This window comes from Streptomyces sp. NPDC043853, assembly GCF_056436025.1.
In genome coordinates, this window is sequence record NZ_JBWKDJ010000002.1 from 718,186 (window position 1) to 764,519 (window position 46,334).

General features: G+C 74.0%; 35 protein-coding genes (1 of these 35 running past the window's edge). 18 read left to right on the forward strand and 17 right to left on the reverse strand.

Going from position 1 to position 46,334, the window contains the following annotated elements; genetic code table 11:
- The 4 genes from AC067U_RS08505 to pepN form a co-directional block, all read left to right on the forward strand.
- Positions 1 to 2,833, forward strand: partial view of a S8 family serine peptidase gene (locus AC067U_RS08505; protein WP_478828863.1) — the 3' portion only. Its footprint begins 494 nt before the window's first position; 2,833 of the gene's 3,327 nt are visible here — the last part of the coding sequence; the start codon falls outside the window, past its left edge; the stop codon is at positions 2,831 to 2,833.
- A gap of 199 nt (positions 2,834 to 3,032) precedes the next feature.
- Entirely contained in the window at positions 3,033 to 5,408 is a 2,376-nt protein-coding gene (locus AC067U_RS08510; RefSeq protein ID WP_478828864.1) for a TerD family protein, read from the forward strand.
- 205 nt (positions 5,409 to 5,613) lie between these two features.
- Positions 5,614 to 6,645 carry an aspartate-semialdehyde dehydrogenase gene (locus tag AC067U_RS08515; protein WP_478828865.1) on the forward strand — a complete coding sequence of 344 codons (1,032 nt, stop codon included), beginning with the start codon at positions 5,614 to 5,616 and terminating at the stop codon, positions 6,643 to 6,645.
- A gap of 107 nt (positions 6,646 to 6,752) precedes the next feature.
- Positions 6,753 to 9,335, forward strand: a complete 2,583-nt coding sequence (gene pepN, locus AC067U_RS08520) for an aminopeptidase N (protein WP_478828866.1) — start codon at positions 6,753 to 6,755, stop codon at positions 9,333 to 9,335.
- A 153-nt stretch (positions 9,336 to 9,488) separates the two neighbouring features.
- Here the strand turns inward: pepN and AC067U_RS08525 are convergent, their stop codons facing one another.
- The 4 genes from AC067U_RS08525 to AC067U_RS08540 all read right to left on the reverse strand — a co-directional run bounded on the left by AC067U_RS08525 (position 9,489) and on the right by AC067U_RS08540 (position 13,831).
- Positions 9,489 to 10,397, reverse strand: coding sequence for a LysR family transcriptional regulator (locus AC067U_RS08525; RefSeq protein ID WP_478828950.1), 909 nt, complete (start codon positions 10,395 to 10,397; stop codon positions 9,489 to 9,491).
- A 21-nt stretch (positions 10,398 to 10,418) separates the two neighbouring features.
- Positions 10,419 to 11,357 (reverse strand): DMT family transporter, encoded by a 939-nt coding sequence (locus AC067U_RS08530; RefSeq protein ID WP_478828951.1) that lies wholly within the window; start codon positions 11,355 to 11,357, stop codon positions 10,419 to 10,421.
- A gap of 57 nt (positions 11,358 to 11,414) precedes the next feature.
- Positions 11,415 to 12,419 (reverse strand): EamA family transporter, encoded by a 1,005-nt coding sequence (locus AC067U_RS08535; RefSeq protein WP_478828867.1) that lies wholly within the window; start codon positions 12,417 to 12,419, stop codon positions 11,415 to 11,417.
- Between the two features lie 74 nt (positions 12,420 to 12,493).
- The gene (locus AC067U_RS08540; protein WP_478828868.1) at positions 12,494 to 13,831 is read right to left on the reverse strand and encodes an MFS transporter; all 1,338 of its coding nucleotides are present in this window, start codon (positions 13,829 to 13,831) and stop codon (positions 12,494 to 12,496) included.
- Positions 13,832 to 13,951: 120 nt separating this feature from the next.
- Here AC067U_RS08540 and AC067U_RS08545 point away from each other — a divergent pair, with 120 nt between their 5' ends.
- The gene (locus tag AC067U_RS08545; protein WP_478828952.1) at positions 13,952 to 14,488 is read left to right on the forward strand and encodes a MarR family winged helix-turn-helix transcriptional regulator; all 537 of its coding nucleotides are present in this window, start codon (positions 13,952 to 13,954) and stop codon (positions 14,486 to 14,488) included.
- Positions 14,489 to 14,605: 117 nt separating this feature from the next.
- Here AC067U_RS08545 and AC067U_RS08550 read toward each other — a convergent pair whose 3' ends face one another.
- The 3 genes from AC067U_RS08550 to AC067U_RS08560 are packed head-to-tail and all read right to left on the reverse strand — an operon-like array spanning position 14,606 to position 17,168.
- Positions 14,606 to 14,842 carry a hypothetical protein gene (locus AC067U_RS08550; protein ID WP_478828869.1) on the reverse strand — a complete coding sequence of 79 codons (237 nt, stop codon included), beginning with the start codon at positions 14,840 to 14,842 and terminating at the stop codon, positions 14,606 to 14,608.
- A 20-nt stretch (positions 14,843 to 14,862) separates the two neighbouring features.
- Positions 14,863 to 16,950 carry a 4-alpha-glucanotransferase gene (gene malQ, locus AC067U_RS08555; protein ID WP_478828870.1) on the reverse strand — a complete coding sequence of 696 codons (2,088 nt, stop codon included), beginning with the start codon at positions 16,948 to 16,950 and terminating at the stop codon, positions 14,863 to 14,865.
- Positions 16,951 to 16,970: 20 nt separating this feature from the next.
- Complete coding sequence (locus tag AC067U_RS08560; protein ID WP_478828871.1) at positions 16,971 to 17,168, reverse strand: hypothetical protein; 198 nt, start codon at positions 17,166 to 17,168, stop codon at positions 16,971 to 16,973.
- 180 nt (positions 17,169 to 17,348) lie between these two features.
- On the opposite strand from AC067U_RS08560, the gene AC067U_RS08565 reads away from it, so the two are divergent.
- Positions 17,349 to 20,468: a beta-N-acetylglucosaminidase domain-containing protein gene (locus AC067U_RS08565; protein WP_478828872.1), complete on the forward strand. Its 3,120-nt coding sequence runs from the start codon at positions 17,349 to 17,351 to the stop codon at positions 20,466 to 20,468.
- A gap of 1,439 nt (positions 20,469 to 21,907) precedes the next feature.
- Here AC067U_RS08565 and AC067U_RS08570 read toward each other — a convergent pair.
- Positions 21,908 to 22,450 carry an HNH endonuclease gene (locus tag AC067U_RS08570; protein WP_365115812.1) on the reverse strand — a complete coding sequence of 181 codons (543 nt, stop codon included), beginning with the start codon at positions 22,448 to 22,450 and terminating at the stop codon, positions 21,908 to 21,910.
- 263 nt (positions 22,451 to 22,713) lie between these two features.
- On the opposite strand from AC067U_RS08570, the gene AC067U_RS08575 reads away from it, so the two are divergent.
- The 11 genes from AC067U_RS08575 to AC067U_RS08625 all read left to right on the forward strand — a co-directional run bounded on the left by AC067U_RS08575 (position 22,714) and on the right by AC067U_RS08625 (position 38,674).
- A complete protein-coding gene (locus AC067U_RS08575) occupies positions 22,714 to 23,811 on the forward strand; it encodes a mechanosensitive ion channel family protein (RefSeq protein ID WP_478828873.1) in 1,098 nt (365 codons plus the stop codon).
- A 139-nt stretch (positions 23,812 to 23,950) separates the two neighbouring features.
- Complete coding sequence (locus AC067U_RS08580; RefSeq protein WP_478828874.1) at positions 23,951 to 25,261, forward strand: ROK family transcriptional regulator; 1,311 nt, start codon at positions 23,951 to 23,953, stop codon at positions 25,259 to 25,261.
- A 49-nt stretch (positions 25,262 to 25,310) separates the two neighbouring features.
- A complete protein-coding gene (locus AC067U_RS08585) occupies positions 25,311 to 26,576 on the forward strand; it encodes a 6-phospho-beta-glucosidase (protein ID WP_478828875.1) in 1,266 nt (421 codons plus the stop codon).
- Positions 26,567 to 27,670 (forward strand): N-acetylglucosamine kinase, encoded by a 1,104-nt coding sequence (locus AC067U_RS08590; RefSeq protein ID WP_478828876.1) that lies wholly within the window; start codon positions 26,567 to 26,569, stop codon positions 27,668 to 27,670. The genes AC067U_RS08585 and AC067U_RS08590 overlap by 10 nt, the downstream gene beginning before the upstream one ends.
- A 195-nt stretch (positions 27,671 to 27,865) precedes the next feature.
- Positions 27,866 to 29,260 carry a hypothetical protein gene (locus AC067U_RS08595; protein WP_478828877.1) on the forward strand — a complete coding sequence of 465 codons (1,395 nt, stop codon included), beginning with the start codon at positions 27,866 to 27,868 and terminating at the stop codon, positions 29,258 to 29,260.
- A gap of 115 nt (positions 29,261 to 29,375) precedes the next feature.
- Complete coding sequence (locus AC067U_RS08600) at positions 29,376 to 30,329, forward strand: glutamate ABC transporter substrate-binding protein (RefSeq protein WP_478828953.1); 954 nt, start codon at positions 29,376 to 29,378, stop codon at positions 30,327 to 30,329.
- 5 nt (positions 30,330 to 30,334) lie between these two features.
- Positions 30,335 to 31,600: a coiled-coil domain-containing protein gene (locus tag AC067U_RS08605; protein WP_478828878.1), complete on the forward strand. Its 1,266-nt coding sequence runs from the start codon at positions 30,335 to 30,337 to the stop codon at positions 31,598 to 31,600.
- Complete coding sequence (locus AC067U_RS08610) at positions 31,597 to 34,548, forward strand: tetratricopeptide repeat protein (protein WP_478828879.1); 2,952 nt, start codon at positions 31,597 to 31,599, stop codon at positions 34,546 to 34,548. Before AC067U_RS08605 ends, AC067U_RS08610 begins: the two co-directional genes overlap by 4 nt.
- A 3-nt stretch (positions 34,549 to 34,551) precedes the next feature.
- Positions 34,552 to 36,300 carry a PP2C family protein-serine/threonine phosphatase gene (locus AC067U_RS08615; protein WP_478828880.1) on the forward strand — a complete coding sequence of 583 codons (1,749 nt, stop codon included), beginning with the start codon at positions 34,552 to 34,554 and terminating at the stop codon, positions 36,298 to 36,300.
- Positions 36,301 to 36,318: 18 nt separating this feature from the next.
- A complete protein-coding gene (locus AC067U_RS08620) occupies positions 36,319 to 37,641 on the forward strand; it encodes a vWA domain-containing protein (RefSeq protein WP_478828881.1) in 1,323 nt (440 codons plus the stop codon).
- A gap of 31 nt (positions 37,642 to 37,672) precedes the next feature.
- The gene (locus AC067U_RS08625; RefSeq protein WP_478828882.1) at positions 37,673 to 38,674 is read left to right on the forward strand and encodes an FHA domain-containing protein; all 1,002 of its coding nucleotides are present in this window, start codon (positions 37,673 to 37,675) and stop codon (positions 38,672 to 38,674) included.
- A 50-nt stretch (positions 38,675 to 38,724) separates the two neighbouring features.
- Here AC067U_RS08625 and AC067U_RS08630 read toward each other — a convergent pair whose 3' ends face one another.
- Entirely contained in the window at positions 38,725 to 39,711 is a 987-nt protein-coding gene (locus AC067U_RS08630) for a methyltransferase domain-containing protein (protein WP_478828883.1), read from the reverse strand.
- Between the two features lie 101 nt (positions 39,712 to 39,812).
- On the opposite strand from AC067U_RS08630, the gene AC067U_RS08635 reads away from it, so the two are divergent.
- The gene (locus tag AC067U_RS08635) at positions 39,813 to 40,217 is read left to right on the forward strand and encodes a globin (RefSeq protein ID WP_478828884.1); all 405 of its coding nucleotides are present in this window, start codon (positions 39,813 to 39,815) and stop codon (positions 40,215 to 40,217) included.
- On the opposite strand, the gene AC067U_RS08640 is transcribed toward AC067U_RS08635, so the two are convergent.
- The 8 genes from AC067U_RS08640 to AC067U_RS08675 form a co-directional block, all read right to left on the reverse strand.
- Entirely contained in the window at positions 40,201 to 41,445 is a 1,245-nt protein-coding gene (locus AC067U_RS08640) for an MAB_1171c family putative transporter (protein WP_478828885.1), read from the reverse strand. The two genes, AC067U_RS08635 and AC067U_RS08640, sit on opposite strands and share 17 nt — an antisense overlap.
- Positions 41,442 to 42,023, reverse strand: coding sequence for a hypothetical protein (locus tag AC067U_RS08645; protein WP_478828886.1), 582 nt, complete (start codon positions 42,021 to 42,023; stop codon positions 41,442 to 41,444). The genes AC067U_RS08640 and AC067U_RS08645 overlap by 4 nt, the downstream gene beginning before the upstream one ends.
- A gap of 44 nt (positions 42,024 to 42,067) precedes the next feature.
- Entirely contained in the window at positions 42,068 to 42,541 is a 474-nt protein-coding gene (locus AC067U_RS08650; protein ID WP_478828887.1) for a hypothetical protein, read from the reverse strand.
- Between the two features lie 357 nt (positions 42,542 to 42,898).
- Positions 42,899 to 43,600 carry a DUF8010 domain-containing protein gene (locus AC067U_RS08655; RefSeq protein WP_478828888.1) on the reverse strand — a complete coding sequence of 234 codons (702 nt, stop codon included), beginning with the start codon at positions 43,598 to 43,600 and terminating at the stop codon, positions 42,899 to 42,901.
- On the reverse strand, positions 43,597 to 44,043 hold the full coding sequence (locus tag AC067U_RS08660; protein ID WP_478828889.1) for an acyl-CoA thioesterase: 447 nt from the start codon (positions 44,041 to 44,043) through the stop codon (positions 43,597 to 43,599). Before AC067U_RS08660 ends, AC067U_RS08655 begins: the two co-directional genes overlap by 4 nt.
- A gap of 2 nt (positions 44,044 to 44,045) precedes the next feature.
- On the reverse strand, positions 44,046 to 45,710 hold the full coding sequence (gene ettA / locus AC067U_RS08665; protein WP_478828890.1) for an energy-dependent translational throttle protein EttA: 1,665 nt from the start codon (positions 45,708 to 45,710) through the stop codon (positions 44,046 to 44,048).
- A 288-nt stretch (positions 45,711 to 45,998) separates the two neighbouring features.
- On the reverse strand, positions 45,999 to 46,130 hold the full coding sequence (locus tag AC067U_RS08670; RefSeq protein WP_478828891.1) for a hypothetical protein: 132 nt from the start codon (positions 46,128 to 46,130) through the stop codon (positions 45,999 to 46,001).
- An 11-nt stretch (positions 46,131 to 46,141) separates the two neighbouring features.
- The coding region (locus AC067U_RS08675) for a hypothetical protein (RefSeq protein WP_478828892.1) at positions 46,142 to 46,334 on the reverse strand (193 nt) is incomplete at its 5' end.

The window sequence follows — 46,334 nt, forward strand, 5'->3', positions numbered from 1 at the left end:
CGCCGAGACCTACCCGGGCCCCGGCAAGGACACCCCGGCGAAGAACCCGTACAACCCGTCCTTCGAGACGGGCGCGGTGGACTTCGTCAAGGACCACCCGCAGGCCGACGGCCGCGGCGTGACCATCGGCATCCTGGACTCGGGCGTCGACCTCGGCCACCCGGCCCTGCAGAAGACCACCACCGGCGAGCGCAAGATCGTCGACTGGGTGACCGCCACCGACCCGATCACCGACGCGGACGGCACCTGGCGCGCCCAGATCACCCCGGTCACCCCGAGCGGCGGCGCCTTCACCGCGGGCGGGGCCACCTGGAAGGCACCCGAGGGCAGCTTCCAATGGAGCCGGTTCAGCGAGTCGATCACCGCCACCGGCGACATGCAGGGCGACGTCAACCGCGACGGTGACACCACCGACCGGTTCGGCATGCTCTACGACCCGGCCGCCGGGACCGTCCGCGTCGACACCGACCAGGACAACGACTTCACGAACAACGAGCCGATGAAGCCGTACAAGGACGGCTACCAGGTCGGCTGGTTCGGCACGGACAACCCGGCGACCGAGGTCGCCGAGCGGATCCCGTTCGTGATCCAGATCCGCAAGGACGTCCCGATGGACCCGCTGGGCGGTGACTGGGTCGGCAAGAAGGCCGACTTCGTCAACGTCGGCATCATCGAGTCCGAGCACGGCACCCACGTCGCCGGCATCACCTCCGCCAACGGCCTGTTCGGCGGCAAGATGAACGGCGCGGCGCCCGGAGCCAAGCTGGTCTCCTCGCGCGCCTGCTCCTGGTCCGGCGGCTGCACCAACGTCGCGCTGACCGAGGGCATGATCGACCTCGTGGTCAACCGCGGCGTGGACATCGTCAACATGTCCATCGGCGGCCTGCCGGCGCTGAACGACGGCAACAACGCGCGGGCCGAGCTCTACACCCGCCTGATCGACACCTACGGCGTCCAGCTGGTCATCTCGGCCGGCAACTCGGGCCCCGGCCTGAACACCATCGGCGACCCCTCGCTGGCCGACAAGGTCATCAGCGTCGGAGCCTCGGTCTCCAAGGAGACCTGGGCCGCCAACTACGGCTCCGGCGTGGCCACGAAGTACAACATGTTCAACTTCTCCTCGCGCGGCCCGCGTGAGGACGGCGGCATGACGCCGACCCTGAGCGCCCCCGGCGCCTCCATCAACACCATCCAGACCTGGCTGCCGGGGGCCCCGGTCGCCGAGGCCGGCTACGCACTGCCCGCCGGCTACGGCATGCTGCAGGGCACCTCGATGGCCTCGCCGCAGGCGGCGGGCGCCAGCGCCCTGCTGATCTCGGCCGCCAAGCAGGAGAAGGTCGCGCTCACCCCGGCCGCCCTGCGCGTCGCGCTCACCAGCACCGCCAAGAAGATCGACGGCGTCCCGGCGCACGCCCAGGGCGCGGGCCTGATCAACATCCCGGCGGCCTGGGAGTCGGTCCAGCGCGGTGCCAAGGCCAATGACTTCACGGTCAAGGCCCCCGTCGACACCGCGATCGACCAGTTCCTGAAGACCCCGGGCTTCGGCACCGGCATCCACGACCGCGAAGGCGGCCTGAAGGTCGGCCAGAAGAAGGTCTACGACGTCGTCGTCACCCGCACCACCGGCGTGAAGTACGGCACCCGCCACAACCTGAGCTGGCGCCACAACGACGGCACCTTCAAGGTCCTCGGCGGCTACGACTACGTCACCCTGCCGCTGAACAAGCCCGTCACCATCAAGGTCGAGGCGAAGGCCGGCACCCCCGGCGTGCACAGCGGCATCCTGCAGCTGGACGACGAGACCACCGAGGGCATCGACAAGCAGATCCTCTCCACGGTCGTCGCCGCCGCCCCGCTGGCCCAGCCCGGCTACGGCTTCTCCACCACCGGCACGGTCCAGCGCAACAGCCACCAGTCGTACTTCGTCACCGTCCCGGCGGGCGCGAAGTCGCTGGAGGTCGCCCTCGGCGGCCTGGCCGCGAACAGCCAGACCCGGTTCATCTCGATCCACCCCTACGGTGTGCCGGTCGACCCGACCTCGACGGTCAACTGCTACCCGAACTACAACAACCCGGCCAACACCTGCCGCCCCGACCTGCGCTCGTACGAGAACCCGCAGCCGGGCGTCTGGGAGATCGAGGTCGAGGCGCGCCGCACCTCCCCGGTGCTGGACAACCCGTACAAGCTGGACGTCTCGGTCCTGGGCGGGTCCTTCGACCCGGCCGTCAAGGTGCTGCCCGAGGTGAAGCAGGGCACCCCGTCGCCGGTCACCTGGACCGTCAAGAACGACTTCGCGGCCATCTCCGGCGGCAAGCTCAAGGGCGGCGGCCTCGGTTCGGCGAAGGTGGCCAAGCCGACCATCGCGAACGGTGAGACCCAGACCAGCACGGTCACCATCGGCGCGGGCGTGTCCCGCCTGGACGTCTCCATCGGCAAGGTCTCCGACGCGGCCGCCGACCTGGACCTCGAGGTCTACAAGGACGGCGTCAAGGTCGGTTCCTCCGCGGACGGCGACTCCGAGGAGAGCGTGTCCCTGACCAACCCGGGCGCGGGCACCTACACCGTCCAGGTGATCGGGTACTCGGTTCCGGCCGGCAGCACCACGTACGACTACCGCGACGTGTACTTCTCGGACGCCCTGGGCTCGATCCAGGTCGACGAGTCGGCCGCGGTGAACCTGGCGAACGGCGCCTCGGCGCAGGTCTCGGCGAACGTGCTGGTGAACGCGGCGGCCCCGGAGGGCCGGCAGTTCTTCGGCCAGGTGCAGCTGCTGAACGGCCGCGGCACGGCCGCCGGCACCGGCAGCGTCCAGATCGAGAAGGTCACCCCCTGACCGGGTGACGACCTGAGGGCCTGACGGAACGTCGGCCTGACGGAACGACGGAGGGGCCGGTGCCCGACGGCGAGCACCGGCCCCTTCCGCATGCTCACTTCCGCGGCGGCGGCCTCTGCTCCTCGGTCCGCCTCGGTCGGCCTCGGTCGGCCTCGGTCGGGAAATGATCGACGGGACCGGCGGCTGACAGGATGCCGATATGCCGATGATCATCAAGGGTGCCAACACGCCGCTCCCCCGAGGGCCGTTCCGCATCACCGTGGGCCGGACCGCACGGCCGGACACTCCGGCGGTGGCGGCCGCGGCGGTCCTGCTGGACGCCGGCGGCCGGGTCCGCGACGGCCACGACGTGATCGTCGGGGACCGCCCCCGGCACCCGTCGGGCGCGGTCCGGTACCTGGGCGGGGCGCAGGAGGGCGGACTGCTCTCCCAGCGGCTGGAGATGGACCCGGACGACGTGGAGCCCTCCGTGCAGCGGGTGCTGATCGCCGCCGTGGCGGCGGGCGGGCCGTTCGGCTCGGTCGGCGGACTGTACGTGGAGGTGGCGGGCGGCGACGGAGCGCCGGTGGCGCGGTACGAGGTCACGGACGCCGGCGGGGAGACCGCGCTGGTGCTGGGCGAGTGCTACCGCCGGAACGGGGCCTGGAGGTTCCGCGCCGTGGGCCAGGGCCACACCGCCGGACCGGCGGCCCTGGCCGCCGAGTTCGGCATACCCGTGGCGGCGTTGCCGGCCCCGCCGGTACCCGGTCCCCCGATGACCGAGGTCCGCAAGGAAACGGAAGCCGGCCCGCCCGCCCCCGGCGCACCGATCGCACCCGTGCCGCCGCCGGCGCAGAACACAGCCATGGCGCCCTCACCGGCTTCACCCGTGGTCGCACCCGTGCCGGGAACCGCGGCCTCCCGGCCCGCGGGGCCGACCACCCCGGATCCCGCGGCCCTCGTCTCCGGCGGACTCCCCGTGTCCGCCGTACCGGCCGCAGCACCCGTACCGACGGCGCCGGGCACCGATGGCCTGCCCGGCACGCCGACGGCCGGCCACCCCGCCCCCGCCGGGACCGCGCCGACCGGCAGCGGCCCGCGGCACGGTGATGCGGCCGGGTCGGCCGTGGCGGCCGTGGAACCGGCCTCGAACGGTTCGGGCGGGGCCGCGGCGGGCGAGGTACTCCACGCATGGCAGGGCAACGGCGACAGCGTGGTCACGCTCGACCGGTCCGCCCCGCGGGGGCCGCTGCTCGTCGAGGTGTCCTCGGCCGGCGGCTACTTCGTCGTCCAGACCCTCGACCGCCGCAACGAAGAGGACGAACTCCTCTTCAACGCCACCGCCCCGGTCCGGAACGGCCGCGCCCTGGTCGTGCACGGCACACACGCGCTGCGGCTGCGGATCGAGACGGACGACGCCTGGACCCTGCGGGTGCTGCCGGTCACCGCCGCCCGCCCGCTGACCCCCGCCGCCCCCGTCTCGGCCTCCGGCCCCGACGTGCTCCTGCACGACGGCCCGGTCAGCGACCTGCGGATCCACCACCAGGGCCCGGACTCCTACTTCTGCGTGACGACGGCACGCCCCGACCGCCCTGGCGAGGCGGACCGGGACCTGCTGACCTGCGACCACAAGCCCCTCGACACCACCCACCCGCTCCCGGCCGGGCCCCTGCTGGTCCTCGTGGAGGCGGAAGCCCCCTGGACCGCCACGCTGCTCCCCGTGCCCGGGCACCACCACGCCCCGGAGGAGGCCGAGCAGGCCCTCGCCCGCTCCCGGGCCACCGGTGTGTACGAGGGACGCGGCGGCATGGACATCACCGTGGAAAACCCCGAGCCCGGCCGTACGGCTGTCCTGGAGTACGAGACGCTCGGCGCCCAGGACGGCCCCCGCCACTTCCTGGCGGACTGGATCGATGACGGAGGCCAGGAGATCCCGGCGATGGCGGGGCAGCAGCACGGGTCCCGGGGGCGGATCCTCGCGTTCCCGATGGGCGGCCCCCGGGCCCGCCTGCGGGTGAAGACGGACGGCGACTGGCGGCTGCGCCTGCACTCGCCCGACACGATCCCCTCCCTCACCGACCACGCCGAGGGGAGGGGGGCCGCCGTCCTGCACTACGCCGGCCCGCCCGCGCTGCTGCGGATCGAGCACACCGGTCGGGAGAAGCACGCACGGCTGGAGGTGTACACCGCCCAGCCGGGCGGCCGGCTCGTCTACCTGTCCGCGTCCGTCAAACCGCGGCACACGGCGACCGGGCCACTCGCGGGAAGCCCCGACGGCTGGGTCCACGTGGTGGTGACGGCTCCCGAGACGGTCGGCTGGCTGCTGACGGTGCTGCCCCTGGACAGCGCCCCCGAGGTGGAGCGGAAGGTGTCCGGCAAGGGCCCGGCCGTGGTGCGGATGGCCGGCCCGCCGGCGAAGGTGGAGGTCCGGCACGACCCCGGCCGCCGGGAATTCGGGTACATCTTCCTGTTCACCCTCGACGAGTACCTGCGCCCGGCAGAGCGGCTGTGCACCGAGCCGGGGGTGCACACCGTGCCGTCCGGCTGGGTCACCGTCCGCGCCCCGGGGAAGTGGAGCCTCCAGATCCGCAGCTGACCGGCGGGCACGCCGCCCCGGCCAGGCCTTTCCACCGGCTCGGCGGGCGGGAACCGGCCCCGTCACGTGATCGTCACGGTGCCGGGGCTCCAGTGATCCTCGTCCGCTCTGCGGACACCCTGGCCAATAGATTGGACAAGCGGCCCGGGGTCGCACGCATGATGGAGCAGGCTGTACCGAGCTGGACGCATCAGAAGGAGTCACCGTGAGGGTCGGAATCGTCGGAGCCACCGGACAGGTCGGCGGCGTCATGCGCCGCATCCTCGCCGAGCGCAAGTTCCCGGTGGACGAGCTGCGGCTCTTCGCCTCGGCCCGGTCCGCCGGCTCCACCGTGGAGTGGGAGGGCCAGGAGATCACGATCGAGGACGCCTCGGCCGCCGACTACTCCGGCCTCGACATCGTGCTGTTCTCGGCCGGCGGCGCCACCTCCAAGGCCCTCGCCGAGAAGGTCGCCTCCCAGGGCGCCGTGGTGATCGACAACTCCTCCGCCTGGCGCAAGGACCCCGAGGTCCCGCTGGTCGTCTCCGAGGTCAACCCGCACGCGATCAAGAACCGTCCCAAGGGCATCATCGCGAACCCGAACTGCACCACCATGGCCGCGATGCCGGTGCTGCGCCCGCTCCACGAGGAGGCCGGCCTGGTCTCCCTGATCGCCACCACCTACCAGGCCGTCTCCGGCTCCGGCCTGGCCGGTGTCGCCGAGCTCAAGACGCAGGCGTGCGCCGTGTCCGAGGCCGCCGACCAGCTCACCTTCGACGGCGAGGCCGTGGAGTTCCCCGAGCCCGGCGTCTACAAGCGGCCCATCGCGTACAACGTGGTCCCGCTGGCCGGCAACCTGGTCGACGACGGCTCCTTCGAGACCGATGAGGAGCAGAAGCTCCGCAACGAGTCCCGCAAGATCCTGGAGATCCCTGAGCTCAAGGTCTCCGGCACCTGCGTGCGCGTCCCGGTGTTCTCGGGCCACTCCCTCCAGGTCAACGCCTCCTTCGCGGGTCCGATCAGCGTGGAGCGCGCCTACGAGCTCCTCAAGGACGCCCCGGGCGTCGAGCTCTCGGAGATCCCGACCCCGCTCCAGGCCGCCGGCAAGGACGCCTCGTACGTCGGCCGGATCCGCGTCGACGAGACCGTCGAGCACGGCCTCGCGCTCTTCCTCTCGAACGACAACCTGCGCAAGGGCGCCGCGCTGAACGCGGTGCAGATCGCCGAGCTGGTCGCGGAGGAGCTCCGCCAGGGCTGATCCCGCCCAAACCGCCGCCGAAGGGGCGGGCACCCTATTTGGGTGTCCGCCCCTTCACTTTGCGTGGAAGGATGGCCGGGAACGTCACCATCGAAGGAGATGAACGCGTGCCTGGCACGAACCTGACCCGTGAAGAGGCTCAGCAGCGGGCGAAGCTGCTCACCGTGGACTCCTATGAGATCGAACTCGATCTCAGCGGCGCGCAGGAAGGCGGCACCTACCCCTCCGTGACCACCGTGCGCTTCCACTCCGCGGAGGAGAACGCCGAGACCTTCATCGACCTGGTCGCGCCGACCGTGCACCAGGTCGTCCTCAACGGGACCGCGCTCGACGCCGCCGAGGTGTTCAAGGACTCCCGGATCGCGCTGACGGGCCTCAAGGCCGGCGCGAACGAGCTCAAGGTGGTCGCCGACTGCGCCTACACCAACACCGGCGAGGGCCTGCACCGCTTCGTCGACCCGGTCGACGAGCAGGCGTACCTCTACACCCAGTTCGAGGTGCCGGACGCCCGCCGGGTGTTCGCCTCCTTCGAGCAGCCCGACCTGAAGGCGTCCTTCACCTTCACCGTGAAGGCGCCCGAGGGCTGGACGGTGATCTCCAACAGCCCGACGCCCGAGCCGAAGGACAACGTCTGGTCCTTCGAGCCCACCCCGCGCATGTCCACGTACGTGACCGCGCTGATCGTCGGCCCGTACCACGCCGTGCACGACCGCTACGAGGGCCCGGACGGCCAGGTCGTCCCGCTGGCCATCTACTGCCGTCCCTCGCTGGCCAAGTTCCTCGACGCGGACGCGGTCTTCGAGGTCACCCGGCAGGGCTTCGACTGGTTCCAGGAGAAGTTCGACTACGCCTACCCCTTCGCCAAGTACGACCAGCTGTTCGTGCCGGAGTTCAACGCGGGCGCGATGGAGAACGCGGGCGCGGTGACGATCCGCGACCAGTACGTGTTCCGGTCGAAGGTCACGGACGCGGCGTACGAGGTCCGCGCCGAGACGATCCTCCACGAGCTGGCCCACATGTGGTTCGGCGACCTGGTCACCATGGAGTGGTGGAACGACCTCTGGCTGAACGAGTCCTTCGCGACGTACACCTCGATCGCCTGCCAGGCGTACGCCCCCGACTCGAAGTGGCCGCACTCCTGGACCACCTTCGCCAACTCCATGAAGACCTGGGCGTACCGGCAGGACCAGCTGCCCTCCACCCACCCGATCATGGCGGAGATCCGCGACCTGGACGACGTCCTGGTCAACTTCGACGGCATCACCTACGCCAAGGGCGCCTCGGTGCTCAAGCAGCTCGTCGCCTACGTCGGCATGGACGAGTTCTTCAAGGGCGTGCAGGCGTATTTCAAGGCGCACGCCTTCGGGAACACGCGGCTGTCGGACCTGCTGGGCGCGCTGGAGGAGACCTCCGGCCGTGACCTGACCGCCTGGTCGAAGGCGTGGCTGGAGACGGCGGGCATCAACATCCTCCGCCCGGAGATCGAGACCGACGAGCACGGGAGGATCACCTCCTTCCGGGTCCGCCAGGAGGCCCCGGCGCTGCCGGCCGGAGCGAAGGGCGAGCCGGTGCTGCGGCCGCACCGGATCGCGATCGGCTTCTACTCCCTGGACGGCGCGACCGGCAAGCTGCTGCGCGAGCGGCGGGTGGAGCTGGACATCGCGGCCGCCGAGCTGACCGAGGTCCCGGAGCTGGTGGGGCACGAGCGCCCGGACGTCGTCCTGCTCAACGACGACGACCTGTCGTACGCCAAGGTCCGGCTGGACGAGCACTCGCTCGCCAAGGTCACCGCGCACCTGGGCGATTTCGAGGCCTCGCTGCCGCGGGCGCTGTGCTGGGCCTCGGCCTGGGACATGACCCGGGACGGCGAGCTGGCCACCCGCGACTACCTGTCGCTGGTGCTGTCCGGCATCGGCAAGGAGTCGGACATCGGCGTGGTGCAGTCCCTGCACCGCCAGGTGAAGCTGGCCATCGACCTGTACGCGGACCCGGCGTGGCGCGAGAGCGGCCTGGCGGCCTGGACCGGGGCCGCCCTGGAGCACCTGCGTGCGGCCGAGGCGGGCAGCGACCACCAGCTGGCGTGGGCGCGGGCGTTCGCGGCCACCGCCCGTACGCCGGAGCAGCTGGACCTGCTCGCGGGCCTGCTGGACGGCTCGCAGACCGTCGAGGGCCTGGTCGTGGACACCGAGCTGCGCTGGGCGTTCCTGGAGCGGCTGGCGGCGACCGGCCGGGCGGACGAGCCGGAGATCGCGGCGGAGCTGGAGCGGGACAAGACGGCGGCGGGCGAGCGGCACGCGGCGACCGCCCGGGCCGCGCGGCCGACGGCGGAGGCGAAGGCTGCCGCCTGGGCCTCGGTCATCGATTCCTCGGACCTGCCGAACGCGGTGCAGGAGGCCGTGATCGGCGGCTTCGTCCAGACCGACCAGCGGGAGCTGCTCGCGCCCTACGGCGAGAAGTACTTCTCGGTGCTGAAGGGCATCTGGGAGTCCCGCAGCCACGAGATCGCGCAGCAGATCGCGGTCGGCCTGTACCCGTCCCTGCAGGTCTCGCAGGCCACGCTGGACACCACGGACGCCTGGCTGGCCTCGGCGGAGCCGAACGCGGCGCTCCGCCGGCTGGTCTCGGAGTCCCGCGCGGGCATCGAGCGCGCCCTGAAGGCCCAGGCTGCCGACGCGGCCGCGGCCTCCTGATCCGATCCCGGTGAAACGGGGGCGGCCCCGGTGCGGAACACCGCACCGGGGCCGCCCTGCGTTCTCCGTGCTGCCCGCCGGTCCGGTCACACCGGTGGCCGGCAGCGCGAGTGCCCCCGCCGCTGCCCCCCGCACGGTGCGGAATTCCGAAGATCACACCTTGTGGGGTCCCGCCGACACGGACCGCAGGGCTTCCAGGACCCTGGCCACGGCGGGGGCGGCTTCGGTACCGCGGCGGGTGGCGGCGATGACGTGGCGGGTCGGGCGGTCGTGGGGCAGCGGCCTGACCACGACTCCGGTGGCACGGGACGCGGCCAGGCGCGGGATGAGGGCGACCCCCATGCCCGCTTCGACGAGCGCGAGGATCGCGGTCCAGCCCGCCGCCGAGTGGGCCTGCTCGGGGACGAAGCCGGCGGCTTCGCAGGCGGTGCGGGTGATCTCCGACCAGGGGCCGGAGCCACCGTAGATCCAGGGTGCGGTCGAGAGGTCGGCGAGGCGGAGGGAGGGGGCCGCCGCCAGCGGGTGGTCCGGCGGGAGGGCCACGTCCAGCGGGTCGGCGAGCAGGGGGACCCGGGTGAAGCGGGGGTCCCGGGCGGTCGGGGCGTGCGCCGCGAGGGAGAGGGCCAGGTCCACCGCCCCCGCGGACAGCAACTCGTACGATTCCGCCGCCTCGGTCTCCCGTACGCGGACCTCCACGCCGGGGTGGGTCAGCCGGAGCTCCGCCACCGCCGGGACCACCAGGGCCGGCACCGCGGTGGAGAAGGCGCCGATGCGGACCTCCCCGGCCTCCCCCGCCTTGTAGCCGGCCAGTTCCGCGTCGGCCCGCTCCAGCTGGGCGAAGACTGCCTCGGCGTGCCGGAGGACCAGATGGGCGGCGTCGGTGAGCCGGACCCGGCGGCCCTGAGCCTCCAGCAGCGGGACGCCGAGTTGCCGGGCCAGGTTGGTCAGCTGCTGCGAGACGGCCGAGGGCGTCATGTGCAGCGCCTCGGCCGTCGCGGTCACCGTGCCCTGCTCACTGAGCGTGCGCAGGATCCGTAGCTTCTTGATGTCCCATTCGGTCATCGAGCCGGTCATGGGCCGAACCTACCGGCGGGCGCCCAGGGCGACGCCGCCGAGGATCAGGGCCATGCAGAACAGCTGGACCGGGCCGGTCTGTTCGCCCAGCAGCAGGAGGGAGAGCAGGGCGACGCAGACGGGCTGCAGGTAGTAGACGACGCCCGCCCGGGCCGCGCCGATCGTCGAGACGGCCTTGTTCCAGGCGAAGAAGGCGACGGCCGAGGAGAAGACGCCGACGTAGAGCAGCGGCCCGGCGGTGCCGGCGGTGACCGCGAACCCGCCCTGGACGGTGAGGGAGACCGCGTAGGCGGGGGCCAGCATCAGCGCGCCCAGGACGAAGGTGCCGAGCAGGAAGGACAGGCCGGAGATCTCCGCGGGCTTCCGCTTCAGCAGCGCGCTGTACGAGGCGAAGGACAGCGCGGCGGCGAACATCCACAGGTCGCCGGCGGCGAGGTCGAGCGTCAGCGAGCCCTTGCCGACCAGCAGCAGCACGCCGAAGGCGGCCAGCAGCATCCCCAAGGTGCGGACGGCGCCCAGGCGTTCGCCGCCGAGGCGGGCGAAGAGGGCCATGATGACCGGCGAAGCGGCCATGATCATGCCCATGTTGGAGGCGGAGGTGGTCAGTCCGGCCTGGTGGACCAGGGTGTTGTAGAGGGCCACGCCGAAGAACGAGGCGAGGGAGACGTAGCCGAGGTGGCGGCGGATCAGATGCCGCTGCCGCCACGCCTCGCGGGCGGCGAACGGGGCGACGGCGGCGGTGGCGATGACCCACCGCCAGAAGACGGCCTGCACGGGCGGGACGGTGTCGGCCATGCCCCGGGTGGCGACGAAGCTGCCGGACCAGACGACCGTCGCCACCAGGGCGAGGAGGACGCCGAGGCCGAGGGCGCCCTTCCCCGCCCGGGCGGTGGCGGTGCTCTGCTGCCGGTCTTCCCGGTGCGGAGCTGCGGTACGGGCGCGGTCCATGACGGCCACGGTGGTCTCCCCCTCAGGGTGTTCGGTCGGTTCTCGTGTGTCGTGTCCTTACCGTCGCACCTCGCCATCGGTCAGGTCCATCGAAACTTTCCGATCGTTCTGTTCAGTTCCACTGAAAGATCCACTGTCGGTGGCGGTGCCGCCCGAGGCGGAGCCCTTCGCGGCCCCCGCGGCCGCTCCCCCGGCTGCTCCCTTGGCTGCTCCCCGGCCCGGCAGCTGTCCGACCACGGTGGCGCCGAAGGCGATGGCCATGCCCGCCAGCTGCACCGGGGCGAGGTCCTGGCCGAGCGCCGCCCAGCCGATCACCGCGGCGGTCAGCGGGGAGAGCGGGCCGAGCAGGGTCACCGAGGTGGCGCTCAGCCGGCCGATGCCGCGGAACCAGAGCCAGTACGCGGCACCGGTGTTGAGCAGCATCATGTAGCCGTAGCCGAGGTAGGCCCGGCCGTCGAGGGCGGGCGGCGCGCCCTCCAGGAGGGCGGCGAGGGGCAGGATCAGCAGTCCGCCCGCGGTCAGCTGCCAGCCCGTCAGGGCCAGCGGGCCGACGCCCTCGGGGCGGCCCCACTTCTTGGTCATCACGGTGCCGGCGGCCATCGAGGCGGAGGAGGCGACACCGGCCAGGACGCCGATCAGGTCGAAGGCGGCTCCGGCCTTGAGCACCACCATGCTGACGCCGAAGGCGGCGGCGATGCCGGCCAGCAGGGCGCGGGTGCTCGCGCGCTCGCCCAGGACCAGTGCCGCCAGCCCGATGACGACCAGCGGGCCGAAGGAGCCGAGGACGGCGGCCAGTCCGCCGGGCAGCCGGTAGGCGGAGAGGAACAGCAGGGGGAAGAAGGCGCCGATGTTCAGCGCGCCCAGGATCGCGGACTTCCACCACCACTCGCCCTTGGGCAGGGTGCGGGCCGCGGCGGTGAGGAGTAACCCGGCGGGCAGGGCCCGCATCACGCCGGTGAACAGCGGCCGGTCGGCCGGCAGCAGTTCGGTGGCGACGAAGTAGGTCGAGCCCCAGGAGATGGGTGCGAGGGCGGTCAGGACGACGGTGGCGATGCGCTTCATGGCGGGTTCCTCCGGTGGTGCGGTGTGCGTACGAGGGGTGGTCGCGGGGGCGGCCGGCCGTCGGGCGGCGCCGGTCAGGCGGCTGCGGGCGACGGGGCGGGCCGGACCGCGGACCCGGCGGCGCCGGCGGACACCGTGGTGCCCGCGGATCCGGCGAGCGGGGCCGGCGGCTCGGCGTGCACGGCCTCGGCGGGCAGGTGCCGCTCCAGCCGGAGCAGCGCGAGCGCGGCGCCGAGGGCGGCCACGGTGAGCAGGGCCCACGGCAGCCGGCCGTCGACCGCCAGCAGGGCGGTGAAAAGGGAGGGGGCGAGGGCGGTGGCCAGCGAGTAGGAGAGCTGGTAGGTGGCCAGGTAGCGGCCGCGCGCCGGTTCCGGGGCGGCGGAGACGGAGAGGGCGCCGCCGGAGGTGCTGTGGATCAGTTCGCCCAGGGTGTAGACGACGACGAGGGCGAGCATCGCGATCAGCAGGCCGGTCTGGCCGGGGCGGACGGTGCCGAGCACGATCTGGCCGGCGAAGGCGGTGGCGAAGAGGAGCGAGCCGAGGGCCGCGGAGCGGGTGCGGCGGGCGCCGGAGCGGCGGACCCGGCCCGCGACCAGCACGCCGATCCCGGCGCACAGGACGGTGTTGACGGTGAAGGCGGCGCCGGTGAGCGACTCGGGGCCGCGCAGCCAGGTGGCGATGTACAGCGGGAACAGCACCGAGAGGGCGGCGTAGCCGAGCGCGGTCAGGAAGTTGGCCGCGGTCAGGCCGAGGAAGGGCCGGTCGCGCAGGACCGTCCGGTAGCCGGCGGCCGGCCGCCGGGCGGAGCCGGTGACGGCGTCGTGGACCGGGCGGACCCGGCTGACGAGCAGTCCGGCGAGGGCGAAGGCCGCGGCGTTGCCGAGGGCCGTGTGGTCGAAGGCGGCGTTGCCCCACAGGGCGAGCACGCCGGAGACCAGCAGGGCCCCGGCTCCCATTCCGGCGTTCTGCAGGGCGCGTACGGACGCCTGCAGCCGGTCCCGGGCCGAGCCGCGGGCGACTTCGCCGATCAGGGACTGCTGGACCACCGGGAAGGACCGGTCGGCCAGTGCGGTGACCAGGGCGACGGCGGCGAAGGCGGGCAGCGAGCCGGCGAGCGGGTAGAGCGCGAACCCGAGGGCGCGGACGCCGTAGAGGGCGAGGTTGGCCCGCTTGGCGCCGAACCGGTCCACGGCCGCGCCGGCCAGCGGCATGAAGGCCAGGCCGGTCAGTCCGGTGACGGTGAGCACCATGCCGACGACGGCGAAGGACAGCCCCGTGACGTGGTGGAAGAAGACCAGGGTGAACGGGACGTACATGCCGATCCCGACCGCGCTGATCCCGACGCCGACGAGCAGGGACCGCTCCCCCGCCACCCGTTCCCGGTCGGCCGCCTTCGTGACTGCCTTCCCCATCACTGCCTCCCCCGCAAGTAGGTTGCTAGTAAGTAGCTTAGCGCTAAGCTACTTTTCGTCAAGCGATTTCTGGGATACTGACGAGCGACGGGGGGCGAGGAGCCGATGGAGGTGGCTGAGATGACCATGGACCCGATGGCGGGCCGGACGCAGCAGGGCGCGGCCGGGGAAGCGCACGCGGACGCGGTCGACGCGATCACGGCCCAGTGGAACGCGGTGCGCCCCGAGCTGGACGTCACGGCGATGGGCGTGTTCGGCCGCATCTACCGGATCGGCCGGGCCATGGGCGAGGAGATGGACCGCGTCTACGCGCGCTACGGCATCTCGCGCGGCGAGTTCGACGTCGTGGCCACGCTGCGCCGTTCGGGTGCCCCGTACACGCTGTCGCCGCGACAGCTCTCGGCGACGCTGATGCTCACCACCGGCGGCATGACGGGCCGGCTGGACAAGCTGGAGAAGGCGGGGCTGCTGAGCCGCAGCCCCGATCCGCACGACCGCCGGGGCATCCAGGTGACCATCACCGACAAGGGCCTCGCGCTCATCGACGAGGCGGTCGTGGCCGGCCTGGAGGCGCAGCAGGCCGCGCTGGCCGGACTGAGCCCGGAGGAGGCCGAGGTGCTCACCGGCCTGCTGCGCAGGCTGCTGGCCGCCGTCTGAACCGCCGGAACCCGGCCGGACGGAAGACGTCCCGGCGGGTTCCGGGTACACCAGAAGGCCGGTCCGCGCGGCAGTGCCGCAGGGACCGGCCCGGTCGCCGGAGGAGCAGGCGGGAAGTTACTCGGCGGTCTGCTTGCGCGACTTGTCGAGGACCATCACGAGGCCCGCGATGACCAGGAACAGCACGATCGGCAGGACCACGTACAGGCCGATGGTCTCGGCAATGCTGATGCCGGAACCCGGGTCATCGCCGTCGTCACGCGTCAGCGCGAGCGCGGGAGACGTCATCAGCAGCATCATCAGCGTCATACCGGCCGAGACGGCGCCGGCGCGCAGAGCGTTCTTCTTGTCCACGGTGCAAACGTAGCGAACACCTAAACGAGCCGCGCGCCCGGGGGTGCCGTACGGGGCCCGGCCTGCTCCCGTACCGCCCTGAGCAGGGCCTGGGCGCGGGGCGAGGCAGCCAGGGAATCCAGCGTCACAGGCCGCCCGGAGCCGTCCGCCACGGGCAGGCGCCAGTTCGGGTACTGGTCCCAGGTCCCCGGCAGGTTCTGCGGCCGCCGGTCCCCCACCGCGTCCGGCAGCCACACACCGACCAGGCGGGCCGGGGTGCGGAGCAGGTACGTGTACAACGCCAGCACCGCCTCCTCCTCGGTCTTGCACTCCAGTCCCAGCCCGGCCAGTACGGCCAGCCACTCGGCGGTGTCGGCCTCGTCCGCCGACCGCTCCGCGTCCACCGGGCGGGTCAGCAGGCCCAGCCGGTCCCGGAGTTCCACGTGCTCCCCGGCCAGCTTGGCCGCGCTGGGCGGCAGGTCGTGGGTGGTGGCGGTGGCCAGGCAGTCCGCCCGCCAGGCCGCCGGCGCCAGCGGACGGCCGTCCCCCGACCAGTCCCGCTCGAACCAGAGCACCGAGGTGCCGAGCACCCCGCGCCGGGCCAGGGCCGTCCGCACCCGCGGTTCGACCGTGCCCAGGTCCTCGCCGATGACCAGGGCGCCGGCCCGGTGTGCCTCCAGGACCAGCACGGCGAGCATCGCCTCTCCGTCGTAGGCGACGTACGTGCCCTCGGCGGGCGGGGCGCCCTCAGGGATCCACCACAGCCGGAACATGCCCATCACGTGGTCGATGCGCAGCGCGCCGGCGTAGCGGAACACCGAGCGGAGCAGGTCCCGGTAGGGCGCGTAGGCGGCCTCGGCCAGCCGGTCCGGGCGCCACGGCGGCAGGCTCCAGTCCTGGCCGCGGGCGTTGAAGGCGTCCGGCGGGGCGCCGATCGTCATGCCCGTGGCGTACACCCCGGGCGCGGCCCACACGTCCGCGCCCTGCGGGTGCACCCCGACCGCGAGGTCGTGCACCAGGCCGACGGCCATGCCCGCCTCCCGGGCCGCCCGCTGCGCGGCGACCAGCTGGGCGTCCGTCAGCCAGGCCAGCCAGCGGTGGAAGTCGACGCTGCCGGGGCCGGTCGTGGGGATCTGGGCGGCCGTCGCGCCCTGCGACTCCCGGACCGGGGCCGGCCAGCCGGCCGGGTCCGCGCCGTACCGCTCGGCCAGCGCCAGCCAGCGGGCGTGGGCGTCCAGCGACGGGCCGGCGGCCGCGCGGAATCGGGCGTACTCCGCCTCGCGCTCCGGGCCGCGCGGGACCGCGTACAACCGCTCCAGGGCGGCCCGCTTGACCGCCCAGACCGCGTCGCGGTCGATCAGCGCGCCCTTCTCCAGGACCCGGCGGGCCAGTTCCGCGCCCTGCCCGGCCAGCCGGTCCAGCGCCGCCCGGTCCGGGCAGGCGGCGTACTCGGGGACGTCGGGGAGGCGCAGGTGCACCGGGTCGGGGAAGCGGCGGGAGGAGGGCCGGTACGGGGACGGGTCGGTCGGGGTGCCCGGCACGGCCGCGTGCAACGGGTTGACCTGGATGAAACCGGCCCCGTGGGCGGTCCCGGCCCAGCGGGCCAGCTCCGCGAGGTCACCGAGGTCGCCCATGCCCCAGGAGTGCCCGGACAACAGCGAGTACAGCTGGACGAGCAGCCCGTACGAGTGCCCCGGCGCGGCCGGGGCCCGGTCCGGGGCCACGATCAGCACGGCCTCGCCGCGCCGCCCGTCGGGGGTCTCTGCGGTGACCCGGTGCACGCCGTACGGCAGGTCCGGCTCCCACGGGCGCTCCGCCGCGGTGTCCTCCGGGCGGACCATGACCCGGCTGCCCTCGGGGAGTGCGGCCAGCGCGGCCGGGACCGGATCCCCCGCCCAGTGGACCAGGGTCGGCGGCAGCAGCCGGGCGGCGGCCGCCGCCTCGGCCGCGGCGAGCGCCCCCCGTACGGCCCCGGGGGTGTCCGCGGGGACACCGAGCAGCCCGAGGACGGCCCTGACCGTCCGCGTCGGCACCCGGACGGTGACGTCCTCGGCCGGCTGGTAGGAGGTCGCGACGCCGTGGAGGGCGGCGAGCCGGGCCAGTTCGTCCGTGGCGTCCATGGCGTCCATGCTGTTGTCCTTCTACGGTCTCAGGCGGCGTGGTCCGCGGGCAGGACCGGCTCGCTCGTCAGCGGGAGTTCGGCGGCGAACCAGGGCTCGCTGGTCAGGGGCGCGAATCCGGCGTCCGCCGGCGGAGGTTCGCTGATGAGCGGGGCGTCGGCCTGCCAGGGCAGACGGAGGGGCGGCAATGCGGCGACGGCACGTTTGGATCGCGTGCGGACGTCCATGTGAACAACTCCCGTGTGTGCGATAAGTTTCGGAACAACGCAGGCCTACCCACCCCACCGCCCCTCCTACCCCGGCATATCGGTCAAAGCGCCCGCCCCCATTGACACTTGAGCCGCACGAATGGTGGGCTCGAGTTCATTCGTACGAGTGGGGGGGCCGACTCGGAACGGGGAGACAGCGTGCATCGAGGTCCCGGGCAGGGCCCGAAGAGCAGGAAGCGGGCCACGGCCGTCACGGTCGCCGTCATCGGCAGCCTGCTCGGCGGGGCGACCGCGGCTTCGCCGACGTCCTTCTCCACGCCGTCCGGCCCGCCCACTCCCACCGCCCCCGAAACGGACGCGGCGGGCGGCGCGCCCGCCGTGGCGGCCGCGGCCGCCGCGGCCGAGCGGTCCGCCACCGCACAGACCGCGGCCCGCGGGACCGCCGCGCAAGGAACCACGGCCCGGGCCTCCGTCGCCCAGGGCCCCGCCGTCTGGCCGCGCCCGCAGACACTGACCGCCGACGCCTCCCGCGACCTCCCGCTCGGCACCGAGGCCGTCCTGGTGCTGCCCCCCGGTGGCGCCGACCGGCACGCCGTCGAGGTGATCCGCACCGCGCTGCGCGCCGCCGGGGTGCGCACCCTGCACGAACAGGACTCCGCCGCGCCCCTCCCGCCGCACGGGACGGTCGTCCGGGTCCAGGGCCCCGACGCCGAGGCGGCCCTGCGCGCACTCGGCGCGGGCACCACCACCGAACTCCCCGACGGCGGCTACCGGCTGGCGGTCGGCCGGGACTTCGGACGGGACACCGTCGCCCTGTCCGGCACCGGTGAGGACGGGCTGTTCCACGCCGCGCAGACGCTGCGGCAGCTCCTCGCCGGCGCTCCCGGCAAGGTGCCCGGGGTACTCGTCCGGGACTGGCCCGCCGCCCCCGTGCGCGGCATCACCGAAGGCTTCTACGGCCAACCCTGGACCCGGGAACAGCGACTGGCCCAACTGGACTTCATGGGCCGCACCAAGCAGAACCGGTACCTCGTCGCCCCCGGGGACGACGCGTTCCGGCAGGCCCGCTGGCGCGAGGACTACCCGACCGCCCAGCGGGAGGACTTCCGGGCGATGGCCGAGCGCGCGACCGCCAACCGGGTGGTCCTCGCCTGGGCGATCACCCCCGGCCAGTCCATGTGCCTGTCCTCGGCCGCCGACCGCAAGGCCCTGCTGCGCAAGGTCGACGCCATGTGGGAGCTCGGCTTCCGAGCCTTCCAGCTGCAGTTCCAGGACGTGAGCTACACGGAGTGGGGCTGCTCGGCGGACCGCGCCCGGTACGGCAGGGGGCCGGGAGCGGCGGCCCGCGCACACGCGGAGGTCGCGGGCGAACTCGCGGAGGCCCTGGCCCGGAAGCACCCGGGCGCGCCCGCGCTGTCGCTGATGCCGACCGAGTACTACCAGGAGGGCTCCACCGAGTACCGGACCGCCCTGGCGGGCGCGCTCGACCCGCGGGTGGAGGTGGCCTGGACGGGCGTGGGCGTGCTGCCGCGCACCATCACCGGGAAGGAGCTCTCGGGCGCCCGGGCCGCCTTCGGCCATCCCGTGGTCACCATGGACAACTACCCGGTCAACGACTGGGAGCCGGGCCGGATCTTCCTCGGCCCCTACGCCGGCCGGGAGCCCGCCGTGGCCCACGGCTCGGGGCTGCTGGCGCACGCCGCACAGCAGGGTGCGCTGTCCCGGATCCCGCTCTTCACCGCCGCCGACTTCGCCTGGAACCCGCGCGGGTACCGGCCCGAGGAATCCTGGCGGGCGGCCGTGGCGGAGCTCGCCGGAGGCGACGCGACAGCCCGGGACGCACTGACCGCGCTGGCCGGCAACACCTCGTCCTCCCCCCTGGGCCAGGAGGAATCGGCGTACCTCAAGCCCCTGATCGACGGGTTCTGGCAGGCCCGCGCGACCGGCGACCGGGCCGCGCTGGAGCGCGCGGCGGACCGGCTGCGCGCGGAGTTCACGGTGATGCGGACGGCCCGGGAACGGCTCGCGGGTCCCGCGGACGGTTCCCTCCCGGCCGAGGGCGGCCCCTGGCTGGACCAGCTGGAGCGGTACGGGGCGGCGGGCGAACTGGCGGTGGACGTCCTGCGGGCACAGACGCGCGGCGACGGCGCGGCGGCCTGGCAGGCGTACCGGGCGCTGGGGACGGCGCGCACGGCGGTGGCCGGCGGGGCCGGCGCCGCGGTCGGCAAGGGCGTCCTGGACCCCTTCCTGACCAAGGCCGTGGCGGAGGCGGACGCCTGGACCGGCGCGGACCGTCCGGCACCGGGCCGGGTCACCGCGGCGAACGGCGCCTGGACCGTACAGCTGGACCGCGAACGGCCGGTGTCCGCGATCACGGTGATGACGGACCCGCTGAGCCCGGCGGTCCGCGGCGCCTCGGTGGAGGCGCACGTGCCGGGCCAGGGCTGGCGGAAGCTCGGCGACGCGACGGGCTCGGGCTGGACCCAGGTCGGGGTTCCCCCGGCGGCGGCCGGGGGAGCCGCGTCCGGCCTGCGGGCGGACGCGGTCCGGCTGGTGTGGGCGGGGGAGGCCCCGACGGTGCGCGGGGTGGTGCCGTGGTTCGCGGACGAACCGGCGGCACGGTTCGAGCTGGCCGGGGGCGGACGCACGGACGCGGAGATCGGCGGCGGACCGCAGCGGATCGCCGCGGAGCTGGCACCGCTGCGGCCGGGCGAGGTCCGCGGCGAACTGTCGGCGAACCCGCCGCAGGGCATCAGGGTGGCCCTGCCGGCCCAGGCGACGGTGCCCAGGGGCACCGCCGTGGCGGTGCCCCTGGAGGTGAGCGTGCCGGCGGGCACGCCGGCGGGCGTGTACGAGGTGCCGGTCAGCTTCGGCGGGGAGTCGCGGACGCTGGTGGTACGGGCCTTCCCGAAGACCGGGGGCCCGGACCTGGCCCGCACAGCCAGGGCCACCTCCTCCGGCGACGAGACCCGGGACTTCCCGGCGACCGCGGCCGTGGACGGCGACCCGGCGACCCGTTGGTCCTCCCCCGCGGAAGACGGCGCCTGGTGGCAGGCCGAGCTGGCCGGCGCGCCGGTGCGGCTCGGCCAGGTCGTCCTGCACTGGCAGGACGCGTACCCGACGGCGTACCGGGTGCAGACCTCGACGGACGGGGTGACCTGGCGCACGTCCGCCACGGTCGCCGGCTCGACGGGCGGCCGCGAGAGCGTCCGCATGGACGCCCCGGACACCCGCTTCGTCCGCGTGGTCTGCGATGCGCGGGCGACGGAGTACGGCTGCTCGCTGTGGTCGGCGGAGGCGTATGCGGTGGTCCGGTAAACGCTGACGCCGGGGCCCGCTACACCCCCCGAGCCCTACCGGGCCCGGACGGGGTTGCCCACCCGCCCCCTGGCACGGCCGTAGCGAGCGGAGCGAGGCGGTGGGACGGGGGCGGGGGTGTGCGGAGGCTCCGGCTGGGCGGCATCTGGGAGGTGCCCGGGGGCTGCCCGTCAGTCCCAGTGTCATTACGTGCCGGCCGCCGGCGTCAAGGGCGCTCCCGTTGGTCGCGTCGGCAAGCCGATGGCCCTTCGGGCCCCCCTTGACACCGACGACCGTCACGCAACGACAAGGACTGTCGGGCCGCCCCCGGGGGATGGCATGGGAGGAGCCTTCGGATCCTGGCGCTCTGGCGTTGGCGGGCACGAGCAGCGGCTCCCGCTCAGCCAGCCGCCCTCCGGGCGGACGCAGCGGTGAAGTGGATCAGATCTACGTAATCAAGGGCGGTCCAGGCGCACCAAATCGCTACGCGCTCCTCAATTCTCGGCGGATGCGGGCCGCCAGGGGCCGGACCGCCACCGATCGCTACGCGCTCCTGCCGGATGGCGGATGCGGGCCGCCGGTGGCCGGACATAGACCGCCACCGATCACCACGCGCTCCTGTCCGTCTCGGCGGCAGCCGGCCCGCCCGGGGCCGAGACCATCACGCGGCAACAAGCGCCACCGATCACCACGCGCTCCGGGAGGAGCGGCGGCCGACAGGCCGGTGGGCTGAAGCAGGCAGTCAGCGCACGAGCGCCCGACGAGCAACCCCCGACAGCCCGCACCCCCCGATAGCCCGCACCCGCCGACAGGCCGAAACGCGTAGCGATCCGTGGCGGTCTATGTCCGGCCACCGGCGGGCCGCACCCGCCGTCCGACAGGAGCACGTAGCGATCTGGTGCGCCCTGGACCGGCCCAAATTACGTAGATCCGATCCACTTCACCACTGCCCCCGCCCGGAGGGCGGCTGGCCGAGCGCAAGCCGCTGCTCGTGCCCGCCAACGCCAAACCCAGGCGGCCTCGGTCCCCCCATGCCATCCCCCGGGGGCGGCCCGACAGTCCTTGTCGTTGCGTGACGGTCGTCGGTGTCAAGGGGGGCCCGAAGGGCCATCGGCTTGCCGACGCGACCAACGGGAGCGCCCTTGACGCCGACGGCCGGCACGTAATGACACTGGGACTGACGGGCAGCCCCCGGGCACCTCCCGGATTCCGTCCAGGCGGAGCACCGGCGCACCCCCGCCCCCGCCCCACCGGCAGGATCCGTCCCACTGCGCCCGGCATGCCGCCCCCGCCGCGCAAACCGATCCCGCTCACGCTTAGTCCGCTTGCTGCCCCGCCCCGCCCCACCGCCTCGCTCCGCTCGCTACGGCGGGGCCGGGGGGCGGGTGGGCAACCCCGGCCGGGCCCGGTGGGGCTCGGGGGGTGGAGCGGGGCCGCGCACCAGGCCCCGTTCCCCGCCGTCAGGAGGCCGGCGCCGTCACCCCGATGCGTTCGAGTGCGTCCTGGGCCCCGTACGGCTGGAGGTACGGCATCCAGCGCGGGTCGCGGTGGCCCGTGCCGATGATCCGCCAGGCCAGGCCGGACGGCGGGGCCGGCTGGTGGCGCAGGCGCCAGCCGAGGTCGACCAGGTGGCGGTCGGCCTTGACGTGGTTGCAGCGGCGGCATGCCGCGACCACGTTGTCCCACACGTGCTGCCCGCCCCGGCTGCGGGGGATCACGTGGTCGACGCTGGTGGCGACGCCGCCGCAGTACATGCAGCGGCCGCCGTCCCGGGCGAACAGCGCGCGCCGGGTGAGTGGAACGGGCCCCCGGTAGGGGACCCGCACGAAACGCTTGAGCCGGACCACGCTGGGCGCGGGGACGACCCTTGACGCGCTGTGCATGAAGGCGCCGGATTCTTCCAGGGAGACCGCCTTGTTCTCCAGGACGAGGACGAGCGCGCGGCGGAGCGGTACGACGCCGAGGGGCTCGTACGACGCGTTGAGGACCAGGACGTGTGGCACGCGGATGCCTCCTTGTACGCCGGCGGCGCGTGGCTCGCGCCGGGACGATCTGTTCTCAGTCTCTCCTTACTGCTGGTCGAAGCGCCACCACGCTCCCGTAACGGGTCGGGGGTGTTTTCAACCACACCGGATTCCTCCCCAGGTGAGCCTGGTCTCTCCCTCGAACAAGTGCGACGGAGTGGATCTCTCGCCCCGTTAGTGTGGAAGGCCTGCCCGTACACCCCTGTTCCGCGGGCAGGTCGTAACACCTGGAGGTACCCGCCGTGCCCTGGCCGCCCACCCTGCTGCCGCTCGCCACCGAGATGCCGGAGGCGCCCGCCTCGCTCCAGGAGGCCCAGCAGAGCGTCAACAACGCCACGAGTTTCATCGAGCAGAACTGGGCCACGTGGCTGAGCATCAGCCTGCGGATCCTGCTGATCGTGGTGATCGCCGCAGTGATCCGGTCGGTGGTCCGCAAGGCGCTGACCAAGCTCATAAACAGGATGAACTCCGGTGCCGAGGCGGTCGAGGGCACCGCCCTGGGCGGGCTGCTGGTCAATGCCGAGCGGCGGCGCCAGCGCTCGGAGGCGATCGGCTCGGTGCTCCGATCGGTGGCGTCCTTCCTGATCCTCGGCACGGCCGCGCTGATGGTGCTGGCCGCGCTGAAGATCGACCTGGCCCCGCTGCTGGCCAGTGCCGGTGTGGCGGGTGTGGCGATCGGTTTCGGTGCGCGCAACCTCGTGACGGACTTCCTGTCCGGGGTCTTCATGATCATGGAGGACCAGTACGGCGTCGGCGACAAGATCGACGCGGGTGTGGCCTCCGGTGAGGTGATCGAGGTCGGTCTCCGGGTCACCAAGCTGCGCGGTGACAACGGCGAGATCTGGTACGTCCGCAACGGTGAGATCAAGCGCATCGGCAACCTCAGCCAGGGCTGGGCCACCGCGATGGTCGACGTCCAGGTCAAGCCGACCGAGGACCTGAAGCGGATCAAGGAGATCATCCAGCGGGTCGCCGACACCATGGCGAAGGAAGACCCCTGGGACGAGCACCTGTGGGGGCCGATCGAGATCCTGGGTCTGGGCGAGGTGATGCTGGCCTCGATGACCGTGAACGTGTCGGCGAAGACCATGCCGGGCAAGCAGTTCGCCGTGCAGCGCGAGCTGCGCTGGCGCATCAAGGAGGCCTTCGACGAGGCCGGCATCCGGATCGTCGGCGGACTGCCGGCTCCCGAGGACGAGGACACCGCTCCGGCCCCGGACCCGGCCGCCAACGTGGCGCCGCCGTCGGCGCTGGCCAACCCGGCCTCCCCGCAGTCGCTGGCCACGGCACCCATACCGCACCCGCAGTCCCCGCCGCCGAGCGTGCGGATGACCAAGTAGCGGCCCTTTCCGTTCGTCCGTCGTGACGCTGCCCCGTGGACCGGTCCGGTCCGCGGGGCAGTGTCGTTGCGCCTCGTTGACAGGGTCCGGGGGCGACAGGAAACTTTCCTTACAGTTCGCTTCGTGAGAGGGGCCGGTCGTGACGGGCACCGCCACCCCCGGGACGCCCGGACTGCTGCGCGCCATGAACGACCGGGCCGCGCTGGAGCTGCTGCTGGAGCACGGGCCCCTGTCCCGCACCCGGATCGGCAGCCTCACCGGGCTCTCCAAGCCCACCGCGTCGCAGCTGCTCGCCCGGCTGGAGGCGGCCGGGCTGGTGGTCGCCACCGGTACGGTCGGCGGCCGTTCCGGACCCCATGCGCAGCTGTACGCGCTCAACGCGGGGGCCGCGTACGTGGCCGGGCTGGACGTGACCCCGGGCCGGATCACGGCCGCGGTCGCCGATCTGACCGGCCGGATCGTCGGCGGCAGTGACCTGTCCGTCCCGGCCCCCGCTTCCGGTGCGGCCGGCGCCGTCGGGCAGGTCACCGAAGCCCTGGACCGTGCGGCCGCCGCCGCGGGCCTGGACCGTTGCGGCATCCACCGGCTGGTCGTCGGCACTCCCGGCGCCTTCGACCCGCGCACCGGGCGGCTCCGCTATGCGGGCCACCTGCCCGGCTGGCACTCCCCCGCGCTGCTGGAGGAGCTCGCGGCGGCGCTGCCGATGCCCGTCGGGTACGAGAACGACGTCAACCTGGTCGCCGTCGCCGAGCAGCGGCTGGGGGCCGCCCGGGGGCACGGGGACTTCGTCCTGCTCTGGAACGAGGCGGGGCTCGGCGCCGCCCTGGTGCTCGGCGGGCGGCTGCACCGCGGCTGGACCGGCGGGGCGGGCGAGGTGGGTTTCCTCCCGGTGCCGGGGCGCCCCCTGGTCCGGGGGGTCCGCGGGCTGAACCGCGGCGGCTACCAGGAGCTGGCCGGCGCGCAGACGGTGGCCGCGCTGGCGGCCGGGCTCGGGATCGAGCCGGCCGGCACCGGGGGCGCGGCGGGGTCCGGGCCGGGTGCCGGGGCCGGTGACCCCGTGGCCGTCGCCGTCGGGCTGCTCGCCCGGGCCGCCGCGCGGCCCGAGGGGCCGTACCTGGAGCTGCTCCGGCGCTACGCCACCGCGCTCGCCACCGGGCTCGCCGCCCTGGTGTCCGTACTGGACCCGGAGGTCGTGGTGCTGTCCGGGGCGGTGACCGCCGCGGGAGGCGGGATGCTGCGCGAGCTGACGGCCGCCGAGCTCGCCGAACTCGCCCCCTCCTCACCGCGTCTGATCAGTGGTGAGGTGCGGGAGCGGCCGGTCCTGCGCGGTGCGCTGGAGACCGCCCTGGCCGCGACGCGGGACGAGGTCTTCGACACGTCGCGGACGCCCCGGACCGCCCCGCCTCCACCCATCCGGCGAAGCCCGCGCGCCGCCGGAAGCCCAGGCTGAACTCCTCTTCCCCGTTTCGCCGTTCTCCCGAAGGAAAGGCCGGACCGAGATGAAACTCGCAGTGGTGGGCGGCGGTTCCACCTACACCCCCGAGCTGATCGACGGCTTCGCGCGGCTGCGCGGGACGCTGCCGGTCGGTGAGATCGTGCTCGTCGATCCGGACGCCGGGCGTCTGGAGCTCGTCGGCGGGCTGGCGCGGCGGATCCTCGCCCGGCAGGGCCATCCCGCGGTCATCGGCACCACCTCCGACCTCGACGCTGGGGTCGCGGACGCCGACGCCGTGCTGCTCCAGCTCCGGGTGGGCGGGCAGGCGGCCCGGCAGCGGGACGAGACCTGGCCGCTGGAGTGCGGCTGCGTGGGACAGGAGACCACCGGGGCGGGCGGGCTGGCCAAGGCGCTGCGCACGGTTCCGGTGGTGCTGGACATCGCCGAACGGGTGCGCCGGACCAACCCGGACGCGTGGATCATCGACTTCACCAATCCGGTCGGGATCGTCACCCGCGCGCTGCTGAAGGCCGGCCACAAGGCGATCGGGCTGTGCAACGTGGCCATCGGCCTGCAGCGGAAGTTCGCCGCCCTGCTCGGCCTGCCGCCCGGCGGGATCCACCTCGACCACGTCGGCCTCAACCACCTCACCTGGGAGTTCGGCGTCCGGCGGGGCGGTCCGGAGGGACCGGACCTGCTGCCGGAACTGCTGGCCGGGCACGCGGACGCGGTGGCCGCCGACCTGCGGCTGCCGCGCGCGGTGCTGGACCGGCTCGGCGTGGTCCCCTCGTACTACCTGCGGTACTTCTACGCGCACGACGAGGTGGTGCGCGAGCTCGGCGAAAGGCCCTCGCGGGCCGCCGAGGTCGCCGCGATGGAACGGGAACTGCTGGAGATGTACAGGGACCCGGCCCTGGACCGGAAGCCGGAGCTGCTCGCCAAGCGCGGCGGGGCGTTCTACTCGGAGGCCGCCGTGGACCTGGCGGCGGCCCTGCTGGGCGGCGGCGGGCCGCCCGTGCAGGTGGTGAACACCCTGAACAACGGCACCCTGCCGTTCCTGCCGGACGACGCGGTCGTCGAGGTGCAGGCCCGGGTCGGGCGGTCCGGTCCGGTCCCGCTGCCCGTGCCCCGGCTGGACCCGCTGTACGCCGGACTGGTGGCCGGGGTGAGCGCGTACGAGGACCTGGCGCTGGACGCGGCGCTGCGCGGGGGGCGCGAGCGGGTGTTCCGGGCACTGCTGGCGCATCCGCTGGTGGGTCAGTTCGACCTGGCCGAGCGGCTCACCGACCGGCTGCTCGCCCACAACAAGGAGCACCTGGCATGGATCTGACCCTCACGCATCCGACGCATCCGGACCGGCCCGAGGTGGACCCCGCCGTGGGCCTGCCCGCCGTGCTCGCCCTCGACGCGGGCAACACCAAGACCGACGCGGCCCTGGTCGCGGCGGACGGCACGGTGCTCGGCACCGGGCGCGCGGGCGGTTTCGACCCGCACCGGCGGGGGGTCGAGGCGGCCCTGGACGGGCTGGGCGAGGCCGTCGCGGAGGCGGTCGCGGCGGCGGGCCCCGCGGGCCGGCCGGACGGCTCGGGCGGGGGGCGGACCGGCGCCCTGCCGTACGCCGGGCACGTGTCGGCCTGTCTGGCCCACGCGGACCTGCCGGTGGAGGAGGCCGCCCTGGAGGAGGCGCTGGGGCGGCGCGGCTGGGGCGTCACCACCACCGTGCGGAACGACACGTTCGCGGTGCTGCGGGCCGGTCTCCTGCCGGGTGCCGAGCCGCGGGGAGTGGCGGTGGTCTGCGGGGCCGGCATCAACTGCGCGGGGATGCTGCCGGACGGGCGGACGGCGCGGTTCGCGGCGCTCGGCGCCGTGTCGGGCGACTGGGGCGGCGGGGCCGGACTGGCCGGCGAGGCGCTGTGGTTCGCCGCCCGGGCCGAGGACGGCCGGGGTGAGGCGACCGCGCTCGCCGGGGCGCTGCCCGCGCACTTCGGCCTCGGCTCGATGGCCGAGCTGATCGAGGGTCTGCACCTGGGCGCGGTGCCGGCCGCCCGGAAGCACGAGCTGGTGCCGGTGTTGTTCGCGGCGGCGGCGGCCGGCGACCGGGTGGCCCTTTCGGTGGTGCACCGGCAGGCGGACGAGATCGTGTCGATGGCATCGGTCGCGCTTGGTCGGCTGGGGCTGCTGGACGAGGAGGTGCCGGTGGTGCTGGGCGGCAGTGTGGTGGCCGCCCGGCACCGGCAGCTGAACGACCGGATCGCGGCCGGTCTCGCCGAGCGGGCCCCGCGGGCCCGGCTCTCGGTGGTGTCCGCCCCGCCGGTGCTGGGCGCGGCCCTGCTGGGTCTGGACGCGGCCGGGTCTCCGCAGACCGCCCATGCCAGGCTCCGTACGCACTTTCCGGATGCAGTGGACGGAAACCGTCCGAAGTAGGGGCAATCGAGCGGCCGGACCGGAACCGGCCCGCCCGTAGGGGCGTATTGACGGTGAAGGGGCACCGCGGCGGATCCTCCAAGATCCGGCAAGCAATGCTGTGGACGGCCGTCCGGGCGGCCATACTGCTGCGACGACAGACGAGAGCCGACGGACTGCGCACGACGGCAGTCCTGCGACCCAGGGGGAGGTCAGGTGGCCACCATCAGCAGCGCGCCCGCGCCGGGCGGCGGCCCCGCCGTGCCCCCGCCGCGGCGGGGTGCCGCATGGGCGGAGGACGCGGCGCGGCTGCGCGCCGCCGCGACGACCGAGCCCGGCAGGCTGCGCATCATCGGGGCCGTCCTGGCCCTGCTGGTGGTGGTGTTCGGTGCGGTGACCTCCTGGCAGATCGCCGACCGGTCGGCCGCCGCGGACGACGTGGTGCACCGCAGCCAGCCGCTGAGCGCGGACGCGGCGAGCATCTACCGGTCGCTGGCGGACGCCGACACCACCTCGGCGGGCGGGTTCCTGGCGGGCGGGCAGGAGCCGCGCGCCGTCCGCGAGCGGTACGAGAAGGACATCGCGAACGCCTCCCGGCTGCTGGTGCAGGCGGCGGCCACCACCGGCGGCAGCGACGAGTCCCGGCGCGAGATCGCACTGCTCGGCGAGCAGCTGCCGCGCTACACCGGGCTGATCGAGCAGGCCCGCGCCACCAACCGGCAGGGGCTGCCGCTGGGCGGCGCCTACCTGCGGTACGCCAACGAGCAGATGAGCACGCAGCTGCTGCCCGCGGCGCAACGGCTGTACGAGGCGGAGACCCGTCGGCTGTACGCGGACCACGACGCGGCCCGGTCCTGGCCGCTGGCCTCGCTGGCCGCCGGCGGGCTGGCGCTGGGCGCCCTGGCGTGGGCGCAGCGCCGCAGCTACCGGCGCACCAACCGGGTCCTCAACCAGGGACTGCTGGCCGCGACCGCGGCGTCCGCGGCGGTGCTCCTGTGGCTGTCGGTGGGGCACACCCTGGCCCGGTCCGGACTGGACGAGGCGCGCACGCACGGCCAGGCCTCGCTGAAGGTGCTGAACGACGCCCGGATCGCCTCGCTGCAGGCGCGGGCCAACGAGAACCTGACGCTGATCTCCCGCGGCGCGGTGCTCGCCGAGGACAAGAAGTCCGACAAGTACGACGTGGACCACGGGCGGAACATGCAGGACCTTGACGCGCGGCTGACGGAGGCCCTGCGGCTGGCCGACGACACGGAGGGCCGCGCCCCGGTGCAGCGGGCCGTGCAGGGCGTGGTGCTGTGGACGCAGCGGCACGCCGCCGCCCGCGACTCGGACGTGAAGGGCGACTACGAGCTGGCGCTGGTCCAGGTCATCGGCGGCAAGGACAAGAACGGCACCAGTTGGGACAGGACGAGCAGCGGGTCCTCGTTCGACATCGTGGACGCCTCGCTGGCCGAGGCGGTGGCGCACGAGCAGCGGGAGTTCACCGAGGCGGCCCGGGGCGGCCGGTCCGCGCTGGGCGGGCTGGTGACCGGCGCGGCGGCCCTGGCCGTGGTGGCCGCGGCGGCGGCCCTGCTCGGTATCGGGCGCAGGCTTTCGGAGTACAGGTGAGATGCGGATGCGCATGAGGCGGTACGGGAGCGAGGAGGCCGGGCGGCCCGGCCCGGGCCCGGCTGGGGCCGCGGGCCGCCGGAGCCGGCTGCGCGGCTGGGGCGGGGTGACCGCGATGGCGGGGGCCTGCGCGGTGACGGCGGTGGCGGTGCTGCTGCCGCTGGCCTGCGGGACCGCCGGGCCGTCGGCCGCGGCGGGGACGCCCGACCTGACCGGTCGGCCCGGCGGGACGGCGGCCGTGGCCCCGGCCCTGCCCGGCGCGGACACCTGCAAGGACCCGGAGGCCAGCCTGCGGCCCGACGGCCTGGACGGCGCGGCCATCGCGCGGATCAAGGCCGCCGGGAAGCTGGTCGCGGGCGTGGACCAGAACAGCTTCAACTGGGGCTACCGCGATCCCGCGACCGGCGTGCTCACCGGCTTCGACATCGACCTGGTCCGGGCGATCGCGCAGGACATCCTCGGTGACCCGGACGCGGTGATCTACCGGGCCATCCCGACCAGCGAACGCATCCCCGCGCTGAAGGAGGGCCGCGTCGACATCGTCGTACGGACCATGACCATCAACTGCAAGCGGCTGGAGGAGGTCGCCTTCTCCACCGCCTACTTCGAGGCCGGGCAGCAGGTGCTGGCGCCGAGGAAATCGGGCATCACCGGCTACGACGCCTCGCTGAAGGGCAAGCGGATCTGCACCGCCGCCGGGTCCACCGGGGAGGCGGCGCTGAAGAACGAGTCCTACGGCTCGGAGACGGTGACCGTGCCCAACCAGCTGGACTGCCTGGTGCGGCTCCAGCTCGGGCAGGTGGACGGCGTCGTCACGGACAACGCCCTGGCCGCCGGACAGGCCGCGCAGGACCCGTCGGTGGAGCTGGTCGGCACCCCGTTCACCCGGGAGTTCTACGGGGTGGCGATGAACAAGGCGTCCACCGACCTGGTGCGCCGGGTCAACAAGGTGCTGGAGAACTACCGTGCGGGGGGCAGCGGGAGCTCCTGGGCCGCGTCCTACGAGCGCCATCTGAGGGCCGACCTGCGCGGCACCGGCGTACCGCCGGCGCCCAAGTACCGCGACTGAGCCGCATGACCCGAACGGAGGCAGTGATGGACCGGGACGAGGTCGACCGTGCGCTGGCCCGGCTGGGCGCCGAGCACGAGGCCGTGGAGACCTCGCTGCTGGCGCTCCAGGACCACGCGGGGCGGCGGCTGCTGGAGGGCGCCGAGCTGACCGGGCTGACCGAGCGGCGCTGGGCGGCCGCGGACACGGCGATCACCCGGCTGTGGAAGTACTTCGACGCCTACAGCGGGGCCCTGGAGGCCGCCCGGGAGCTGCGGGAGCGGCGGCGCTGGCCCGGCCGCGAGGAGCTGGCCGAGCTCACCGAGCGGCTGCGCGGCCCCGGCGTGCTGATCGCGGGCGCCGCGGCGGACGGCGAGCGGCTCACCGAGCGGCTCTCCCTCGCCGAGCTGGTGTCCCGGATGAACGAGCTGTACGCGAGCTCGCTGGACGTGGTGGTCGCGGCCGACGCGGTGTGGTCGGCGCTGCCCGCCCGGATCGACCTGCTCGCCGCCGAGCTGCGCCGCACCCGCTCGCTGGCCCACTCGGTGGGCGTGCGGCCCGGTGAGCACCCCTCGGGCGACGACCTGGAGGAGATCACCGCGGAGCTGACGGCGCTGCGCGCCGAGGTCATCGCGGACCCGCTGGCCTTCTGGGTGTCCGCGCCGGGCAGTTCGGCGCCGGGCGGCGGCCGCCCCGACACCACGCGGTACGACCGGGCGGCCCGCGCCCTGGAGGACGTACGCCGGGAGGTGGAGGCCGTACTGGATGTGCGGCAGGACGCCGAGCAGCGGCTGATCAGCCTGCGGGACGTGCTCTCGCGGGCGGACCGGACGCTGGCGGAGGCGCGTACGGCGCGCGGCGAGGTGCTGGCGAAGATCGCGGCCTCGGAGGTGCCTGCGGTGAGCGGCCCGCCGACCGCGCTGCAGGAGCAGCTGGCGGCGGCGGCCGAGTACCGCCGGAACTCCCAGTGGCACCGGCTGTCCCCGCTGCTGGAGGCCCTGGAGGACCGGGCCGAGGACGAACTGACGCGCGCCCGGGAGTCCCTGACGGCGGTGACCGCGCCGCTCGCGGTGCGGGCGGAGCTGCGCGGGCGGCTGGACGCGTACCGGGCGAAGATGGCCCGGCACGGCATGGCGGAGGATCCGGTGCTGACGGAACGCTACGACGCGGCCCGGCGGATGCTGTGGAGCGCGCCCTGCGACCTGCGGGCCGCCGAACAGGCGGTGCTGCGCTACCAGCAGGCGGCGGCGGAGGCACTCGCACCCGCCCGCAGAGAGGACGGCGACGCATGAGCCGGCTGGCCGGGACCCCCTGCCGGCGCCCCGACTGCACCGGGGCGTACGAGGACATGGGCGGCGGGGAGCTGTACTGCGACACCTGCGGTATCGCGCCGGAAGCGGCGGCGACGGACCTGGTGTCGGCACCGACCGGGATGACGAGCGCGGCCCGCGCCTCGTCCTCGGTCCCGTCCTCGCGCTCCGGGCGCGCGTCGAACTCGTCCTCCTCGCGCGCCTCGTCCCGCTCCTCCCGTTCCTCGCGTTCCGCCTCCTCGCGACGGTCGGTCTCGGGCCGGCTGTCGCGCTCGCTGAGCGGAACGGCCTCGGCCCGGTCGGCCTCCGTGTCGGTGTCGGTGCGGAGTTCGGGCTCGCGGTCGGCCTCGTCCGGGCGGAACCGGCTGGGTGCCGGGCTGGTGACGGTGCCGGAGGTGCCGCGGCCGGATCCCTCGTCGGCGGTGCTGGCCAACCCGGAGGTGCCCGAGCGCAAGCGGTTCTGCTCGCGCTCGGACTGCGGGGCGCCGGTGGGACGGTCGCGCGGCGACCGTCCCGGCCGGACGGAGGGCTACTGCACCAAGTGCGGCCACCCGTACTCGTTCGTGCCCAAGCTGCGGGCGGGCGACGTGGTGCACGGCCAGTACGAGGTGGCCGGCTGCCTGGCGCACGGCGGTCTGGGCTGGGTCTACCTGGCGGTGGACCGGGCCGTGTCGGACCGCTGGGTGGTGCTGAAGGGCCTCCTCGACACCGGGGACCAGGACGCGATGGCGGCGGCCATATCGGAACGCCGGTTCCTCGCCGAGATCGAGCACTCCAACATCGTCCGCATCTACAACTTCGTGGAGCACCTGGACCAGCGGACGGGCTCGCTCGACGGCTACATCGTCATGGAGTACGTCGGCGGGAAGTCGCTGAAGGAGATCGCCAACGAGCGGCGGCGGGCGGACGGGCGGCGCGACCCGCTGCCGGTCGAGCAGGCCTGCGCGTACGGCATCGAGGCCCTGGAGGCGCTCGGCCACCTGCACAGCAGGAACCTGCTGTACTGCGACTTCAAGGTGGACAACGCCATCCAGCAGCACGACCAGCTGAAGCTGATCGACATGGGCGCGGTCCGGCGCATGGACGACACCGAGTCGGCGATATACGGCACGGTCGGCTACCAGGCGCCGGAGGTGGCCGAGGTCGGCCCGTCGGTGGCCTCCGACCTGTACACGGTGGCGCGCACGCTGGCCGTGCTGACCTTCGACTTCCAGGGCTACACGAACGTGTTCGTGGACTCGCTGCCGGACCCGGAGCACATCGAGGTGTTCCGCCGGTACGAGTCCTTCTACCGGCTGCTGGTCCGGGCGACGGACCCCGACCCGGACCGCCGCTTCGCCTCGGCGCAGGAGATGGCGGACCAGCTGACGGGCGTGCTGCGCGAGGTCGTCGCCCTCCAGTCCGGCCGCCCCCGCCCGCACCTGTCCTCCCTCTTCGGCCCGGAACTCCGCGTCCCGGACACCCGCCTCTTCACCGACGACCCGTCGTTCGAGGTCTCCCGTCTGGGGCTCCGGCATCCGGCCGCGGTCGGCGGCCTGCCGCCCTTCCGCCGCCCCCGCCGCGCCACGACACCCGCCCCGGCCGCAGTCCTGCCGCCCATACCCACCCCCGGCGTGGGCAGCCCCGGACCCACCCCCAGTGTGGGCAGCGCCGGACCCACCCCCGGTGTGGGCAGGCGTCCCGCAGGGCGATGGGGGTCCCCCCTGCTCGAGCGAAGCCGAGAGCTTGGGGGAGGGTGGGCACACCGGGACACTCCCGCTCCGCATCCGTACCCCGCCCAGGCCGGACCCGCTGGTCCGGGTACCCCGCTCGGCTCCGGCGCCGCGCCGGTGCTCGGCCTCGGCTCGGCCGCCACGCACGTGTCGGGTGCTCCCGCCGCAACCCCGGCTCCGGGCATGGTGCCCGGCCCCGGGCAGGGCGAAGCGCCGTCCGTACGGCCGGGTATCCAGGGCGAGTTCGCCCTGGCCGCACACGCCGGCCAGGCCGGATCCCCCGGCCCCGCCTCACTCGCCCCGCCCGCCCCCCATGGCACGGCCCTCGCCCTGCCCGTCCCCCTCGTGGACACCACCGACCCCAACGCCGGCTTCCTCGCCGGCCTGCTCGCCTCCGCCCCCGCCGACCTGCTCGGTGCCCTCGCGGCCGCCCCCGCCGACTCCGCCGAGCTCCGCCTCCGCGAGCTCCGCGCCCGCCTGGAGCTCGGCGAACCGCACGCGGCCGGCCGGGCTCTGGACGAGCTGGAGGTCCGCAACCCCGACGACTGGCGGGTGGTCTGGGCCCGCGGGATCGTCTCCCTGGCCGTCGGCGACGACGAGGCCGCAGCGCTGTCCTTCGACGCGGTCTACGACGCCTTCCCCGGCGAGCCCGCGCCCAAGCTCGCGCTCGGCCTGTGCGCGGAGATCCTCGGCCAGTTGGACAACGCCGCCGAGTACTACCGCCTGGTCTGGATCACCGACCCCGGTTTCGTCAGTGCCGCCTTCGGGCTCGCCCGGGTCCAGCTGGCCACCGGCGACCGGCCCGGAGCGGTGGCCACGCTGGAATCCGTACCGGAGTCGTCCATCCACTACACCGCCGCCCGGGTAGCCGCCGTACGGGCACGTCTGCGCGAACGGTCCCCGCAGGAGCCGCTGCTGGCCGACCTCACGGCGGCAGCGGGGCAGGTGGAGGCGCTGCGCCGGTTCGGACTCGGCCCGGAACTGCACGAGCAGCTCGCGGCCGAAGTTCTGGGCTCGGCCCTGGACTGGGTACTGTCGGGTAGCCGGGGTGCCGACCCCGGCCGGACCTCGCTGCTCGGCAGTCAACTCGACGAGCGGGGGCTGCGCTTCGGCCTGGAACGCTCGTACCGCGTGCTGGCCAGGCTGGCCCAGCGGGGTGAGGAGCGGATCGAACTGGTGGAACGGGCAAACCGTTTCCGTCCCCGGACGTGGGTGTGAGTGATGGAGCGGATGCATCAGCCGTCGGGTTGCCCCAGCTGCACGGAGCCGTTGGAGGAGGGTGACCGTTTCTGCGGTGTCTGCGGATACGACCTGTCCGCCCCGCCGCCGGCACCGGGCGAACGTCCGACGCTCGCCGTGGCCCCACCGCCGCCCGCCGACGCGGCACCCGGCTGGGGCAGCGTGACGAGCGCCGCGCCGACCCTCGTGGACGACCCGGCCGACTGGGCGCCCGCGCCCTCGGGCGGGCCGCACTCCGAGTACGGGTCCGCGCGGCACGAAGAGGTGCCGCGGCAGGCCCCGTACGGCGCCACCGCGCACGGCACCGGGTCCGCCGGACCGGCCGGCCGGCCGGCCGCGGAGGTCACCCACGACACCCACGCCGGTCCCGAGGACGGCCCGTCGCACCAGGGCCTCTACGGCGGCCCGGCCGTGCCCGGCGACGAGCAGCGGCCCACCCGCTACGACGGACCGTCGCAGGGCCCGTACGGCGCCGCCGCCGGGCACCCCGGCGGCCCGGACGAGCCCTACGGCGCTCCGGACGTGCCCCGGTCGGCAGCGGCGCCCGGCCCCTACGCCGAGCCGGCTGCGAACGACCCGCGCCCGTACGGCGGTTCCCCCACCGCCCAGGACCCCTACGGCCCCGCGGCCGCGGCCCCGCGGCCCGGGCAGCACACCGAGCCGGCCGACATCCCCGCCCCGGCCTCCGGCCACCCCGGCGGCTTCGGCCCGGCCGGCGACGGCAACCCGTACGGCGAGCCGGCCGGCCCGGGCGGAACCCACGGCAACACCGGTACGAGCGGCACGGGCGGCACGGGCAGCACCGGCGGGAGCCCCGGCAGGACATGCGTCGCCTGCCGGGCCGGGCACGTCGACACCGACGGCTACTGCGAGAACTGCGGCCACGCCCAGCCCCGCGAGCGGGACCACCTGGAGGAGGCGCTCGGCAGCGTCGCCGCCGTCAGCGACCGCGGCCTGCGCCACCACCGCAACGAGGACTCCTTCGCGGTGTCCGCGACCGCGCTGCCCGACGGCTCGGCCGCCACCGTCGCCATCGTCTGCGACGGGGTCTCCTCCGCCAGCCGGCCCGACGACGCCTCGGCCGCCGCGGCCGCCGCCGCCAACGAGACGCTGCTGGACGCCCTGCCGCGCGGCACGCACCCGCAGGAGGCCATGCACTCCGCGATCCTCGCGGCGGCCCAGGCGGTCGCCTCCCTCGCCCCGGAGGTTCCGGGCGCGCAGAACGCGCCGGCCTGCACGCTGGTCGGCGCCGTGGTCAGCGGTGGGCTGCTGACCGTCGGCTGGGTCGGCGACAGCCGCGCCTACTGGGTGCCGGACGACCGGGCCGCGCTCCCGCACCGGCTCACCGAGGACGACTCCTGGGCCGCCCAGATGGTCGCGGCCGGACTGATGGGCGAGGCCGAGGCGTACGCCGACGTCCGCGCCCATGCCATCACCGGCTGGCTGGGCGCCGACGCGTACGAACTGGAGCCGCACACCAAGACCTTCCGGCCGGACCACCCCGGCGTGGTCGTCGTGTGCACCGACGGGCTGTGGAACTACGCCGAGTCCGCCGGGGAGATGGCCTCCGTGGTGCCCCCCGACGCCGCGGCGCGCCCGCTGCACAGTGCCCAGGTGCTCGTCGGACACGCCCTGGACGGCGGCGGGCACGACAACGTGACCGTGGCCGTGGTGCCGTTCGCGCTGCCCCGCTCCCCGGAGTCCGCTCCGGCCGCCGCCCCGCAGGCCTGATCCGCAAGGAGACCGTCCGTGGCGAACTTCGCCAAGCCGCGCGCGCCCCGCTTCACCGCCGAGGTCTACCAGAACGAGTTCCTCCCGGCGGGCGGGCGGGACGTGAACGCGATCGTCACCGTCACCTCCACCGGCGGCGCGACCGCCACGCACACAGCGCTGCCCGGCTCCGCCGCCGTCGTGATCATGGTGGACTGCTCCGGTTCCATGGACTACCCGCCGACCAAGATGGAGGGGGCCCGGCAGGCCACCGCGGCGGCCATCGACACCCTGCGCGACGGCACCTCGTTCGCGGTGGTCGCCGGCACCCACGTGGCCAAGGAGGTCTACCCCGGGCAGGGCCGCCTCGCGGTCGCCGACCCGGCCACCCGGGCGCGGGCCAAGGAGGCCCTGGGACAGCTGCGTCCGGGCGGCGGCACCGCCATCGGCACCTGGCTGCGGCTGGCCGACGGGCTGCTGCGGAACAGCTCCGCCGCCGTCCGGCACGGCATCCTGCTCACCGACGGCCGCAACGAGCACGAGGAGCCGGAGCGGCTGCGCGCCACCCTGGACGCCTGCGCCGGCCGGTTCACCTGCGACGCGCGCGGGGTCGGCACCGACTGGGAGGTGGAGGAGGTGACGGGGATCGCGAACGCGCTGCTCGGCACCGCCGACATCGTCGCCGATCCGGCCCGTCTCGCCGAGGACTTCACGCGCATGATGGAAGGCGTGATGGGGAAGGAGGTCGCGGACGTCAGTCTGCGGCTGTGGACCCCGGTCGGCGCGGAGATCCAGTACGTCAAGCAGGTCGCGCCCAGCGTCCTGGACCTGACCGGCCGGCGGACCGGGGCCGGACCGCGGGCGGGGGACTACCCGACCGGTTCCTGGGGGGACGAATGCCGCGAGTACCACGTGTGCGTGCACGTCCCGGCCGCCGCCGTCGGGCAGGAGATGCTGGCGGCCCGGGTGTCGCTGGTGCTGCCCGACCCGGCGGGCGGGGTGCCTTCGGTGCTGGCACAGGGCCTGGTCCGGGCGGTGTGGACGAACGACCTGGCGGCGTCGACCGCGATCGATCCCCAGGTGGCCCACTACACCGGCCAGGCAGAGCTGGCCCTTGTCATCCAACAGGGGCTGCAGGCACGCAAACAGGGTGATATCGGGGGCGCCACGGCCAAGCTGGGTCGTGCCGTGCAGCTGGCGGTTACGTCCGGGAACGAGGACACTGCGAAACTGCTGGCGAAGGTGGTCGACGTAGTCGACGCGGCGGCGGGTACTGTGCGACTCAAGGCAACAGTTGCGGACGCGGACGAAATGACCCTCGAAACCCGTTCGATCCGGACGGTCCGTGTGAAGAGGAGCTGAAGGGCTCCACAGCAGAAGGGGGAAGGGCTCCATGCCGACCTGCCCGAACGGGCACCAATCGGTCTCCGAGGACTGGTGCGAGGTCTGCGGCCACCGCATGGCCGCCCCCACGGGCGCACCGGCGGCGCCCTCCTACGGTTACGGTTTCCCCCCGGCCGGCGGTGACGCGACCGCGCAGGCCGAGCTGTGCCCACAGTGCCGGACCCCTCGCGAGGCCATGGCCCCGTACTGCGAGGAGTGCCGCTACAACTTCCTGACCGGGGCTGCGAGCCCGTTCCCGGCCGGCCCGCCGCCGGTCTCTCCGGTCGCCGCGCCGCCCGGCCCGCCCGGGCAGCCGTCGTACGCGCAGGACCCGTACGACTACCAGGGCTCGCGCCCCTCGCAGATGAACCGGCCGGCCGAGGCGCTGGCCGGCGGTGGTGACGACTGGATGCTGCCGCCGCCCGGACAGCAGCAGGTCCACCAGCAGCCGGTCCACCAGCCTCAGCACCAGGTCGGGCAGCCGCAGCACCCGGCACCGCACCAGGTCCATCCGCAGCAGCACCAGCACGCACAGCACCAGCAGGCACAGCACCAGGGGCATCAGCAGCCGCACCACCAGCAGCCGTTCCCGGCGCAGGCGGGACCGGCCCGCTGGACGGCCACCATCGGCCCGGACCGCACGTACTTCATGGCGATGATGCAGCGCAGCGGCCCGGAGGCGGCCTCGCTCAACCTGCCCGCCTACTCCCCCGAGCAGCACCTGTCGCTGTCCGGCGAGCAGATCACCATCGGCCGCCGCCGCGCCTCCACCGGCGAGTCCCCGGACATCGACCTGTCGGTCCCGCCGGAGGACCCGGGCGTCTCGCACCAGCACGCCGTCCTGGTCCAGCAGCCCGACGGCAGCTGGGCCGTGGTCGACCAGAACTCGACCAACGGCACCACCATCAACGGCGGCGAGGAGCCGATCCAGCCGTACGTGCCGGTGCCGCTGGGCGACGGGGACCAGGTGCACGTCGGCGCCTGGACCACCATCACCGTCCGCCGCGGCTGACGGCCGACGGCCGTAGCCGACCGGGCCGGTGGGGCCGGTGGGGCCGGTCGTCAGGGCCCGGACTCCCCCAGGGGCCACACGTAGGGCCCCTGGGGATCGTCCAGCCAGGACCACTGGCCGTCCCGGCTGACCGTCACCCCGAACCGCTCCCGCGCCGGACGGCCTTCGCTCCGCCACAGGTCCAGCGCCTCGCGCGGGTGCAGCGCGCCCGCCGTGAGCAGCAGCATGAACTGGAACCGGTCGTTCTCCAGCAGTTCGTACGGGATCCCGCCCGCGGGCCCGCCCGGTGCCGCGCCGGAGCCGCGCAGCGGCACGAAGTACGCCGGGGTGTGCAGGAAGCCGCCCTCGGCGACGTCGGCGTCCTGCACCCGCAGCGCGATCAGGCCGGTCGAGAGCGGGGCCAGGATCCGCGCCCCGGGACGGCACTGGCCCAGCCAGGCGTGCGGGATCTGCGGCAGCGAGCAGGTGACGATGATCCGGTCGAAGGGCGCCCGGGCCGGCGCGCCGCGCGCCCCGTCACCCGTGATCACGGCGGGGTGGTAGCCGATCTCGGCGAGGTGGGCCCGCGCCGACTCGGTGATGTCCGGGTCGAGATCGATGGTGGTGACCAGCCCGTCGCCGAGCCGGTGGCAGAGCAGGGCCGCGTTGTAGCCGCTCCCGGCGCCGATCTCCAGCACGTTGTGGCCGTCCCGCACGTCGAGCGCGGCCAGCATCTTCGCCATCAGCGAGGGCTGGCTGCTGGAGGAGACCAGCTCGCCGTCGCGCAGCCGGGTGGCCAGCGGCTCGTCGGCGTACACCCCGCGCAGCCAGCGGGCCCGCCGGGCCGGGTCGGGGTCCTCGCCCCACAGCCGCTCGTGCCCGGCGCCGCGCCCGGTGAAGAACCAGGGGACGAAGACGTGGCGCGGCACGGCGGCGAAGGCGGACCGCCAGACCGGGTCGCGCAGTACCCCGGCCGCCACCAGCTCCCGCACCTGTGCGGCGTGCGCGGCCTCCGGGTCCACTCCGTGCTCGTGCTCCTGCGCCGTGTGTGCGCCCATGGCTCCACTCTCCTGCGGCGGCAGGGCGACCGCGAACGGGACGGCGGCGGAAGGGGCCTGGGTCCGCGGTCCCCCGTCCGGGTGTCTGAGACGATGGTCGGGTGAATGAGATTCCGCGGGGCACGCTTCAGGAGCAGACGTTCTACGAGCAGGTGGGCGGCGAGGAGACCTTCCGCCGCCTGGTCCGACGCTTCTACGAGGGGGTCGCGGAAGACCCGCTGCTGCGCCCGATGTACCCGGAGGAGGACCTCGGTCCGGCCGAGGAGCGGTTCGCGCTGTTCCTGATGCAGTACTGGGGCGGGCCGACCACCTACAGCGACCACCGCGGGCACCCTCGGCTGCGGATGCGGCACGCGCCCTTCCAGGTGGACTCCGCCGCGCACGACGCGTGGCTGGGCCACATGCGGGTGGCGGTGGACGAGCTGGGCCTGGCCCCGGAGCACGAGGCGCAGCTGTGGAAGTACCTGACCTACGCGGCCGCCTCGATGATCAACACGGCCGGCTGAGCCGATCGGTCTGTTCGGGCCGTTCGGGCCGTTCGGTCTGTTCGGTCCGCGCGACCGCGCGTACCAGGGGGTGCCCGTAGTATTCCGCGAGGAGTTCCAGGGCCTCGGCCGGACTCTCGGCGGGACTCCCGGCCGGACTCCCGTCCGGCGCCCCCTGCGGCACGGGGGCGGGCTCCCGCAGCGGTTCCCGGCCCGCCGCGAGGGCCGCCACGGCCCGCCGTACGGCCACCGCCTCGACGGCCGCCTCCAGCCGACGTCCCGTCAGCCCGGAGGCGGCGAGCCGCTCGCGCGCCCCGTCGGAGTCGTTGTCCGCCCGGTAGGGGCCGAGCGCGAGCAGCCCGTCGCTGATCTCGATGACGTACCGGTAGAGGAGCACGTCCGGAGTGGCGCGCAGCTGCGGCGGCAGCGGCAGCACCACTTCGGGGACGACCCCGCACACGGCCCGCCACAGCGGTTCCAGCCTGCGCAGCCGCCGCCGGGAGGCGCGGGCGGCGCGCCACTCGGCGAGGGCGGGCCAGGAGATCCCGGCCAGGTAGAGCAGCAGGCACGCGGCGAGCAGCGCTTGGGTGGTGGCCACGACCACGCCCTCGCGGAACAGCCACCAGCCGGTGTCCCCGGCGGCGAGGTAGGCGCACCGGTGGGCGGCGTAGGCGACGGCCGCCGCGGTGCCCGAGCCCAGCAGGTTCAGGGAGGTGCGCAGCGGGCCGGGCGGGGCGTGCCGGCGGTGGCGCAGGCACATCAAGCCGACCGAGGTCACGCCCCACATGACGTACGCCAGGTAGACCGCCCAGTAGGCCTGGTGGGCCGGTGAGCTGCCGTTGGTGAGCAGGTGCTGCTCGCCGTCGGGGCGGGTGCCCACGAGGAAGGCAGCCGCCAGGGCCGTGCCGGCGAGCGGCAGCGGCAGCCGGTGCAGCCAGCGGCGGCGCGGCTCCGGAGCACCGGAGAGGTGCCGGACGAAGCCGGTCAGGCAGGTGATCGCGGCCATGCCGAGCAGGTGGGCGAGGACGTTGGTGACGCTCTGGACGCCGGTGGTGGCGTCGATGACGCGGCGGACGGCGGGGACCCCGACCGTCACGGACAGCGTGATCAGCCCGACCACGCCGGCGAGCAGCCGGGCCGGGGCCGCGTCGGTGGTGTCGCGGGCCGAGCGGGCCTTGCGGACGGTGTGCACGGTCAGGGCCCAGAGCGGGGGCAGCAGGACGGCCTCGAAGAGGCGGATGGAGGTCATCGGGATCCGCCTCCGAAGAACCGGGCGAGGCGGTCCATGGCGTGCAGGACGTGGGCGGCGTCGGCGTCGGCCGGGGCCCCGCTGGGCCGGGCGGTGGTGCGCTGGTGGATGAGGGTGGCCATGAGTTCGGCCTGGCGCTCCTGGATCTCGGTGTAGTCGGTACGTCCCCGGGCGAGCAGCCGGCTCACCATGGCCGGGTCGAGGCCGGGGAAGAGCGCGGTGATCCCGGCCCCCCAGCTCCCGCCGGCGGCGCCGTCGGCCTGGTCCCCCTCGCCGTGACCGTGGTCGAGCAGCAGGTGGGCGATCTCGTGGAGGATGATGTGCTGCTGGTGCAGCGGGCTGGTCGAGGTCTCGTAGAAGATGTGGTCGGCGTCGCCGAGGGCGATCCACAGCCCGCACAGACCGGCGGTGGCCCCGGCCCGTTCGGGGAGCGCCGACAGCACCAGGGGCCTGCCGCGCTGCTCCTCGATGGCGGTGCGGAGCGCGTCGACGGTCACCGGCGCCCCGGCCGTCAGCGGCAGGGCGTCCAGGATCCCGGCGCACCGGGTGCTGAACTCGGACCAGGAGTCGCTGCGCATCCGCTCGCTCCCCTGCTCCCCGCGCCCCGCAGTACGGGCGAATTCTAGCCGCGCGGTGCTCCGGGAGCGGCGGGGCCCCGTGGGTGCCGGGCGGCCTGTTCCACGAGGTCGCGTACGACGTCCAGGCCCTGGGCGGAGAGGGAGGCGACGGCGGCGGCGCGCAGGGCCACGGCGCGTACGTCGTTGGCGCGCATGGCCGTGATCAGCGCGAGCTGGGCCATGGTCTGCCCGGCTACGGCGTCGTCGACGAAATAGCCGACGGGGACGCCGAAGAAGGAGGCCAGCGAGCGCAGGGTCCCCAGGGTCGGGTTGGGGGCCTTGCCGTTCATCAGCATGGACAGCCGGCCCACGGAAAGGGAGCCGCCGCCCCCGGGCTCCTCGGCGGCCTTGATCCCGTCGACCACTTCCTGGAGGGTGTGCCGGCGCCCGAGCGGCTGGACGTGCGCGAAGAGGTATTCCAGCCGGTCGGCCAGCGTCTGCCCCTCGGTCCCGTGCTCCTGTCCCTCGGTCCCGCTCACCGCTCGCTCACCCCTGGGCTCCTGTCGGTCCGCCGTGTCACAGGTGATTGTCCTGCACATGGGCGTGCGCGGTGGCCACCGCTACCGGGCAGGGCAGACCCCCGTCCGGCCCTCCCCGGCACTCGGCGGCCACCGGCGAACTTCACCTGAAGTGAAACACAGGAAGCCGATCACTGACACCTTCAGCGGCCATTGCGAGATCGAGATCACCACGGCGAAACTTTTAGTGAAAGCGCCGGAGGGCGGGCGGGTGCCGTAGGGACCCGTTGGACGCCGGGGCCGCTGGCGGCGCCAGGGCGGCCGGCGGCGCCGGAGGGACGGCCAGGGCCTGTCCGGCGGATCAGGGTCGGAGTGGCCCTAGACGGGGCGGACCTGGAGGGCGCCCAGGCCGCCGCCGGGGCGGCGGGTGGCGATGGAGCCGTACGGGGTGCGCAGGCGCAGCCAGCTTCCGGAGCCGAGCAGGGCCACCGGCTCGGGGGCGCCGGCCGGGCGGGCCGGGGCCGAAGCGGCCGTGCGGACCGGCCGCAGGAAGCCGAGGGACTGCGCGGCGTGCACGGCGCGCAGCGGGAGCTCGGTGTCGCCGAGCGTCCGGGACCAGATCTCGCGGCCGATGCGGTCGCGTTCCGCCCGGGTCCGGCGGTCGGCGGGCAGGGCCTCGTCCCGGGTCCGGAACTCGGTGACGGCGGCGGCCACGGCCGCGCGCATCTCCTCGGGTCCGGGCAGGCCGGGCACCTGACGCCAGCCGCCGCGCGGCGGCAGCACCCCGGCCCAGGGCGGGCCGGTGACGGCCGCGGGCACCACGGCGGCGCCGGCGGCCTCGTCGATGGATTCCAGCAGCTCGCCCGCGGAGACCGTGAGGTCCAGGGTCGCCGGCTCGGCCAGCCGCACCGCGCGGATGGCGAGCACGTCGAAGGACGGCGGGCGGCCGAACACCGCGAGCGCGCCGCCGCCCGCCTGGAGGCGGACCGCGGCGGCACGGTCGTAGTGCACCAGCCGGCCCAGGAAGGCGGCGAGGTCCGCCGCCTCCCCGGAGTCGGCCAGGAGCAGGTGCCGGTTCATGCGGCGGCGCCGCCCACCTGCCGGGCGGAGTCGTCGACGTACTCCTGGAGGAAGTGGCGCTCCTCCTCGGTGATCCGGCGCGGACGCTGGGTCTCGAGGTCGAAGGGCACCACGACGGTGGACGCGCTGACGTACACCAGGTCCGAGTCCTCGGCGTCCTTGACGTCGTAGGCGATGGTCAGCGACGCCGCGCCTATCTTCGTCACCCAGGACTCGATGACGACCGGCTCGTGCCGGTGCAGGAGCGGCCGCTTGTAGTCGATCTCGTGGCGGGCCACGACGGATCCGCCCTGGAAGGACTTGGAGCCGTTGCCCGGCGCCAGCCGGAACATGAAGTCGATCCGGGCCTCCTCCAGGTAGCGGAGGAAGACCACGTTGTTGACGTGCCCGAAGGCATCCATGTCCGACCAGCGCAGCGGGCACCGGTAGATGTGACGGGCCACGATCAGCCTCGGGTCAGCTTCTTGTAGGTCGCCCGGTGCGGACGGGTGGCGTCCGGGCCGAGGCGCTCGATCTTGTTCTTCTCGTAGGACTCGAAGTTGCCCTCGAACCAGAACCACTTGGAGTCGCCCTCGTACGCGAGGATGTGCGTGGCGACCCGGTCCAGGAACCAGCGGTCGTGGGAGACGACCACGGCGCAGCCCGGGAAGTCGAGCAGCGCGTTCTCCAGGGAGGACAGGGTCTCGACGTCGAGGTCGTTGGTGGGCTCGTCGAGGAGGAGCAGGTTGCCGCCCTGCTTGAGGGTGAGCGCCAGGTTCAGGCGGTTGCGCTCACCGCCGGAGAGCACTCCGGCCGGCTTCTGCTGGTCCGGGCCCTTGAAGCCGAACGCGGAGACGTAGGCGCGGGACGGCATCTCGACCTGGCCGACGTTGATGTAGTCCAGCTCGTCCGAGACGACCGCCCAGAGGGTCTTCTTCGGGTCGATGTTGGCACGGCCCTGGTCGACGTACGAGATCTTGACGGTCTCGCCGACCTTGATGTCACCGGCGTCCGGGGACTCCAGGCCCTGGATCATCTTGAACAGCGTGGTCTTGCCCGCGCCGTTCGGACCGATGATGCCGACGATGCCGTTGCGCGGCAGCGTGAAGGACAGGTCGTCGATGAGGACCTTCTCGCCGAAGGCCTTGGAGAGGTTGTTGACCTCGACGACGATCGAGCCCAGGCGCGGGCCCGGCGGGATCTGGATCTCCTCGAAGTCCAGCTTCCGCATCTTCTCGGCCTCGGCGGCCATCTCCTCGTAGCGGGCGAGGCGGGCCTTGGACTTGGCCTGGCGGCCCTTGGCGTTGGAGCGGACCCACTCCAGCTCTTCCTTGAGGCGCTTGGCGCGCTTCTCGTCCTTCTTGCCCTCGACCTTGAGGCGCTCGGCCTTCTTCTCCAGGTACGTGGAGTAGTTGCCCTCGTAGGGGTGGGCGCGGCCGCGGTCGAGCTCGAGGATCCACTCGGCGACGTTGTCGAGGAAGTACCGGTCGTGGGTGACCGCCACGACACAGCCCTTGTACTGGGCCAGGTGCTGCTCCAGCCAGTTCACCGACTCGGCGTCGAGGTGGTTGGTGGGCTCGTCGAGGAGCAGCAGGTCGGGGGCCTCCAGCAGCAGCTTGCAGAGGGCCACGCGGCGCTTCTCACCACCGGAGAGGGTGGTGACCGGCCACTCGCCGGGCGGGCAGCCCAGCGCGTCCATGGCCTGCTCCAGCTGGGCGTCGAGGTCCCAGGCGTTGGCGTGGTCCAGGTCCTCCTGGAGCTTGCCCATCTCCTCCATCAGCTCGTCGGTGTAGTTCGTCGCCATTTCCTCGGCGATCGCGTTGAACCGGTCGAGCTTGCCCTTGATCTCCGCGACGCCGTTCTGGACGTTCTCCAGGACGGTCTTGGACTCGTCGAGCTTGGGCTCCTGCATGAGGATGCCGACGGAGTAGCCGGGCGACAGGAAGGCGTCACCGTTGGACGGCTGCTCGATGCCCGCCATGATCTTCAGGACGGTGGACTTGCCGGCACCGTTCGGGCCGACCACGCCGATCTTCGCCCCCGGCAGGAAGTTCAGGAAGACGTCGTCGAGGATCACCTTGTCGCCGTGCGCCTTGCGCGCCTTGCGCATGGTGTAGATGAACTCAGCCAAGAGAAACCGTCCGGCAGATCGAGGGATGGGCAGATACACCCCATCTTGCCAGCCGTCCACCCCGGGGCGGTAACCCGTATGGTCAGCGCCCTGATCTGCGGCGGAGCCGGGGACCGCGGTGGCGATCAGGTGACCGTACGTCGTCCTGGGCGGGCTGCGGAGCGCGGCGGGGCCGGGAAAGGCGCGGGGAAGGGCGTGGGGAGGGGGGTGGGACCACCCGGGTGCGGAGGGGCCGGGAGGCGGGCGGGCGCCGGGTGGGCCGGGATCGCCCCGGCGGCTCCCGTTCGGTCAGCGGGGCCACAGGGTGAGCAGTGCGAACAGGAGCAGACCGAGCAGCGCCCAGCCCAGCACTCCGATCCTGCGCCGGTTCGGGTTGCGCCCCTGGCGCCATGCCGCGTCCACGTGCGGATCTTCTCCCATGGCCGGGCAGCTTACGGGCGGTCCGGCTCCGGGGCAGGATGGACCGGGACCGGGAGGACCGGGACCGGGAGGACCGAGACCGGGAGGACCGAGACGGGGAAGACCGGGACGGGGAAGACCGGGACGGGGAAGACCGGGACGGGGAAGACCGGGACGGGGAAGACCGGGACGGGGAAGACCGGGACGGGGAAGACCGGGACGGGG

Coding starts and splice junctions, on each gene's coding strand:
- AC067U_RS08510 (WP_478828864.1), top strand. CDS start 3,033: ATGCCGATGATCATCAAGGGTGCCAACACGCCGCTCCCCCGAGGGCCG.
- AC067U_RS08525 (WP_478828950.1), bottom strand. CDS start 10,397: ATGACCGAATGGGACATCAAGAAGCTACGGATCCTGCGCACGCTCAGT.
- AC067U_RS08530 (WP_478828951.1), bottom strand. CDS start 11,357: ATGGACCGCGCCCGTACCGCAGCTCCGCACCGGGAAGACCGGCAGCAG.
- AC067U_RS08535 (WP_478828867.1), bottom strand. CDS start 12,419: ATGAAGCGCATCGCCACCGTCGTCCTGACCGCCCTCGCACCCATCTCC.
- AC067U_RS08540 (WP_478828868.1), bottom strand. CDS start 13,831: ATGGGGAAGGCAGTCACGAAGGCGGCCGACCGGGAACGGGTGGCGGGG.
- AC067U_RS08545 (WP_478828952.1), top strand. CDS start 13,952: ATGACCATGGACCCGATGGCGGGCCGGACGCAGCAGGGCGCGGCCGGG.
- malQ (WP_478828870.1), bottom strand. CDS start 16,950: ATGGACGCCATGGACGCCACGGACGAACTGGCCCGGCTCGCCGCCCTC.
- AC067U_RS08560 (WP_478828871.1), bottom strand. CDS start 17,168: ATGGACGTCCGCACGCGATCCAAACGTGCCGTCGCCGCATTGCCGCCC.
- AC067U_RS08585 (WP_478828875.1), top strand. CDS start 25,311: ATGAAACTCGCAGTGGTGGGCGGCGGTTCCACCTACACCCCCGAGCTG.
- AC067U_RS08590 (WP_478828876.1), top strand. CDS start 26,567: ATGGATCTGACCCTCACGCATCCGACGCATCCGGACCGGCCCGAGGTG.
- AC067U_RS08600 (WP_478828953.1), top strand. CDS start 29,376: ATGGCGGGGGCCTGCGCGGTGACGGCGGTGGCGGTGCTGCTGCCGCTG.
- AC067U_RS08605 (WP_478828878.1), top strand. CDS start 30,335: ATGACCCGAACGGAGGCAGTGATGGACCGGGACGAGGTCGACCGTGCG.
- AC067U_RS08610 (WP_478828879.1), top strand. CDS start 31,597: ATGAGCCGGCTGGCCGGGACCCCCTGCCGGCGCCCCGACTGCACCGGG.
- AC067U_RS08615 (WP_478828880.1), top strand. CDS start 34,552: ATGGAGCGGATGCATCAGCCGTCGGGTTGCCCCAGCTGCACGGAGCCG.
- AC067U_RS08625 (WP_478828882.1), top strand. CDS start 37,673: ATGCCGACCTGCCCGAACGGGCACCAATCGGTCTCCGAGGACTGGTGC.
- AC067U_RS08630 (WP_478828883.1), bottom strand. CDS start 39,711: ATGGGCGCACACACGGCGCAGGAGCACGAGCACGGAGTGGACCCGGAG.
- AC067U_RS08640 (WP_478828885.1), bottom strand. CDS start 41,445: ATGACCTCCATCCGCCTCTTCGAGGCCGTCCTGCTGCCCCCGCTCTGG.
- AC067U_RS08645 (WP_478828886.1), bottom strand. CDS start 42,023: ATGCGCAGCGACTCCTGGTCCGAGTTCAGCACCCGGTGCGCCGGGATC.
- AC067U_RS08655 (WP_478828888.1), bottom strand. CDS start 43,600: ATGAACCGGCACCTGCTCCTGGCCGACTCCGGGGAGGCGGCGGACCTC.
- AC067U_RS08670 (WP_478828891.1), bottom strand. CDS start 46,130: ATGGGAGAAGATCCGCACGTGGACGCGGCATGGCGCCAGGGGCGCAAC.